Annotated in this window: 43 protein-coding genes (2 of these 43 cut by a window edge); 19 read left to right on the plus strand and 24 right to left on the minus strand. The window is 30.1% G+C overall.

Annotation, left to right across the window (positions count from 1 at the left end):
• The 3 genes from Q1A46_RS00525 to Q1A46_RS00535 all read left to right on the plus strand — a co-directional run.
• Positions 1-667, plus strand: partial view of a TonB-dependent receptor domain-containing protein gene (locus tag Q1A46_RS00525; protein WP_299672781.1) — the 3' end only. The gene continues 1805 nt to the left of window position 1, outside the view; the window shows 667 of its 2472 coding nt (coding positions 1806-2472); the start codon falls outside the window, past its left edge; its stop codon occupies positions 665-667.
• 8 nt (positions 668-675) lie between these two features.
• Positions 676-957 (plus strand): DUF3817 domain-containing protein, encoded by a 282-nt coding sequence (locus Q1A46_RS00530; RefSeq protein WP_299672784.1) that lies wholly within the window; start codon positions 676-678, stop codon positions 955-957.
• A 281-nt stretch (positions 958-1238) separates the two neighbouring features.
• Complete coding sequence (locus tag Q1A46_RS00535) at positions 1239-1466, plus strand: hypothetical protein (protein WP_299672787.1); 228 nt, start codon at positions 1239-1241, stop codon at positions 1464-1466.
• Between the two features lie 182 nt (positions 1467-1648).
• Here Q1A46_RS00535 and Q1A46_RS00540 read toward each other — a convergent pair whose 3' ends face one another.
• On the minus strand, positions 1649-4114 hold the full coding sequence (locus tag Q1A46_RS00540) for a DUF5686 and carboxypeptidase regulatory-like domain-containing protein (RefSeq protein WP_299672790.1): 2466 nt from the start codon (positions 4112-4114) through the stop codon (positions 1649-1651).
• 419 nt (positions 4115-4533) lie between these two features.
• A complete protein-coding gene (locus tag Q1A46_RS00545; protein WP_299672793.1) occupies positions 4534-7161 on the minus strand; it encodes an AsmA-like C-terminal region-containing protein in 2628 nt (875 codons plus the stop codon).
• A 117-nt stretch (positions 7162-7278) separates the two neighbouring features.
• On the opposite strand from Q1A46_RS00545, the gene queG reads away from it, so the two are divergent.
• Entirely contained in the window at positions 7279-8214 is a 936-nt protein-coding gene (queG, locus tag Q1A46_RS00550; RefSeq protein ID WP_299672796.1) for a tRNA epoxyqueuosine(34) reductase QueG, read from the plus strand.
• A gap of 38 nt (positions 8215-8252) precedes the next feature.
• On the opposite strand, the gene Q1A46_RS00555 is transcribed toward queG, so the two are convergent.
• Positions 8253-8879, minus strand: a complete 627-nt coding sequence (locus Q1A46_RS00555; RefSeq protein WP_299672799.1) for a PAS domain-containing protein — start codon at positions 8877-8879, stop codon at positions 8253-8255.
• A gap of 135 nt (positions 8880-9014) precedes the next feature.
• Here Q1A46_RS00555 and glpK point away from each other — a divergent pair, with 135 nt between their 5' ends.
• The 9 genes from glpK to Q1A46_RS00600 all read left to right on the plus strand — a co-directional run bounded on the left by glpK (position 9015) and on the right by Q1A46_RS00600 (position 26222).
• Positions 9015-12185 carry a glycerol kinase GlpK gene (glpK, locus tag Q1A46_RS00560; RefSeq protein WP_299672802.1) on the plus strand — a complete coding sequence of 1057 codons (3171 nt, stop codon included), beginning with the start codon at positions 9015-9017 and terminating at the stop codon, positions 12183-12185.
• A 14-nt stretch (positions 12186-12199) separates the two neighbouring features.
• Complete coding sequence (locus tag Q1A46_RS00565) at positions 12200-13636, plus strand: DASS family sodium-coupled anion symporter (RefSeq protein WP_299672805.1); 1437 nt, start codon at positions 12200-12202, stop codon at positions 13634-13636.
• Positions 13637-13716: 80 nt separating this feature from the next.
• Positions 13717-16005 carry an NADP-dependent malic enzyme gene (locus tag Q1A46_RS00570; RefSeq protein WP_299672808.1) on the plus strand — a complete coding sequence of 763 codons (2289 nt, stop codon included), beginning with the start codon at positions 13717-13719 and terminating at the stop codon, positions 16003-16005.
• Positions 16006-16071: 66 nt separating this feature from the next.
• Positions 16072-16653: a Holliday junction branch migration protein RuvA gene (gene ruvA / locus Q1A46_RS00575; RefSeq protein WP_299672811.1), complete on the plus strand. Its 582-nt coding sequence runs from the start codon at positions 16072-16074 to the stop codon at positions 16651-16653.
• Positions 16654-16658: 5 nt separating this feature from the next.
• Complete coding sequence (gene sprA, locus Q1A46_RS00580) at positions 16659-23834, plus strand: cell surface protein SprA (protein WP_299672814.1); 7176 nt, start codon at positions 16659-16661, stop codon at positions 23832-23834.
• 34 nt (positions 23835-23868) lie between these two features.
• Positions 23869-24249 carry a glycine cleavage system protein GcvH gene (gene gcvH / locus Q1A46_RS00585; protein ID WP_299672817.1) on the plus strand — a complete coding sequence of 127 codons (381 nt, stop codon included), beginning with the start codon at positions 23869-23871 and terminating at the stop codon, positions 24247-24249.
• Complete coding sequence (locus Q1A46_RS00590; RefSeq protein ID WP_299672820.1) at positions 24215-24601, plus strand: VanZ family protein; 387 nt, start codon at positions 24215-24217, stop codon at positions 24599-24601. The genes gcvH and Q1A46_RS00590 overlap by 35 nt, the downstream gene beginning before the upstream one ends.
• A 48-nt stretch (positions 24602-24649) precedes the next feature.
• The gene (locus Q1A46_RS00595) at positions 24650-25375 is read left to right on the plus strand and encodes an energy transducer TonB (protein ID WP_299672823.1); all 726 of its coding nucleotides are present in this window, start codon (positions 24650-24652) and stop codon (positions 25373-25375) included.
• 97 nt (positions 25376-25472) lie between these two features.
• The gene (locus Q1A46_RS00600; protein ID WP_299672826.1) at positions 25473-26222 is read left to right on the plus strand and encodes an energy transducer TonB; all 750 of its coding nucleotides are present in this window, start codon (positions 25473-25475) and stop codon (positions 26220-26222) included.
• Between the two features lie 178 nt (positions 26223-26400).
• On the opposite strand, the gene Q1A46_RS00605 is transcribed toward Q1A46_RS00600, so the two are convergent.
• From Q1A46_RS00605 to Q1A46_RS00630, 6 genes are read right to left on the minus strand one after another with little or no spacing between them, the layout of a single operon-like run.
• Entirely contained in the window at positions 26401-27792 is a 1392-nt protein-coding gene (locus Q1A46_RS00605; RefSeq protein WP_299672829.1) for a glycosyltransferase 87 family protein, read from the minus strand.
• Positions 27793-29283 carry a cellulose synthase family protein gene (locus tag Q1A46_RS00610; RefSeq protein WP_299672832.1) on the minus strand — a complete coding sequence of 497 codons (1491 nt, stop codon included), beginning with the start codon at positions 29281-29283 and terminating at the stop codon, positions 27793-27795. It lies immediately after the preceding gene.
• Entirely contained in the window at positions 29283-29978 is a 696-nt protein-coding gene (locus Q1A46_RS00615) for a glycosyltransferase family 2 protein (protein ID WP_299672836.1), read from the minus strand. The genes Q1A46_RS00610 and Q1A46_RS00615 overlap by 1 nt, the downstream gene beginning before the upstream one ends.
• Positions 29978-30454: a toxin-antitoxin system YwqK family antitoxin gene (locus Q1A46_RS00620; protein ID WP_299672839.1), complete on the minus strand. Its 477-nt coding sequence runs from the start codon at positions 30452-30454 to the stop codon at positions 29978-29980. Before Q1A46_RS00620 ends, Q1A46_RS00615 begins: the two co-directional genes overlap by 1 nt.
• Positions 30444-32048, minus strand: coding sequence for a 4Fe-4S dicluster domain-containing protein (locus Q1A46_RS00625; RefSeq protein ID WP_299672842.1), 1605 nt, complete (start codon positions 32046-32048; stop codon positions 30444-30446). The genes Q1A46_RS00620 and Q1A46_RS00625 overlap by 11 nt, the downstream gene beginning before the upstream one ends.
• 17 nt (positions 32049-32065) lie before the next feature.
• A complete protein-coding gene (locus tag Q1A46_RS00630; protein ID WP_299672845.1) occupies positions 32066-33409 on the minus strand; it encodes an NAD(P)/FAD-dependent oxidoreductase in 1344 nt (447 codons plus the stop codon).
• A gap of 156 nt (positions 33410-33565) precedes the next feature.
• Between Q1A46_RS00630 and Q1A46_RS00635 the strand changes: the two genes are divergently transcribed.
• From Q1A46_RS00635 to Q1A46_RS00660, 6 genes are all read left to right on the plus strand, one after another.
• Positions 33566-34477, plus strand: a complete 912-nt coding sequence (locus tag Q1A46_RS00635) for a hypothetical protein (protein WP_299672847.1) — start codon at positions 33566-33568, stop codon at positions 34475-34477.
• Between the two features lie 45 nt (positions 34478-34522).
• Entirely contained in the window at positions 34523-35524 is a 1002-nt protein-coding gene (locus Q1A46_RS00640) for a glycoside hydrolase (RefSeq protein WP_299672850.1), read from the plus strand.
• The gene (locus Q1A46_RS00645; protein WP_299672853.1) at positions 35514-36251 is read left to right on the plus strand and encodes a hypothetical protein; all 738 of its coding nucleotides are present in this window, start codon (positions 35514-35516) and stop codon (positions 36249-36251) included. Before Q1A46_RS00640 ends, Q1A46_RS00645 begins: the two co-directional genes overlap by 11 nt.
• A gap of 2 nt (positions 36252-36253) precedes the next feature.
• Positions 36254-37516: a POTRA domain-containing protein gene (locus Q1A46_RS00650; RefSeq protein ID WP_299672856.1), complete on the plus strand. Its 1263-nt coding sequence runs from the start codon at positions 36254-36256 to the stop codon at positions 37514-37516.
• Between the two features lie 119 nt (positions 37517-37635).
• Positions 37636-39456, plus strand: coding sequence for a transglutaminase family protein (locus tag Q1A46_RS00655; RefSeq protein WP_299672859.1), 1821 nt, complete (start codon positions 37636-37638; stop codon positions 39454-39456).
• Complete coding sequence (locus Q1A46_RS00660; protein WP_299672862.1) at positions 39422-41449, plus strand: DUF3857 domain-containing protein; 2028 nt, start codon at positions 39422-39424, stop codon at positions 41447-41449. The genes Q1A46_RS00655 and Q1A46_RS00660 overlap by 35 nt, the downstream gene beginning before the upstream one ends.
• Here Q1A46_RS00660 and Q1A46_RS00665 read toward each other — a convergent pair whose 3' ends face one another.
• From Q1A46_RS00665 to Q1A46_RS00735, 15 genes are all read right to left on the minus strand, one after another.
• Entirely contained in the window at positions 41450-42352 is a 903-nt protein-coding gene (locus tag Q1A46_RS00665; protein WP_299672865.1) for a sterol desaturase family protein, read from the minus strand.
• A gap of 123 nt (positions 42353-42475) precedes the next feature.
• The gene (locus tag Q1A46_RS00670) at positions 42476-43321 is read right to left on the minus strand and encodes a DUF4437 domain-containing protein (RefSeq protein ID WP_299672869.1); all 846 of its coding nucleotides are present in this window, start codon (positions 43319-43321) and stop codon (positions 42476-42478) included.
• 199 nt (positions 43322-43520) lie between these two features.
• Complete coding sequence (locus Q1A46_RS00675) at positions 43521-46040, minus strand: P-loop NTPase fold protein (protein WP_299672871.1); 2520 nt, start codon at positions 46038-46040, stop codon at positions 43521-43523.
• A gap of 123 nt (positions 46041-46163) precedes the next feature.
• Positions 46164-49274, minus strand: a complete 3111-nt coding sequence (locus tag Q1A46_RS00680; protein WP_299672874.1) for a TonB-dependent receptor — start codon at positions 49272-49274, stop codon at positions 46164-46166.
• A gap of 96 nt (positions 49275-49370) precedes the next feature.
• Positions 49371-50045, minus strand: coding sequence for a DUF2064 domain-containing protein (locus Q1A46_RS00685; RefSeq protein ID WP_299672877.1), 675 nt, complete (start codon positions 50043-50045; stop codon positions 49371-49373).
• A 119-nt stretch (positions 50046-50164) separates the two neighbouring features.
• Positions 50165-51526 carry a TlpA disulfide reductase family protein gene (locus Q1A46_RS00690; protein ID WP_299672880.1) on the minus strand — a complete coding sequence of 454 codons (1362 nt, stop codon included), beginning with the start codon at positions 51524-51526 and terminating at the stop codon, positions 50165-50167.
• Positions 51527-51729: 203 nt separating this feature from the next.
• On the minus strand, positions 51730-52698 hold the full coding sequence (gene arsM, locus Q1A46_RS00695; protein ID WP_095074718.1) for an arsenosugar biosynthesis arsenite methyltransferase ArsM: 969 nt from the start codon (positions 52696-52698) through the stop codon (positions 51730-51732).
• 2 nt (positions 52699-52700) lie between these two features.
• Positions 52701-53114, minus strand: coding sequence for a DoxX family membrane protein (locus Q1A46_RS00700; protein WP_095074716.1), 414 nt, complete (start codon positions 53112-53114; stop codon positions 52701-52703).
• Positions 53114-53929 (minus strand): purine-nucleoside phosphorylase, encoded by an 816-nt coding sequence (locus tag Q1A46_RS00705; RefSeq protein WP_299672891.1) that lies wholly within the window; start codon positions 53927-53929, stop codon positions 53114-53116. Before Q1A46_RS00705 ends, Q1A46_RS00700 begins: the two co-directional genes overlap by 1 nt.
• A complete protein-coding gene (locus Q1A46_RS00710; protein WP_299672894.1) occupies positions 53926-54528 on the minus strand; it encodes a TIGR04282 family arsenosugar biosynthesis glycosyltransferase in 603 nt (200 codons plus the stop codon). The genes Q1A46_RS00705 and Q1A46_RS00710 overlap by 4 nt, the downstream gene beginning before the upstream one ends.
• Positions 54521-55024, minus strand: a complete 504-nt coding sequence (locus Q1A46_RS00715) for a rhodanese-like domain-containing protein (protein WP_299672897.1) — start codon at positions 55022-55024, stop codon at positions 54521-54523. The genes Q1A46_RS00710 and Q1A46_RS00715 overlap by 8 nt, the downstream gene beginning before the upstream one ends.
• 3 nt (positions 55025-55027) lie before the next feature.
• A complete protein-coding gene (arsS, locus tag Q1A46_RS00720; protein WP_299672900.1) occupies positions 55028-56080 on the minus strand; it encodes an arsenosugar biosynthesis radical SAM (seleno)protein ArsS in 1053 nt (350 codons plus the stop codon).
• A gap of 75 nt (positions 56081-56155) precedes the next feature.
• Entirely contained in the window at positions 56156-56491 is a 336-nt protein-coding gene (locus tag Q1A46_RS00725) for an arsenosugar biosynthesis-associated peroxidase-like protein (protein WP_095074706.1), read from the minus strand.
• A gap of 35 nt (positions 56492-56526) precedes the next feature.
• Positions 56527-57237, minus strand: a complete 711-nt coding sequence (locus tag Q1A46_RS00730; RefSeq protein ID WP_299672903.1) for a DUF547 domain-containing protein — start codon at positions 57235-57237, stop codon at positions 56527-56529.
• A 307-nt stretch (positions 57238-57544) separates the two neighbouring features.
• Positions 57545-57671, minus strand: partial view of a hypothetical protein gene (locus Q1A46_RS00735; RefSeq protein ID WP_299672906.1) — the end only. Its footprint extends 1337 nt past the window's final position; the window shows 127 of its 1464 coding nt (coding positions 1338-1464); its start codon lies beyond the right edge, outside the window; the stop codon is at positions 57545-57547.

A 57671-nucleotide genomic window follows, 5' to 3' on the forward strand; every position in this document is an offset into this window, starting at 1 on the left:
ACATGCTTATAGTGGAGAAATAGGACTAGAAAAGTATTTTAACGATAGGAAGTTTAAAATTGGAGGTAATGTTTATTACACTTTATTAACAAATTATATCTATCGAGATGATTTTGTTTTAAATGGTCAGTCTACAATTAGATTCGATGGTGTAGATGGTAACAATATTGTAGCAAATGTAAATAGAGATAATGCTTATGTAACTGGTTTTACAGTAAATTATCAGGGGAAGCTTTTCAAAAACTGGACAACTACTGGTTCTATTACTTATACAAAAGGAAAAACTTTTGATACAGATCAACCAATGTCTTCAATTCCTCCATTATTTGGGAATTTTGATGTGAATTACGTGACTAAAAAAGTAGAAGCAGGAATTAATTTCCGTTTTAATGCAAAGAAAGATATTACTGATTTTAATATTGATGAAGGAATTGACAACCACGAACAAACTCCAATAGTAGATATAAATGCAACTGAGGAAACTGAAAGATATTTTGGTTCTCCAAGTTGGCAAACATTAAGTGCTTTTGCAAGATATAATTTGAGTAATAATTTTAGCTTACAGGCAAGAGTAGATAATATTTTTGATGAGCACTATCGTGAGTTTGCGTCTGGAGTTTCTGCTCCTGGAAGAAACCTTTCAGTGAGTTTATTCGCTAATTTTTAATATTAATTATGATCAATATATTTAAAATAGTAAGTTTTTTAGAAGGATTATCGTACATTCTTTTACTATTTATAGCAACACCAATTAAGTACATTTACGATGATCCTACCTATGTTAAATGGTTAGGAATGCCTCATGGATTATTATTTATTGGTTATTTAGCTTTAGCAACTCTTTTAAAGGTTGAACTAAAATGGAGTGTTAAAGATTTTCTTATAGTTTGTCTTTTAGCAATTATCCCTTTCGGAACTTTTTTCGTTGGAAAATATTTAAAGGAAGAAAAAAAGTAACCAATACAACTTTCTAATTTCAGTTCATTTTTTATTCAAAAAATAAACAACATTGTTTTACAGTGATGTTTAATTCTATTGTTTTTGATATTTCAAAAGGAAAACATCATGTAATAAAAAAGGGAATTTAACAGTGTTTTAGGGGGAGATTCCCTAGTGCTTCTACTTTCAGAAAATAATAGTTTTATCACACATTTAAAACCTCATTCGCGAAGAGTAGACGAAAAACTTGATTGTCTATAAAAGTTCAAGAATTAATTAACTATTATAAATTAAATCTTATGTTACAAAACATTTTAAAATTAGAAGGAATCGAAGTATTAGACAAAACCAGTCAGCAAGATGTTAAAGGTGGCGGGCTTTTTAATAGAGATTATTTTGCATGTCAATGTGGTAATAACACAAATACTTTTCAGGTTAGAGCTTGTAATTTGACTAGAGCAGAAAGAAAAGCAGATCGTAAATGTCCAACAGGACAGTCTTCTAGTTGTGTGCAAACAAATATCTAATTTGTTAATAATACATAGCTAAAAATAAAAAATGACGAGTCATGAATTTTCATGACTCGTTTGTATTTTAATATGCTATATAAATGAGTTAATTCGGTAGATATCCATATTGAATTAAATGTTCTTTACAAGAGATCTTTTTTAAATTTCTATTATCTAATAATTGTACTTCATTAATCTTATTAATCAAACAGACTAATTCCGAAAAGGAAACGATTTTCTTTTATTCCATTAAAATTAGATTGCACAAAATCAAATCGTAAAAAACGCCATTTTCCCCAACCAATATTATCCAAACCAATAGAGTATTCAGAATAAGGTTTTCTACCTCCAGAAAAGTATCCTTTGGCTCCAATTACAGTATGAAAATTTAGTTTATTAATCAAAGGAATTTTATTTAGTAAAAAACCTTTAAAGTTATGTTGTGTATGCATTTCGGCGTAACTGTCGTTGGTGCTAAAATCATAATAAGGCATAATAAAAAAGCTGCTTAAACGATCGGAAGGAGCTAAATCTATTTCATTTGCTAAAGGATGGTAAAAATCCATAAAAGGAATGTTTTTTTGTTCTAAAAATATTCCACCTCTAAGGTTGTAGTCAAAGTCACCAATATTCCCCAAAGAAATATATTGCGTTAACCTTGAGAAAAGAAGATCAGAATGGAACTCAGAATTTTCTGATCCAAATGTTTTTCTGTATCCTAAAGTTAATGTTGGGAATTTATTGCTTCTTACTGTAAATCGAGAATCCGGATAACTAATGTATTTACTTCCAAAATTTATAGTTGTAGCTATTTGAGCTTTAATAATTCGATGTTTTGTAAACGAAACAGAATTAGAAGTTGGATCGATAGGGTTGTTAGTTTCAAAAGTTCCGTCTCTATTAAAGAAAGAATAATTTGTAGTGTTTACTACTGGTTTTCTATCAGCATATTCTGCACTTGAAAATAATTGAACTCCAGGATATAATTCTTTAGAGAAAGATACAGATGCAAAAGATTTTGAGAAAAACTTAGCAAAATTTTCCCTGAACATTAATGAGTAAAAACTATTATTTAAATTGCTCACAGGATCTCTTTCATCAAATTGACTTAATTTATTTCCTGCAGAGATAGAAAGTCGAGGTTTATCTATGTTGTTCCATTTTTTATAAAAGCTAACAACCGGACGAAATTTTTTGTCTGAAAACCCGTAATTCACAGACCCACTTACACTCCAAACATTTCCTTTATCATTTACTCTTTTGTAATAAGATATTTCTGGATTAAAATTTAATCCTTGTATTGTGTTGTATCGAATGCTTTCTATAAAACCATTAAAACTTAACGACCATTTATCATAACTATTACGATATGTATATCCTAAAACAGGAGATAGTATTTTAAACTTATTACTTTTTGTATCTACAGAATCTAGATACTTTTTAGATTTACGAACAACTTTAATACTATCTTTTACTAAGTAATCTGTTTGTTCCTCCAAGGTTAAAGGAACACTTCTTAATTCATTCCAATATACCGAGTCTTTTTTAGTGGCGTTATTTTCAAAAGAAAGAATTTCTTTTCCAAAAGTTTCAGTATTAAATTCTGGTGAGAAATTATAATTTGAATACGATGCAGAGAATCTTCCGTCTATGTTAAAACCTAAAAAACCAACTTTAAAATCTATAGTTTGTAATAGTAATGCCCAAATGCCAGATTTTGGCTCGTAATTATAGTTTTGTTTAATATGTAAAACATCAATGGCTGGATTATTAATTTGTGCTCCAGTAATGGTTAAATCTGCTCCATAAATAGCCCAGTCATCCTCTACAACATAAATATGTCCACCAAAAACACGATCGTTTTCTCTTCTAGGAATAATTTTAATTTTATTAATTAATTTCCCATTTTCATCATAAAAACTACCAACTAGTTTAAACTTGTAATAGCTAAAAGTGTAGTTAGAAATAGGAGAAAAAATATCGGTGTCTGCTACTGGTACTAAATTTTTATATAGATTAAAGTTAACATCAGCAGCTCTGTTGAAAGAGATTCCATTGTCTTGTCCACTTACTTTAGATGCGACAATAACTTCTTTAAAGTTTTTAGGTCTTTTTTGATACCAAATTTTTGAAATAGTTTCAGAAAGATAAATAATTCCACTACGTGTAGAATCTAATCCACCACCTAAATCTCCAATTTCTTGACCTAATATCTTTTTAGGTGCATTTTTAATTTTAAATAAACCTCTTGAATAAAAGTCTGCTTTGTATTTACCCGATTTATTGGTGTTTTTTTCTTTGCTTGCAATTACTTTTCTAATGATTACATTAGCCGGGTTTTCTGTTGAAGAAACTGTTACTTCTTCCAGTAACTTTTCTTCTTCAGCCATTTTAATATTCAGTTCAAAAGGAAATTGATTAATGGTAACTTCTTTTTTTACAGTTTTAAAACCTAAAAATTGAAATACAACTGTTTGTTTTCCTTTTTTTGAAGTAGGTAACTCATAAAAACCATTGTCATTAGTTGTTGTTCCTTTTAAAGAATTTTCTAAATAAATACTTACAAATGGTAAAGGTTCATTGTTTTTGTTGACCACTTTACCTCTAATTTGTGCAGAGCTAAAAAATGAAGTTAAAAAGAAAAGAACTAAAGTAAAGTTTTTCATAATCAATAGTTTGGTTTTTATGTGGCAAACATAATTGAATTATTTATGAAATATTATTTAGGAAATGTTAAAGAATGTATTGAAAGTAAAATGAGTACAACAGTAATATTGACGATTTACTATTGTACTCAATTAAACAAGGGACTATTAATACAACTATTTACTGCTGGCTTTTTATATTATTACTTAATATCGTTAACTATTAATTAGAAGTACCAAGGGACATGACATGTAAAACAAATAAAATATCTGTAGTATATGACTTATTTTAAGTTACGAAAAGAACTTAAATGAGTAAGTAAGCTTCAAGGAGCGAAATAAAATTTTTCATAATAGGGGATATTAAGCTTTAAAGTCTAAGCTAAAATTGCATTCATTCAAATATAAAAAATAAAAACCTAAAAATCAACTATTTACAATTAATTTTTTTTCTTTTCATCTTTCTTTTTCTTCTTTTTGCCAAATAAACCACCTAAAACATCTTTTACAGCATTTACTGTATTATCTTTTTTATTATCGGTAGCAGAAGCTTTATTGTTTTTATTTCCTAATAAACCACCTACAGCTTTGTCTAGTAGTTTGTTTTTTTGTTTTTGAACCAATTGAGTAGTTAAGTTACTAACAGCCGATTTTAAGTCTGTTTTTACCGATGGGTTAGTAAAGCTTCCTGAAAAGTTTGCTGTAACAGGAACTTTCACGTTTTGGTCTTTACTGTCTAGTTTACCAAGTAAATTACTAACTTCACTTCCTAAGTATTTTGCAGGAACATTAAAAGTAGCGTTATAATCCATTAATTGATCAAAACCATGGCTACCTCCAACTTGAATGTCAATATCTTTATATTTTAGGTTGAAAGGTTTTACATTCACTTTTCCATTATCAAAAGATAAATTAGTTTTAATGTCTTTTAAGTTCAGTTGTTTTAAATCTACGAATCCTAAGTTTTGATCTAATAAGCTTAAAGCTTTGGAGTTTTTAGGTTCTACATTTGTTGCTAATACTTCCGCTAAAGCTTTACCAGTCATAGAAGTTAAATTAGGTGTAAAATCATCATTAAGATTTCCAGATAAATTTAAATTGGTGTTTAATTTTCCTTGTAAAACATCGGCAATTGGTGAAAGCATTTTAAACAGTTCAATGTTTTTAAATGATTCACTGATGTTAAAAGACTTAATTCCCATATCCATATCAAATACAGGCTGTTCTTTTTGAGTATTTACAGCTCCGTTTAAGGCTATAGTTCCACCAAACATATTTCCATTTACATTTTGTAATGTAGCTTTTTCATCTTTTATAATTAACTTTCCTTGAACATTAGAAAGTTTTAAATTATCGTAATGAACTTCTTTTGCAGAAGCGTTTACAACACAATCTAAAAATGCTGGGATTTTAAGTTTTTCTTTAGGTTGTACTTCTTTGTTTTCAGGAGTTTCTTTTTTAGGTGTTTCACTGGTTTCAGTTTCAGCAACCATAAAATCACTAACTTTAAAAGAGTTAGAGTTTAAGTTAAAGTTTCCTTGTAAATTTTTATCTGAAAGCAAAAAACCTAGTAAATTATTAATTGTACCAGTGGCATTTAAATCACTTGTACCAGTAACGGCATTAAATTTTGTTAATGATATTTTTTTAGGAGCAAAATCAACTTTTGCTGCATTAATTTGTATTGGATTGGCAACTTGTTCTCCGCTAAATAAGAAGTCTTTAATTTCTAAATTACCACTATTTTTTATACGTTGGTATTTATTATTTTGAACAGCATCAATATCGAAGCTAGAAGTTAAATTTGCTGTTATAATTCCGCTTAAGTCGTTTTTAAGCTCTAAAGGATATACTTTATCAATATGACTTAAATCAATTTTTCCATTAACAGTAGAGTTGATATAAGGATTCTTAGTCAAATTACTCACTTTAGCATTTCCACTAAACTCATTTTCATCAATTTTAAAGGCTAACTTTTGCAGATTAACATAAGTATCATCTACATTTCCAGTAGTGTTTTTAATTTGAGTGTTAATGCGAATGTTTTTTACGCTTTTTGGTAAACTAGGATATTTGAATGAAGCGTTGTTAGAGGCAATCGTTACATCAATTTTAGGAATAGTTGTTTCTGTAACTTTTCCGTCTACTTTACCAACAATACTAAAATCACCAGTAGTTTTTACATCAGAAATATTCTTAGCGTATTCTTCTGGAATTAAAGCTAAAAAGTTTTTAAAGTCAGAAGACGGAGTTTTAAAATTCACATGAACTTCTTGGCTATTGTCCTTATTTAATTGAACAAATCCATCAAAAATTAACGGAAGCTGATTGATATGTGCCTCGTTTTTTAAGAATGAATATTTAGAGTTTTCTAAATCTAAAGCTAGTACAGCATTCAAATCTAAATGTTGATTCTTAACTAACGCTTTTCCATCTTTTTCAAAAAGGATATTTGTTGTTGTTTTTGTGTCAAGTTCTGTTGTTTTTTGAGAAAAATCTCCACTTCCAGAATGATTGAAATCAGATAAAACTACATCCATTTTTCCTTTGTCGTCGTGGTATCTTAAAGTTGCATTAGTAATTGCATATTCTTTTAAAGACAAACTAAAGTTGCTGCTTTCTCCGGTAGCTTCTTCAGTTTTTTCTTCTACTGCTTTAGACGTGTCTTTTTTCGCAATGTCATAATTTGCATTTCCTTGTTCATTAATATGGATTTTTACTAAAGAATTATCAATAGTGAACGAGTTTATATTTAACTGACTGTTAGAAGATTTAAAAACCTCAGTAAGTTTAAGTTTAATTTTTACAGATTCGCTGTAAAGTAATGTATCACCTTCAAAAGGCTTAAAATTGGTAACCAAAACATCTTTTAATTCTACAGAAGCTTTAGGGAAGTTTTTAAGTAAACTCAAATTAGCATCCGCGAATTCAACTTTAGCATTTACGTTATTGTTAATTGTTTCTTTTATAAGAGCAACAATTTTATCTTGAAACATGAAAGGAATTGCCGCTAGCGCAACAATGATTACGACTAATGTTATGACTACAATTTTGACAATTTTTTTCATGATACTTACTTTTTTATTACAACGATTTATATTGGGGTTTATTGGATTTACATTTAGTAAATGAATAACAAAGTTAAAAGTTATGAGTAATTTTGTAGTTAATAAAAAGTTTAATTTTTGAAAAAAACTGCAGAATATTCTCAATTCATAAAAAAAGAAGCTAAAAGGTTGGGTTTCATGTCTTGTGGTATTGCTAAGGCAGATTTTTTAGAGAAAGAAGCTCCGCGTTTAGAAACTTGGTTAAAAAATGGTTTTCATGGAGAAATGCATTACATGGAAAATCATTTCGATAAACGTTTAGATCCTAGGCTTTTGGTAGAAGGAGCAAAGTCAGTGATTTCATTATCGTATAATTATTTTCCAGAGGAAGTTCAGAGTTCTGATTCGTATAAATTAGCAAAGTATGCTTATGGAGAAGATTACCATCATGTTATTAAAAATAAACTTTTTGAATTATTAGAATCTTTACGAGAAGAAATAGGAGAGATTAATGGCCGTTGTTTCGTTGATTCTGCCCCTGTAATGGAACGTTCTTGGGCAGAGAAAGCTGGTTTAGGTTGGAATGGAAAACATACTTTATTAATTCAAAAACAACAAGGATCTTTTTTCTTTTTAGCAGAGTTAATTATTGATTTAGAATTAGAATACGATCACCCTTTTGAAACAGATCATTGTGGGAAATGTACACGATGTATAGATGCTTGTCCGACAGATGCAATATTGCCTAATAATCAAATAGACGGAAGTAAATGTATTTCGTACTTAACGATTGAGTTGCGTGATAATATTCCGAGTCAGTTTAAAGAAAACATGGAAGATTGGATGTTTGGTTGTGATATTTGTCAAGATGTTTGTCCTTGGAATCGTTTTTCAAAACCTCATAACGAACCATTATTCAATCCAAAAGAAAATTTATTAGGATTAGAAAAAAGAGATTGGGAAGAATTAACCCAAGAAACGTTTAGTAAGGTTTTTAAAAAATCTGCAGTTAAAAGAGCGAAATTTAAAGGCTTAACAAGTACTATAGATTTTATAAAAAAAACTACACCGTAAGAAAGTTAACTTAAGGTGTAGTTCACACAAATCAACAATCAACTCATTTCGTATTCAGTTACAAAAAACCAGTTGAGTCCCTTTTTAAATATATTTTCTCTTTTTGCTATGGCATTTCTTTTCTTTTGTTTTGCAACTTCTTCTTCAAATAAATCAAGAACAAATTCATCATAACTTTTGCCTATTTCTTCGTTTAAATATGCATTAAAGTATAGTTCGCTTGCCTTTTCTCCTTTTAATTTTTCTATTTCTACTAGTGTTTTATAAATAGGTTCTATTTTTTTGATAACACTATTTGGTACAGCTTTTCTTCTGCCAGTATAACCTGTAATTTCATTTTTTTCATTTCTGTCTATAATGAAATCTGTAATTACCCAATAGTATTTTCCAGATTTAGTTCTGTTTTTCACAATAGCATGAAAGTTTTTTCCATCTTTTAAAGCTTTCCATAAAACTTTAAAAGCAACTTTAGGCATATCAGGATGTCTTATAATGTTATGAGGTTCTCCAATAAGTTCAACTTTGCTGTATTCAGAAGCTTCACAAAAAACATCATTAACATATAATATCGTTCCAAAAGCATCTGTTTTACTAACAATGGTTTTTTCTTTATTCCATTGTACTTCTTCATCTATTGTTTGTTGAGTCGGGGGGATGTGATTCATAGTATTAGTATTTAATGTTTGATAACAAAAATCATAAGATTAATAATGCTAAAGAATGATATTTGTCATGTTTCTTTTAGAATGATTCATTTTAACTATTTTAGGAGAAACTAATTTGAATCTGAATTTACAGGTATGCAGAAGAAATATATTGCGGCTTTCGATCAAGGTACAACAAGTACTAGAACTATAATTTTCGATACTAATGGAGAAATTGTTGGTATTGGACAAAAAGAACTAACACAACATTATCCAGAATCAGGTTGGGTAGAGCATAACCCCATTGATATTTATAAGGATCAGTTAGAAACATTCAAAGAAGCAATAAAAAAATCGAATATAAATCCTGCAGAACTCTTAGCGGTTGGAATTACAAACCAAAGAGAAACAACTGTGGTTTGGGATAAAGAAACAGGAAAGCCTGTTTATAATGCAATTGTTTGGTTAGATAAAAGAACTAAAGCGATTTGCGAAGAATTAAAAGCTAAAGATTTATCTTCTTACATTCAGGAAAATACAGGATTGATTATCGATTCTTATTTTTCTGGAACAAAACTAAAATGGATTTTAGATAATGTTGAAGGTGTTAGAGAAAAAGCAGATCAAGGTAAATTATGTTTTGGTACGATTGATAGTTGGTTGATTTATAAATTTACCAACGGTGAAAAACACTTAACAGACCATACCAATGCATCTCGAACAATGTTGTATAACATCAAAGATTTGTCTTGGGATGAAACTATTTTAAATGCTTTAGATATTCCGAAATCATTATTACCAAGTGTTCAGCAGTCTTCTTCTGATTTTGGTAGTATTAATTTTGAAGGTGAACAAATTCCTATTTATGGAGTTGCTGGTGATCAACAAGCTTCATTATTTGGTCAAGGCGGATTTAAATCTGGTATCGCAAAAAATACTTACGGAACCGGCTGCTTTATCTTATTAAACATCGGAAGAAAGCAAGTTGTTTCTAATAACGGATTATTAACGACTCTAACTTGTACTTTAGAAAATGAACCTACGAAATATGCTTTAGAAGGAAGTGTATTTGTTGGTGGTGCTTCTATTCAGTGGTTAAGAGATCGTATGAAAATTATAGATAAAGCTTCCGATACAGAAGCGATTTGTAATAGTATTCCATCGTTAAAAGGTATCTATGTAGTTCCTGCGTTTGCCGGTCTTGGAGCGCCTTATTGGGATCAAGAAGCGAAAGGAAGTATTTATGGAATGACCTTAGATACCGGTAGAAATGAAATTATAAAAGCAACTGTTGAATCTTTAGCTTATCAAACAAAAGATGTAATTAATGCAATGATTACCGATAGTAGTAAAGAAATGATTACGCTAAAAGTTGATGGTGGAGCGAGTGCGAATAATTACTTAATGCAATTTCAGTCTGATATTTTAAATGTTGAAGTAGATCGACCAAAAATGATTGAAGTTACCGCTTTTGGAGCTGCTTTGTTAGCTGGAATTAAATCTGGAGTTTGGACATTAGATGATATCGATACTATACGAAAAGTCGATACGATTTTTCAAACAAAAATGACTCCGAAAGCTAGAAAAAAGAAATACAAAGGATGGCTTAAAGCAATTGAAAAAACACAAACAAAAGGAAAAAAGAAAAAGCAAAAACCAATTCGATTTTCAGTTTTAGATAGAGAACGACAGCTAAAAAAAATGAAATCCACAGTTTTTGATTTAATCATTATTGGAGGAGGAGTTACAGGAGCTGGAATCGCATTAGATGCTTCGTCTAGAGGAATGAAAGTGTGTTTGATTGAAAAGAATGATTTTGCCTCAGGTACAAGTAATAAATCAACGAAACTGATTCATGGTGGTTTACGTTATTTGAAACAATTGGAAATTGGTTTGGTTAGAGAATCAGGTACAGAGCGTGCTATTGTGCATCAATTAGCTCCACACTTAGTAATTCCAGAGAAAATGTTGTTGCCTTTAATTGAGGGTGGAACTTATGGTAAAATGATGACTGCAATCGGATTAAAAGTCTATGATTTATTAGCAAATGTAGATGGTGACGATCGTAGAAGAATGTTGGATAAAAAACAGACTTTAGAAAAAGAGCCACTTTTAGATGAAAGTATCACTTTAGGTAGTGGTTATTACGCAGAATATAGAACTGATGATGCTAGGTTAACAGTAGAAATTTTAAAGAAAGCAACAGAATTTGGAGCCACAATTGTGAATTATTGTGAAATGGAATCGTTTGTCTACAATAGTGAATCAAAGATTGAAAGTTTAAACTGTATAGATCACAATACTGGTAAAACATTAAATATTAAAGCAAATAATTACGTGTCTGCTGCTGGTCCTTGGGTAGATACATTACGTAGAAAAGACAATTCATTAAATAATAAACACCTGCATTTAACCAAAGGTGTGCATATTGTATTTCCGTTAGAGAAATTACCAATTAAACAATCAATTTATTTCGATGTTCCAGATGGACGAATGGTTTTTGCAATTCCAAGAGGTCGTTGCACATACGTAGGAACAACTGATACAAATTATGCTGGTGATTTAGATAGAGTAGTGGCAACTGCTACTGATGCTGAGTATTTGTTAAGCGCGATTAATAATATGTTTCCTGAAATTCATTTAACAATTGATGATATTGAATCAAATTGGGCGGGATTACGTCCTTTAATTCACGAAGAGGAAAAAGATCCGTCAGATTTATCAAGAAAAGATGAGATTTTTGTTTCAGATACAGGTTTGATTTCTATCGCAGGAGGAAAATTAACAGGATATCGAAAAATGGCACATCGAGTAATTGATGCTGTTTTAAAAACCATGAGTGAAAAGCGTAGGAGATCAGTTAAAAAATCAGAAACAGAACATATTTCATTAGTGAATCCGTCAATGTCTTCTTCGGAAGAAGTTCAAGCTTACGAAAAAGAATTGGAAACTAATTTGGCGAACTTAGGCATTGATGATGAAGATTATGCTTGGTATTTGGCTACAAATTTTGGAAAGAATGCAAGTAAGATTTTAGAGCGTTTTTCATTTTATTTATCAGGAACAATCGAAGAGCGTTTCATTCGTGCAGAACTTTGGTATTGTATTCATTTTGAAATGGTAAATGGATTAGCGGATTTCTTTGTAAGAAGAACAGGAAGATTGTATTTTGATATTCACAGCATCTTTAAATACAAAGATTTAGTGCTGAAAGATTGTGTTAAAACATTAGATTGGGATCGTAAACGAGTTGAGCACGAAAAGCAAATTTTACAAATGCTTTTAGATGATGCAACAACGTATTATGAAACAGAATTTAAATCATAAAGAATGCATTTAAAATGAAATACCCAATTGCTAAAAGAGTAGGTTTACTTTTAGGGCCTGTTTTCTTTTTGATTATTAGTGTTTTGCCTTTTGAACTTGTTTCTAATAGTGGAGATAAAGTTATTAGTGTTGCACTTTGGATGATTACATGGTGGATTACAGAAGCAGTTTCAATTTCTGTAACTGCATTACTTCCTTTGCTTTTATTTCCTTTGCTGAAAGTTATGCCGATGAATGAAGTTGGTTCCAATTATGGAAGTCCGATTATATTTTTATTCTTCGGAGGATTTGTAATGGCCTTAGCTTTAGAGAAAGTGAATTTGCATAAACGTATTGCGTTATCTATTATTAAATTAACAGGAACAACACCCAAAAAAGTGGTGTTAGGTTTTATGATTGCTACTGGATTGTTAAGTATGTGGATTAGCAATACGGCTAGTACAGTTGTTATGTTGCCAATAGCTTTATCGGTAATTCAATTATTGATAGATGATGAAGATGGTTTTACAAAAGACGATAAGAATTTTGCAGTTTCAGTGATGTTAGGAATTGCCTTTTCAGCAAATGCAGGAGGAATAGCAACAATTATAGGTACGCCACCTAATTCTGTTTTAATAGGTTTTTTAGAAAATGAGTATAACATAGAAATCTCTTTTTTAGAGTGGATGACTATCGGTCTTCCATTTTCTCTAATAATGATTTCAGTTGTGTATTTGGTGTTGGTAGAGTTTATGTATCCAAATAAAAATTTAAAATTTAAGGCTTCTCAAGAAGTAATTCATACAGAATTAAAAAAGCTTGGAAAAATATCAAAACGTGAGAAGTTTGTCTTGTTGGTTTTTGCTTGTGCTATTTTTTTATGGATTTTTAGAGCGGTAATAAATAAAGTTTTTCCAGAATTAAAGCTTACAGATACAATGATTAGTGTATTTGCTGCATTGGCAATTTTTGCGGTTCCATTCAATTTCAAAAAAGGAGATTTTATATTAAACTGGAAAGATACTGAGAAGCTTTCTTGGGGGATATTAATATTGTTTGGAGGAGGTTTAGCACTAGCTAAAGGAATGTCGAGTAGCGGAATTGTAGATCAAGTTTCTAGTGCAATAGCATCGTACAATTTGGGTGTGTTTTTAACAGGTTCTATTTTAATATTCTTAATGTTATTTATGACAGAGTTAATGAGTAACGTAGCTTTAGTTGCAGTTTTAGCTCCGGTAGTGGCAGGAATAGCTTTAGGGTTAAATATTCCGATAGTGAATTTATTAGTTCCTGTAACGATAGCAAGTAGTTGTGCTTTTATGTTACCAATGGCAACGCCACCGAACGCAATTGTATTTGCAAGTGGTTATGTAAAAGTAAAAGACATGATGAAAACAGGTTTAATTTTAAATTGCTTAGCTGTTTTATTACTGATAGTTATCTTCAAATACATCTTGCCAATTTTACTTTAACGCATATTTTTTTAATCAAACCTCAAAAGTTATAACAAAACAACTATATTTATTTTTTAAATAATCAACTAAAAGAGTTTATGAGTCAATCACGTAAAAGACGAGAAGCACTATTGTATCATGCTAAGCCTAAGCCAGGTAAAATATCAGTAGTGCCAACGAAGAAGTATGCAACTCAACACGACTTATCATTAGCGTATTCGCCTGGTGTAGCAGAACCATGTTTAGAAATCGCAAAAAATAAAGACAACGTATATAAATATACTACTAAAGGAAATTTAGTAGCTGTAATATCAAATGGAACAGCAGTTTTAGGATTAGGCGATATTGGTCCAGAAGCTTCTAAACCAGTTATGGAAGGTAAAGGTTTGCTATTTAAGATCTTTGCAGATATTGATGTTTTTGATATTGAAGTAGATACTACAGATGTAGATAAGTTTATAGAAACAGTAAAAGCTATTGCTCCAACTTTCGGAGGAATAAATCTTGAAGATATCAAAGCACCAGAAGCTTTTGAAATTGAGAGACGTTTAAAAGAGGAGTTAGATATTCCTGTTATGCACGACGATCAACATGGAACAGCTATTATTTCTGCTGCAGCGTTAAAAAATGCATTAGAAATTAATGGTAAAAAGATAGAAGAAGTAAAGATTGTAGTTAACGGTGCTGGAGCTGCTGCAATTTCTTGTACACGTTTATATTTAGCATTAGGAGCAAAACGTGAAAACGTTGTAATGTGCGATAGTAAAGGTGTAATTAGAAAAGATAGAGGAAATCTTACGACACAAAAAGAGGAGTTTGCTACAGATAGAGATTTAAATACATTAGAAGAAGCAATGAATAATGCTGATGTATTTATTGGTTTATCTAAAGGGAATGTAGTAAGTCCAGAAATGTTATTGTCTATGGCAAACAAGCCTATTGTTTTTGCTATGGCAAACCCAGAGCCAGAAATCGATTACGATTTAGCAGTGGCTACCAGAGACGATATTATTATGGCAACTGGTCGATCTGATAATCCTAATCAGGTGAATAATGTGCTTGGTTTTCCATTTATTTTTAGAGGAGCTTTAGATGTTAGAGCTACTAAAATTAATGAAGAAATGAAAATGGCTGCGGTACATGCATTAGCAGATTTAGCTAAAAAATCTGTACCAGAGCAAGTAAATATAGTCTACGATGAAGTGAGTCTTTCTTATGGTAAAGATTACATTATTCCTAAACCTTTTGATCCGAGATTAATTTATGAAATTCCACCAGCAATTGCTAAAGCAGCAATAGAAAGTGGGGTTGCAAAAGAGCCAATTGAAGATTGGGAGAGATATAGAAATGAATTAATGGATCGTTCAGGTTCAGGAAGTAAAGAAGTAAGGATTTTACATAACAGAGCAAGAACAAATCCTAAACGCATAGTATTTGCTGAAGCAGATCATTTAGATGTGTTGAAAGCGGCACAAAGAGTGTATGATGAAAAATTAGGTCATCCTATTCTTTTAGGAAATAAAGAGATTATTTTAGAGTTAAAAGAAGAGCTTGGTTTCGATGCCGATGTGCCGATTATAGATCCTAAAACTCCAGAAGAAGTTGAAAGAACGAAACGTTTCGGGAAGTTGTTTTGGGAAAAGCGTCAACGTAAAGGAATGACTTTATTAGAAGCTGAAAAATGGATGCGTCAACGTAATTACTTTGCTTCTATGATGGTAAATGAAGGAGAAGCAGATGCTTTAATAACAGGGTACTCGCGACCATATTCATCTGTAGTTAAGCCTATTTTAGAATTAGTTGATAGAGATAAAGGAGTGCAGAAAATAGCTGCTACAAATTTATTGTTAACAAAGCAAGGACCAATGTTTTTAGCCGATACAACTATAAACATAAATCCTTCTGCAAAAGAGTTAGCAAAGATAACACGCTATACAAGTATTTTAGCGAGAATGTTTGGTATGCAGCCCAAAGTAGCAATGTTAGGTTTTTCAAATTTTGGATCTACAAAGTCTGAAACTTCTGTAAAAATTAGAGAAGCAGTTGCTTATATGCATGAAAATTACCCTGATCTTATTGTAGATGGAGAATTACAAGCCGATTTTGCATTAAATGCAGAAATGTTATCTAAAGAATTTTCGTTTTCTAAGTTAAATGGTCATAAAGTTAATATTTTAATTTTTCCAAATTTAGAATCTGCAAATATTACGTATAAGTTAATGAAAGAGGTAAATGAAGTAGAATCTATTGGGCCAATTTTATTAGGTTTAAGTAAGCCAGTTCATGTATTACAATTAGGAGCAAGTGTAGATGAAATGGTAAATATGGCAGCAGTAGCAATAGTTGATGCACAAGAGCGAGAGAAAGCAAAATTAAGCGATTCCTAAGTAGTGATTTACTGGTTTTACAATAGTAAAAAATTTACTACTTTAGGCGTCTGTTAAAAGAGAACAATGATTACACAAATAAAAGGAAGATTAGTTGAAAAAAATCCTACGTATGTAGTTGTTGATTGTAATGGATTGGGGTATTTACTCCATATTTCATTAAATACATTCTCTGCTCTCCCCAACGACGAAAATGTATTGTTGTACACACATTTATCTATTCGTGAAGATGCTCATACACTTTACGGATTTATAAACAAAGTTGAACGTGAAGTATTTAAATTACTGATTTCTGTGTCAGGTGTTGGTCCAAGTATTGCCAGAACAATGTTGTCTTCAATGACAGCAGAGGACGTGCAACAGGCCATCGCTTCAGAAAACGTAAATGTAATCCAATCGGTAAAAGGTATAGGAGCAAAAACAGCTCAACGTGTCATTATCGATTTGAAACAAAAGATATTGAAGACATTCGATATTGATGAAGTTTCAGTGGTTCAAAACAATACAAACAAAGAAGAAGCGTTATCTGCATTAGAGGTTTTAGGCTTTGCACGTAAACAAGCAGGTAAAGTGGTAAACGATATTTTAAAAGAATTGCCATCAGCAAGTGTAGAAGAGCTGATTAAAAAGGCACTAAAAAATTTGTAAAAAGGTTGGGAGAAAATTTTCGCAATAAATGTTTAACGGCACTTGCTTTATTGGTAAGTGTTGTTTTATTTGCTCAAAATACAACAAAGAAGAATGATTCAATATCTAGAAAAAAAGATACTGTTATTCCTCTAAAATATAATTTTAACTTCAATCAAAAAGCACCCCTCTTTTTAAATAACCCGAGTTCTATTCAGATTACTTACGATGAGTCAATCGGTAAATTTGTAATTGTAGAAAAGATTGGAGATTATTTAATTGGAACTCCGATGTTTTTAACTCCTAGAGAATACGACAAGTTTCGATTAAAGAATGATGTAAAAACATACTTTAAAGAAAAGATTGATGCTGCAAATCCTAATAAAAAAGGAGAAAAAGGAAGAAAGAATTTACTGCCAAAGTATTATGTGAATTCTAAGTTTTTTGAATCTGTTTTTGGAGGAACTGAAGTTGAAGTTATTCCAACAGGTCAAATTAGTATAAAATTAGGAGGGATTTTTCAAAATACCGAGAACCCTCAGATTTCTGTAGAAAACCAAAGTAGTTTTACTTTTGATTTTGATCAGCAAATTAGTGCAAGTATACAAGCAAAAGTAGGAAAGAGGTTGCAAGTTACTGCGAATTACGATACGCAAACTACTTTTGATTTTCAAAATATCATTAAATTAGAATACACACCTACCGAAGATGATATTATTCAAAAAATTGATGCAGGTAATGTTAGTTTACCAATTAAAAACTCTTTAATTAATGGAGCACAAGCTTTATTTGGAGTAAGGGCAGATTTTCAGTTCGGAAAAACTACAATTCGTTCTGTGTTTTCTCAACAAAATTCCCAGTCTAATAATGTAGTAGCACAAGCAGGAGGTTCTATTGAAACTTTTGAAATTAGAGCAACAGATTACGATAATGACCGTCACTTCTTCTTATCTCAATTTTTTAGAGAGAATTACGAAACTGCGTTAAAGAATTATCCATTAATCAATAGTCCTATTAACATCAATAGAATTGAAGTTTGGGTTACAAATAGGAATCAAAATGTAACAGATTTTAGAAGTATTGTTGCTTTTGCAGATATTGGAGAATCTCAACCAGATAATTTAGTAAGTGCAACTGCGGTGGGTGGAGTTTTCCAGCAAGGTTATGTAGATGTTGTAAACAATCCAATTACGGTAAGAGGTGAAAATTTACCTTATAATGGAGTAAATGATATTAATGATTTACTTGTTGATAATGGAGGAATAAGAGATGTAGCAACAATAAATACTACAGTTCCAACAGAAATGGTTCAAGGTAGAGATTATTCATATTTACAAAATGCTAGAAAATTACAGCCTAATGAATATACATTACATCCTCAATTAGGTTTTATTTCTTTAAATAGGAGACTTAATGATGGAGAAGTATTAGCTGTTGCTTATGAATATACAGTAGTTGGAGCTCAACAAAGTGGAGGTCCAGTAAGTGAAACTATATATAAAGTAGGAGAATTTTCTAATGATGGAATTAATGCACCATCTAACATTGCTGTAAAATTATTACGTAGTGAAATTTTAACTACAAGAAGAGAAATAGCACCTAATGATTTTGTTCCTTTTCCAACTTGGCGTTTAATGATGAAAAACGTTTATGCTTTAGGAGCTGTACCTTTAAATCAAGATGGTTTTCGTTTTGAGCTATTATATAGGGATGATAATACAGGAATTTTACAAAACACGTTACAAGGAGCAAATGATCCTAGTTTACTAAATAGAACTTTACTAAACTTATTTGAAATTGATAAATTGGATCAAAGTCAGTTTAAAGTTGATGGTGGAGATGGTTTTTTCGATTATGTTGAAGGAATTACAGTGAATTCTGCTAGAGGATTAATCTATTTTCCAAAACCAGAACCTTTTGGAGAAGATTTAGCAATTACGGATGCTTCAGATAGACAACGATTTGCTTTTGATCAGTTATATTCTACAACAAAAATTCAAGCTAAAAATGAATTTCAAGATAGAGATAAGTTTTTCTTAAAAGGATATTACAAATCTGAGACAAGTAGAGGTATTCCTTTAGGTGCTTTCAATATTCCAAGAGGATCTGTAAGAGTAACTGCTGGAGGTAGAACTTTAGTAGAAGGAGTAGATTATGTTGTAGATTATCAGTTAGGAAGAGTTCAGATTTTAGATCCAGGTTTAGAAGCATCGGGAGTTCCAATTAATGCTTCGGTTGAAAATAACACATTTTTTAACCAACAAAGAAAAACATTTTTAGGAGTTGATGTAGAGCATAGATTCAATGAGAATTTTGTTCTTGGTGCCACATTTTTAAATGTTACAGAACGTCCAATTACTCCAAAAGTTAATTTTGGTGCAGAACCAATAGATAATATGATGTTTGGTTTAAATGTCGATTTTTCTACTGAAGTACCTTACTTTACAAAGCTTGCAAATAAATTACCGTTTGTTGAAACTGATGCGCCATCTAATTTATCTGTTAGAGCAGATATGGCTTATTTATTACCAGGTTCACCTAGCGGAATTGATGTTAATGGAGCAGCAACTTCATATTTAGATGATTTTGAGGCAACTCAAATTCCTGTTAACCTTACTTCTCCACAGCAATGGGCACTAGCAAGTTCACCTTTGTCTCAACCATTTTCGGAAGACATAGATTTACGATATAATGATAACAGAGCTAAATTAGCATGGTATAGTATCGACCAGTTATTTTATTCAAATAGTGCGAATAGACCATCAAACATTAATGATATTGAATTATCGAGAAATGAGGTGCGTCAAGTTAGTTTTTCTGAATTATTTCCAAACACAGATTTAGATATTACTCAGTTAAACTTAGTTAGAACTTTAGATTTAGCTTTTTATCCAAATGAAAGAGGACCTTATAATTTTAATCAAACTGCAGGAAATCCAGAAGATAAATGGGGTGGGATAATGAGAGCCTTAACAACAACAAATAACTTCGAGCAAGCGAATGTAGAATATGTGCAGTTTTGGTTAATGGATCCATATGAAGGATATTCATTAACTGCAGAAGAAGGATTACCATCAGGAGTAGATCCTCAAAGTGATGTCAATCAAGGGAAACTATTTTTAAACTTAGGTAGTATTTCTGAAGATATTCTAAGAGATTCACAAAAGCAATTCGAAAATGGTTTGTCTACAACACAAAATCCAGCACCTCAAGTTGAAACGGTTTGGGGTAATGTGCCTAGAAATCCGTCAATCTTATATGCGTTTAGTACAGATGCTGATGAGAGATCACAACAAGATGTTGGTTTAGATGGATTAAACGATACACAAGAGCTTGAAAAAATTGTTCAAAATTTCCCAGGTATTGCAGATGTAGAACAAGCTAGAAGTATTTTTGGAAATGATCCAGCAGGGGATAATTTCCAGTTCTTTAGAGGAAGTGAGTTTGATGCTATTGGAGCTTCTATTCTTACACGTTATAAAAATTATAATGGTACACAAGGTAACTCACCTACAATTGATCAATCTAGTGAAGATTTTCCAACATCAGGTTCTACTTATCCTGATGCTGAAGATTTAAACCGTGATCAAACCATGGATGCGGTTAGTGCTTATTTTGAGTATGAGGTTTCATTAAAAAGAAGTGATTTAGTAAAAGGATCTAACTTTATTGTAGATGTGAAATCTGAACCAATTTCTTTACCTAATGGGGAAACAAGAAGTACAACTTGGTATCAATTTAGAATTCCTGTAAGAAATGGGTTTTCACAAGCAGTAGGAGGTATTACTGATTTTAACAGTATTCGTTTTATGCGTATGTATTTAACGCAATTTAGAATGCCGGTTATTTTACGTTTTGCAGAATTAGAATTAGTTCGTGGAGACTGGAGGCGTTATACCAGAACTTTAGATCCAGCAATTGACCCTCAAGAAGATCTAGATAATACAGACCTAAATAATTTTGAAGTTGGAGTTGTAAGTATTGAACAAAATGATGATCGTTATGAATTACCTCCAGGTATTCCTAGAGAACAATTACAGGGAACTAATAGAATTCAACGACAAAATGAACAATCGTCTACAATTACTGTTACAGATTTAGAGCCTAATAAAGCAAGAGCAATATTTAAAAATATTAGTATCGATTTACGTCGTTATAAAAATTTAAGAATGTTCTTACACGCTGAAGCAATTCCTGGTAGTGTATTAGGAGATAATGAAATGAATGCAGTTATTAGATTAGGTACCGACTTAAATGATAACTATTATGAAATTGAAAAACCTTTAATTTTATCAACATTAAGCAACGTTCCAGAAGAAGTTTGGCCGGAAGCAAATAATTTAGATGTTCCTTTATCTCAATTAGCAAGTTTAAAGTTAGAGCGAGATGGTACAGGAACTGCTGTGTCAGATGTGTATACAGGAACAGCATCTAATGGATTAATTATAAAAGTGAAAGGTAATCCTACCTTAGCACAAATTAGAACAGTTTTATTAGGAGTTAAAAATAATACCACAAATAATGTAAGTGGAGAAGTTTGGTTTAACGAATTAAGAGCTGTTGGTTTCGATAATAAAGGAGGATGGGCAGCTGTATTAAATGCAGATGCTAACTTTGCAGATGTTGCAGATGTAACATTAGCAGGTAGTATGTCTACAGTTGGTTTTGGTAATGTAGATCAAAGAGTTCAAGAAAGAAGTTTAGAAGAAAATAAACAATATAGCGTAGCTACTAATGTACAATTAGGTAAAATGATGCCTAAAAAGTGGAACATGCAAGTTCCTATGAGTTATAGTTATGGAGAGCAATTTATTGATCCTAAATTCGATCCGCAATATCAAGATGTTGAACTTGCCGATGCTAAAGCTTCAGGTTCAGATCAGGTAAAACGTAATGCTGAAAATGCTCAAGATTACACAAGAAGAAAAAGTATTAGTTTTATCAATGTAAAGAAAAATAGAAATCCGAAAAGTGATAAGAAACCTAAGTTCTACGATGTAGAAAATGTTTCTGTTTCTTATGCTTTTAATGAAGAGTTTCACAGAGATTATAATATTCAGAGATTTGTAAATCAGAATTTAATGGCGGGTGCTAGTTATAATTTCAACTTCGCACCTTGGAGTTTAGAACCGTTTAAAAAATCTGAAAAATTAAAGAGTAAACATTGGAAGTTTATAAGAGATTTAAACTTTAATCCACTTCCAAAGTCATTAGCTTTAAATTCTAAGATTAACAGAAATTATAATTTACAACAATCAAGAAATTTAGTCGATTTACCCGTAGCTCAACCAGAATTAATTCAAAGAAGATTCTTATTCGATTGGGATTATGCTATAGTTTTCGATTTAACACGTTCTTTAAATTTAAACTTTAAAGCAACAAACAATTATATCTACGATAGCTTTGGTGAAGATGAAGATCTCGAGATTTTCGATCAGTTTTTTACTTTTGGTAGAAGAAATCAATATCATCAAACATTAAACGCTACGTACAATTTACCAATTAATAAATTACCATATTTAAACTTTATTACTTCAGACTATGGCTATACTGCCGATTTCGACTGGCAAGCTTCATCTAGAAGTACAATTACTGAAACAGATGCTGCAGGAAATTCAGTAGATGTTAGTATCGAAGATAAAGTTGGTAATATGATTCAAAATTCAAATAAGCATAATATTAATGCTACAGTTGATTTTAATCGTTTCTATAAAACATTAGGTTTAGAAAAACTATTACTAAAAGGAACTAATAAAAGAGGAACAAAAGGTAAAGTAGCTTTAGGAGCAAAAACTAAAAACACACCTAAACCAAAACTTAAAAAGAATGCTTCTTTTGCGCAAAAAGTATTAAAAGGAACTTATGATGTTTTAACTGCTGTAAAGAGAGCTAAAGTAAGTTATTCTCAAGAAAACGGAACATTATTACAAGGGTATAGACCTTCGGTTGGTTTCCTAGGAAGATCTAATTTTAACGGAAGTGCAGCTCCAACTTTAGGGTTTGTATTCGGAAGTCAAACCGATATTATAAGTAGAGGTATTGAGCAAGGTTGGTTAGTAACTAGAGGTGAAGATGAAGATTATTTCAACAAAAACTTTGCGCAGACACAAGCAAATAAATTAGATTTTAATATTTCAATTAAACCTTTTAAAGATTTTACAATAGATTTAAGAGGTACTCGAATAAGAACATCAAATACAACGCAACAATTAGATATTGTTGAGTTTGCAGATGGAACTGTAAGACAGAATCCTGATTTAAGATCTTTCGAAACAGGTAACTTCAATATAAGTCACTTTATGTTAGGAACAATGTTTGAAGATGGAGATGCACTATATGAAAAGTTCCTTGGATATAGACAAATTATATCGAATAGATTGGCAAGTCAGGCACAACCAAATGGTATTTTTAATGCTTTTCAAAAAGAAGGTCAGCAGTCAATGCTACCAGCTTTCCTTGCAGCTTATTCAGGAGTAAATCCTAACGATGTAGATACTGGAATTTTTAGAAATATTCCAATTCCAAATTGGACAATGCGTTACAACGGTCTAATGAAGATTAAGTGGTTTAAAAAGAGGTTTTCATCTTTTACATTATCGCATAGTTATAAATCATCGTATAGTATTCTTAACTACACAAATAACTTACAGTTCGATCCAAATGATCTTAGTTTAACAAATAGTTCGGGGAATTATCAACCAGAATTATTAATTTCGTCGGCAACATTAGTAGATGAATTCTCACCTTTAATTAAGTTAGACATGAAAATGAGAAATTCATTTTCATTCCGTGGAGAGATTAAAAAAGATAGAAGTTTAACACTTAACTTTAATAACAACACGTTAACAGATATTAAGGGAACAGAATACGTTTTAGGACTAGGTTATAGAATTAAAGATGTTAAGTTTATTACCAGAATTACTGGTAAAAAAGAAACATTAAAGGGAGATATTAATTTCAGAGCTGATGTTTCTTTAAGAGATAATTTAACATTAATACGATCGATAGACGAGCAGAATAATCAAATCACTGGAGGTGAACGATTATTTGGATTAAAGTTTTTAGCAGATTATAATTTAAATAAGAACTTAACGGTTTCATTTTATTATAATCATAATACATTCGATTATGCAATTTCTACAAACTTCCCAAGACAATCAATTAACGGAGGATTTAATCTAGTGTATAACTTAGGTAACTAAATCAAAATCTAAACATATATAAAACAACATTACAATGAATATTCCAGCAGAATTAAAGTACACAAAAGACCATGAATGGATTAAGGTTGATGGTGATGTAGCAACAATTGGGATCACAGATTTCGCTCAAAGTGAATTAGGTGATATCGTTTACGTTGACGTAGATACTTTAGATGATACAGTAGAAATAGAAGAAGTTTTTGGTTCTGTTGAAGCTGTAAAAACTGTTTCAGACCTTTTCATGCCTTTAACAGGTGAAGTGATTGAATTTAACGAAACATTAGAAGACGAGCCAGAATTAGTAAATTCTGATCCTTATGGAGCAGGATGGATGATTAAAGTAAAAATTTCTGATACTAGCCAAATAGAAGGATTGTTAGATGCAGAAGCTTATCAAGAGCTTATTAAAGGATAAGTCGATATATATAGCGATATTATTAACATTAGTAATTACATACTTAAGCTTAGCTAATTTAAAAGGAAAAGTTATAAGTCTTAGCAATATCGATAAGCTTTATCATGCCTTAGCTTACTTTTCACTAACCGTAGTTTGGTTATTAGTTTTTATTAGAAAAGAAAAGAAAAAAGTAGTTGTAATTTTATGTATCGCATTTGGAATTCTAATGGAGTTCCTTCAATCGAATTTAACAGACTACAGATCATTTGAATATCTAGATATGTTAGCAAATACTGTAGGAGTACTAATAGGTTTGTTATTTTTTAGCAGAATTGAAAAAAATCTAATCAATATGTTAAATAGCTTGTAAAAGTCCAAAGAATTTAACTAAATTAGCAAACCAGAAAAAACTAAAAGGATGGAAATAAAGAAAAATCCAAAATTTAACCTTGAGAACTATAGTAAGTTGTTCATTCAACTTGGTTTGGTTTTGGCTTTATTTGTTACCTATGTAGCTATAGAGCATAAAACCTACGAAAAGGAATATGGTGATTTAGGAAGTGCGGATCTTGGTTCTGATGTAGAAGAAGAGACGTTAGTTATTAACGCACCACCACCGCCACCGCCACCACCGCCACCACCGCCACCACCAACACCTGAGAGAATTGAGGTAGTTGAAGACGAAGAGGAAATAGAAGAAACTGTAATCGAGTCTACTGAAACTGATGAATCTGAAGCTGTAGAAGTAGAAGAAATCGAAGAGATTGAAGAGGTAGAGGAAGTTGTTGAGGATGTACCTTTTTCTATTATTGAAGAAGTACCAGTATTTCCAGGTTGTAAAGGAAGTAATCAACAAAAGAAAGATTGTCTTAACAAGAAAATGCGTAAGCATGTTCAAAGACACTTTGATGCTGAATTAGCCAATGAATTAGGTTTAGCACCAGGTAAGAAAAGAATCTTTGTTCAGTTTAAAATTGATAAAGATGGTACAATTACTAGCGTTAATGCAAGAGCTCCGCATCCAAGATTAAAGAAGGAAGCTGAAAGAATTGCAAAGAAGTTGCCTAAGATGGTTCCTGGTAGACAAAGAGGTAAACCAGTACGTGTAGGGTATACTTTACCAATTACATTCAACGTAGAATAGTTTATACTATAGATAAATTATGAAAGCAACCTTTAAGGTTGCTTTTTTTATGGCATGTTTTTTGGTGTTTTTAAGTATCAATTTAAAAACTAATAACATGAAAAAGTTTAAAAAAAATCCAAAAAAGCAGCTAGAAAAATTCTCAACAATTTTTATGCAATTAGGCTTAGTAGCCGTTCTTTTTATTGTTTTTGTAACCTTAGAGCATAAATCTGAAGTAAAAAAAGAGGAGGCTACAAAGTATGATGATGAAAATTCTAAGCCAATAGTTTTTGAACAAATTCCCGTTCTTATTAAAAGAGTAGAAAAAGTAGAACAACCTGTTAAAAAGCCTGCTAAAAAACCAGTTGTATTTGATCAACCAAAGGTTGTAGATAATGATCAAGAGATTATTGAACAAGTTATAGATAGTGATGAAGACATAGTTGAAGTTAATGATGATGATATCATAGAAATTATTGAAGAAGATGTAGTTAAAAAAGAAGATGAACCAGTCTCAATGAAGTTTGTGCAAATAGCTCCTGTTTTTAAAGGGTGTGAAGGTCTATCTGAAAGTGAAGCCAGAGTTTGTTTTGAAAAGAAAATGAAACGTTTAGTACAACGTCATTTCAATACTGATTTAGCCAACGAATTAGGTTTGCAAAGCGGTAAAAAAAGAATTGTAACTCAATTTGTAATTGATAAAAGTGGATTAATAACAGATATAGTAATTAGAGCACCACATCCTAGGCTTAAAAAAGAAACAAATAGAATTATTAAAAAAATACCAAAGTTTAAACCAGGAATGCTAAACAATGAACCAGCAAAAGTCAGATACACACTACCAATAAGCTTTATGGTAGAATAATAAGAAAAGGTCCAATTTTAATTGGACCTTTTTTATATTTTAAATAGATGTAAAATTCTTTATTAAAAATTTTCAGTATTGTAAATTATTGATGGAGAAAATTTTGTGTTAAAATTTTAACAATAAAATGTTAATTTATTTTGGACAAAACATAATTAACTTTATATTTGTTATGTGGTTATAAACCACTTTCTTTTTCTTTTTCATAGCAATTTTTCCCACTCAGACGTGAGTGGGTTTTTATTTCATAAAACATAAATAAATATACTACCAAATACTCAGCAAAAACAAACCATAAATTTTCTTTCCATGGGGTATTAGCATAAGCTTGGTAACTTAAAATGATTACTATAGACCATAGTAATGGAAATCTATATTTAGTGAAAATAGACATGACTATTAACGTAGCTAAATACCAAGGATGCATTGTTGTTGTTGTGAAATAGTAGAACGAAAGCCCAAATAACATAGATGTAGCTAATGTCTCAAATAAATTATTACGTTTAAAGAAAGTTAGATATGCTAAAAAAAGAATGGTTAAAACCGGTGTTATTTTGCCTATTGTGGCAATTTCATTATAGCCTCTAAACATATAGCCAATCTCTCTAAAAACATAGTAGAAACTAGCGTTAAATTCAAAATTACGGAACCATAAACCAATAGAGTTAGTGTAACTATCTATCAATTCATTTGAAAAAAATGGAACAAATAAAGCGATAGACATTAGTACTATGATGCTGTAAAATAAAATTAGTTTACCAAACTGATTCCATTCTATGTTGTTTTCTTTCTTTATAAACCAAAAGAAGAATAATGGTAAGAAAATAAGTGGTATCAATTTCACATTGATTGAAAATGCAATTAAAAATGCTGATAGAATCCAATTTTTTTTCTGAAGATTATATAAAGCCCAAACAAAAAAGAATAGCATAACAGGTTCAAAATGTAAATTTCCTGTGAGTTCAATAATTATAAAAGGATTTAAAAGATACAAGAAAATTAAATTAGGATTTTTATTCAGATTTTTTAAGAGCTTGTATCCGAAATAAAATATTCCAATATCAGCTAGAATAATAATAACTCTCATTACTATAGCTGCGCCTAAAATTGATTCATTAGATAGTAAGGCTGCAATGTAAAAGCACAATTGATTTATTGGTGGATAGTTTGTAAAATGACTTCCATTCATGGCTCCCATACCAGCATAAAGCTCTGTTGCTTGCTTTATGGGATAATTTCCTTCATTTATAAAAACTTCAGGTAAAGAAATGTATGGATTAAATCCTTCAAAAATCATTCTTCCATCCCAAATAAAACGATAAAAATCTTGAGATAAATTGGGAATTGTAGCAATAAATATCAAACGAAATACTATGGCTATTGCCAAATAGTAATTCGTAGGTATTTTTGTTTTTTTTGTAAGTAAATAGTATCCTGAAAACAATAATAACCAAATTGTAACAACTTGTGTAAATTGAGTTCTTACAGTATGATAAGCGAAAAAATAATATAGTACACTAGAAAAAAGTGCAACTAATAATATCGTTGAATTTCTTTTTAGAAAATTCATTTATGCTTTAGAAAATACTGATTTAAAGAATACATACCCAAAACCAATGAATAGCATCAAATGGAAAGGGAAAAGCCCAAAGTCGCCATCACCATCACCAACTGTAAAAGCACTAAACAAACCGAAAGCAAAATATAGTACAAGTAATCCTTCTATAATTACATTTAAAGACGGGCGTTTCTTGATATATTTATTATTCTTCCAGCTATCTGCTAATGTTTTAATGTTAAATTTTGGCGTTCTTACAAACTCACTTTTCTTACCTATGTGTCCCTCTATAACCGCAATAGTATTGTGTAAAGAGAATCCCATAGCTATAGAAAAGAAAGTAAAAAATGCACCAATATATTTTATAAAATTCTTTAAACCTCCACCAAAAGAGTTTTTATACATAAACCAATAACAAACAAAGAAAATAAGCGTACTTGTAACAAAGAAACTCATTACCCAAAAGTATAACTCTAAGTGTCCGTATTTGTTTTTAATATATAACATAGGAATACTTAAAATTCCCATTAAGAACACACATGTAAACATCGAGCTATTTAATAAGTGAAGAATACTGTGTACTTTAGTTTTTAGATTAATGTTTTTACTAGTAATAATTCTAGCCATCATTTTTTGGAAATTTTCTGCACCACCTTTGTTCCATCTAAATTGTTGAGATCTAGCAGCGCTAATTACAACTGGCAATTCTGCTGGAGTTACAACATCTTCTAAATATTTAAATTTCCATTTTTTTAACTGTGCTCTATAGCTTAGATCTAAATCTTCTGTAAGTGTATCACCTTCCCAGTTTCCTGCGTCGATAATACATTCTTTACGCCAAATACCAGCAGTTCCATTAAAATTGATGAAATGTCCTTTGCTATTTCGACCAACTTGTTCTAAAGAGAAATGCGCATCTAAAGCAAAAGCCTGTACTTTGGTAAGAGTTGAATAATCTCTGTTGATATGTCCCCAACGAGTTTGAACTACACCAATTTCAGGATCCTTAAAATAAGGAACAGTTTTTTCTAGCCAACATGGTTTAGGTAAAAAATCAGCATCAAAAATGGCTATAAACTCACCTTTGGCAAACTTTAAGCCTTCCTTTAAAGCACCAGCTTTAAAACCAGTTCTATTCTCTCTACGAATATGTTGAATGTCTAACCCAGTTTCTTGAAGTTTTTTTATTTGAGCAGCTGTTGATGCTACAGATTCGTCAGTAGAGTCATCTAAAACTTGGATTTCCAGTTTGTCTTTAGGATATTGAATTAATGCAATGTTATCTAATAACCTTTCCATTACATAAAGTTCATTATATACTGGAAGTTGAATGGTGATGAAAGGAACTTCATCTTCATTTGTTAAGTCAAATTTTGGTGAGTTATCAACTTTCTTTTTTGAAGATAGGTAGTTAAATAATAAATTTAACTGAGCAATAGCATATAAAAAAACTAATAATAAAGATATACTATATAAACCTATAATGATGTATTCAAGTATCATTATTTAAAACTGTATTTAAAAATCCAACTTAATATTTTTACGCCTGCTAATATAGTTCCTTTTATTGTACCAGAAACTTTAGATACACCAATTCTGTTTCTATATTTCACAGGAATTTCTACGTAAGAATATTTCCTTTTAATTGCCTTTAATTGCATTTCTACTGTCCAACCATATGTTTTATCTTCCATATTAAGGGCTAAAAGTTTATCAAACTTTATTGCTCTAAAAGGTCCCAAGTCTGTGAACTTAGCATTAAAAAACACTTTCATTAAAAAAGTAGCTAACCAATTACCGAAAACTTGTTGTGGAGTCATGGCACCACTTTCACGTAGTCGTTTAACTCGAGAACCAATTACAAAATCAATATTTTTATTAAGAATTGGGTTCACAATTTCAACAAGTTGTTCTGGGTAATCCGAATAATCGCCATCTAAAAACACAACGATATCAGTCTCTAGATTATTTGATGTGATATAATTTATTCCTTTTAAACAAGCATAACCATATCCTTTTCTTTCTTCAGATAAAACTGTAGCGCCTGCTTTTTTTGCATTTTCAGGAGTGTTGTCTGTTGAATTATTATTTACAACAATTACTTCCTCTACAATATCAGGAATATCATGAATTACTTTAGGAATAGAATCTTGTTCGTTATATGCAGGTATAATTACTCTAATTAATGACTGCTTCATTACTTTAAATCATTAAGATTATTTTCTCTCTTGAAAGAAGAGAAATCCGTCCACTCTTTTACTTTTTTACCATTCACGAATTTAGAAGCTTTAATTAATTTACTTTTTTGGTAAATTAAACAGTATCCATTTTTAATATCATTTTTTAATTGACATTTATGTTCTACAGTACCTTTATCATCATAATAAAGCCACCATTTATTTTGCATACCATTTACATAATGTCCTTCTTTTAATTTAGAAGCATTATCGCGGTAAAAATACCAATATTTATCTTTTAAGCCCTTACTGTAATGTCCTTTTTCTTTGATTTCTCCATTAGGATGATAAAATTTCCAATAGGCATGTCTTAAGTTATCTTTCATCCAGCCTTCTTCTTTAATAGAACCGTCTGAATAATACTTTTTTTGATATACTTTTTGAGCAATTCCTAAGAAGCCAATCAATAAAAAGAATAATAAAAACTTATTTTTCATTCATTAATTTTATCAAATCTACATCATTACCTAACAATACTTGTGTTGGATTAATTCTTCCATCTTCTGGTCCGTTTTCTAATTTTAAAACTCCTCTAGGACAAACAGCTGAACACACACCACAACCAACACAACTAGAACGAACTATATTTTCCCCTTTTTGAGCATAAGACCTAACGTCTATTCCTTGTTCACAGTAGGTAGAACAATTACCACAAGAAATACACTGTCCACCGTTAGTTGTAATTCTGAAACGTGATTTGAAACGTTGTACTAATCCCATGTAAGCAGCTAAAGGACAACCAAAACGACACCAAACACGGTTTCCTAAAATAGGATAGAATCCTGTTCCAATAACTCCAGAGAAAATAGAACCAATTAAGAATCCATATGAACTTTGTACATCGTATACAGAAAGACCAAAAGCTAATTCTTTCCAAGTTTCCATTTCTGCAAAATATGTGTACAATGTTAATGCTGTCATTACCGTAGCAAAAACTAAAACTCCATGAATTAACCAACGTTCAACTTTCCATGAAAATAAAGACTTACTAGATAATTGTCTATATGGATCTCCTAAAGTTTCGGCTAAACCACCACAACCACAAACCCATGAACAATACCATCTTTTTCCATAGAAATATACCATTACAGGAACAATCACTAAGGTTAAAATGATTCCCCATACTAACATGAAGATTCCTAAGTTCCCGTTCTCTATTAAACTATTAATATTCCAGTCGAAGAAGAACGTGTAATTTAAAGGCCAAGCATTTTTAAAATCAAACCAAGGTTTGTTAAATGCAACTAAAATTTCGGGAATTAAGAAAGCAAATGCAATTTGGAAAAATAATACGACAGTAGTTCTTACGATTTGATAATTGTTATGTCTGTATTTGATAAACATTCTGATGGCAAAAACCGTCATTACAGAACAATACATGAATCCATATAAAAACCATTGATCTGAAGCATTACCATTTAAAGCTTGCTTGATTGGATTTACAGATAAAATAGGGTTGATTAAGTAATTTGGGAAGAAATACAAAAGCATATAAAACCCTACGAAATATACGAAAGCTATCATTCCTAAAACACCTCTATTGGTTGCAGAATGTTGGAAAATTCCATTGTTTTTTATTCCTGCAGGTCCTAGTAGCTTATAATCAGCTCCAAAGAATAATAACCCACCTAAAATGGCTAATCCAAAGGTTAAAAAGAAAAATAATCCTTGGTTTTGAACAACCCATCCAGTTGCAGAAGACCTAACTAATGGATAAACAAAATCTTTATATGTTTTATTCCATTTTATCCAGATGATTTTATCCCAAGCGATTTCCTTTTGACTTTTATGATATTCGTTAGATTGTTTAGCGATATCAACAATTTTAGAAGACAATTGAGCAGCACTAAGTTCTTTACCAACAATTTCTTGTTTCGCTTTTTCAATAAAAACTTCACTTTTAACTTTCTGTGAAGCCCAAGTATTAAATGTTTCTTCAGAAACTTTATTAGTTCCTGTAAACATACTTGCTGTAAAAATAGCAAACCCAATAAGTGAGATTACTAAACCTATATTTTTAATTACTTTCATGGTATTCATTAATTTTTTTATGCCTTACTAAATATGCGTTTCCAACTTTTCTTTTTTACTTGAAGATTAGTACCGTTTTCTTTATTGAATTGCGATACAATTGCTTCTTCGTGTTGTTTAAAGAATTCAGGATCAAAATTGGCATCCTTAAAATGTTCTAAAACATGAGATACACTTTTTTTCTCGGTAAGCACTTTATCGAAAAATTCATGTCTAAGTCGAATTCCGAAAGTATTAATACCAATAAACTCTTGGGTTTCCTTATCATAATTTAAATGAATGGCTTTTTTACCCGTCTCATCTTTCCAGAAAAAACGTGCTTCATTTTCTTTTGGTTTAGCCCAAACCCATCCATAAGTTTGATACTCTATATCAATGAATTTTGCTGAATTAAACCAATGTCCAGGTTTGTATTCAATTTTATTTCCACAGATAGTTTGCGCCACAGTTTCTCCCATCATTCTACCAGTATACCAAACAGCTTCTATTGGTCTTCTTTGTCCAATAGCTTCATGTTGCTCAGCACAATCACCAATAGCATAAATGTCTTTTTCACTAGTTTCTAAAAAGCGATTTACAAGTATTCCTCTATTTGTTTCAATAGAAGACTCTTTTACAAAGTTGATGTTTGGGGAAACACCAGCAGTTAATCCAACAACATTACAAGCAATTTCTTCACCAGTTTCTGTAATAACGATAGACTTTACTTTACCGTTTTTGTCTGCTTTAATTTCTTTTAAGTTTACACCTAATCTTAAATCAATATGATTTTCTAAAATTTCTTTATTAATCATTTCAGATTCTTGTTCAGGTAGTACACCATTCCAAAAACTAGCCTCACGAACTAAAAAAGTTACAGGGATATTTCTACTATGTAACATTTCTGCAAGCTCAATACCAATAAGTCCACCACCAACAATTACAGCACGTTTACACACTTTATTGTTCGGAGCATATTTTTCTAAACTTTCTAAATCTTGTTTATGATACATGCCCATAACGCCATCTAAATCTTGACCAGGCCAACCAAATTTATTTGGCTTAGAACCAGTAGCAAGAATTAATTTATCATAAGAAAAAGAGCTTCCATCTTGCAATAACAACTGTTTGTTTTCAGCATCGATTTTTTCTACTAAGGCTTTTTTTAATTCGATTCGGTTCTTTTTCCAAAACCAATCTTCGTAGGGTTTGGTGTTTTCGAATTTCATATGCCCCATGTATATGTACATAAGTGCTGTTCTAGAGAAAAAATGTTCAGTTTCTGAAGAGATAATGGTAATTTTTTTATCCGAAAGCTTTCGAATATGTCTTGCGGCAGTAACGCCAGAAATACCATTACCGATAATAACGATGTGTTCCATGTTTTTGAAAATTGCTATTGACTATGTCGATAGAAAAGATAATAATTTACTTTTGTTCTAAATTTAGAATTGTTTTAAATAAGAAAAAGAGTTAGGGTTTTTATGTAATGCCATGTTTTTTTAAACGACTCAGTGTAAGATCAAAAAAAACTATTTATGAAACGAATTTCAATTCTTTTAGCATTACTAACATTTAACTCTTTTGTGTTTTCTCAAGAAGAAAATCAGGAAGAAGAGAAAAATAACTTACAAGTATTTACTCCATCTAAACTATTAAATAAAGGTCAGTGGGACATAAAATGGTTTAATGGTTTGTACACACAAACAAAACAGACAGGTGGTAATAATGGAGATTCTAGGGATATTTTAAGAGAAAACTTTTTTACATCTACACTAGAAGTGTTCACAGGTATTTCAGAAAATAATAGAATCAACGTAGGTGCTATTATAGAATATCGTTCAAATACTATTGGAGGAAGACAAGCACTTTCAGTTTTTAGTTTAAATGATAGTAGAGGAACAGAAAGAAAAGGGTTAACATCAATAGCTCCTTCTGTAAAAATTCAACCTTTTAAAAATGTAGGGAACTTCTCATTTCAATCTTCGTTACATATACCTACATTAGAAAATGAAACTGATGATGCTATTTTTGATTTTAATAATGATGGAAGTCCTGATGGAGTGTTTTTAGATCAAACAGCATGGTCGTTTCAAAATAGATTCTTTTACGATTACACATTTCCAAGCGGAAAGTGGCAATTATTTACAGAGTTAAATACTGAATATGGTTTTGGAGATGATAAGAGTTTTGCTAACAATACTTTTTTAATAGTTCCAGGAGCTTTTATTAGTTATTTTCCAACTCAAAAAGCTACAGTTTTAGCTTTTGCTCAACATTCTGAGCGTTTTGGAGATTTTGAGCAAGACAATACTTCTTTAGGTTTTGGTGGTAAATATCAATTAACAGATGTAATAAACTTAGAAGTTTTATACAGTAACATAGTAAGAGGGTTTAATTTTCAAGGTTTAGGAGAAACATATAGTTTTGGGATAAGAGCTTTATTTTAAAACTTGAATTTAGACAAAGTGTAATTTAATGGCTATTTTTAATGCATGAAGATCAAGCAAATTTTTCTAGTATCATTTTTAGTACTATGTACTTCTTGCAATAGTCAGAAAGAAAAAATAAACGGATTAAGCTTTGTTGCTTCTTCGGAAGCAATAAGCGATAAACATACAACACCCGTAGTTAAGGCGTCAGCGAATTATGTTTCGTTGATGCCTTTTGGTTTTATAAAAGATTTAGCATCTCCAGAAGTTCGATATAATTCGTCTCGACAATGGTTTGGTGAAACCAAAAAAGGAGTAAAACAATATGCTGAAGAATTTAAAAAACTAGGAATAAAGTTTATGATTAAACCTCAGATTTGGGTTTGGAGAGGCGAATTTACCGGATATATAGAAATGAAAACTGAAGAGGAATGGAAAGTTTTAGAAAACTCTTATAGTGCTTTTATTTTAGATTATGCGAAAGCTGCTGAAGAAGTTAAAGCGGATATTCTTTGTATTGGTACTGAGTTAGAAAAGTTTGTAATGAACAGACCGAATTATTGGAATTCTTTAATTCAGAAAATAAAAAAAATATATTCAGGTAAATTAACCTATGCAGCAAATTGGGATGAGTTTAAAAGAGTTCCGTTTTGGAATCAATTAGATTTTATTGGTGTAGATGCCTATTTTCCTTTAAGTGAAGCTAAAACGCCTTCTGTTGAAGAGTTAGAGCAAGGTTGGAAACCTCATAAAACAACAATTAAAGAGTTGTATCAAAAATTTGATAAACCTATTTTATTTACTGAATTCGGATATAGAAGTGTGAATTACACTGGTAAAGAACCTTGGAGTTCGAACAGAATTTCTGGAGAAGTAAATTTAAAAGCTCAAGAAAACGCTACGCAAGCAATTTATAATCAGTTTTGGAATGAAGATTGGTTTGCTGGCGGATTCTTATGGAAATGGTTTCATGATCACGAAAAAGTTGGAGGAGAAAATAACAATCGATTTACACCTCAGAATAAACCAGCAGAAAAATTAATTCAGAAATTATATGCACAGTAAGTGGATACTTATTGTTTTAATACTATTTTTTTCATGTAGTAAAGATGAAAAATCAACCAATTTATCTAACACTATTTTAAGTGATTTTTTACAGAGTCATTCAGATAAAGTTTTAGATGAAGTTATTGCGTGTGCAGGAAGTGGTAACAATGAAGACGCAGTTTTGGTATATTATTTTCCTGAAGAAGGAAGTTTTGATTTTAAATATTACGAAACTGAGAATGCAAATGTAAATCCTGATGATTTTTCTAATTATAAACTTAAAAGTTTACCTACTAAAGGTGTTTTTGGAAATAAACTTTCAGTTTTTATAAGAAATGAATTACAAGATGCTTGGGGGGTTGTTACATACCAAACCGAAGGTAAAATTCATAAATCGAATCCTATACGAATAAAGCATACACAACAAGCAACAGTATATAATTCTGATGTTACAATTGATACATCTGTTCGTTTATCACCAGAATTTCGTTGGAATGAAAGCGAATTACAAAATGATGCTATTTATTTTCAAGTCTTATTAGAGCAAAACAGCATCTTTGTATCAGGAACTTATACTTTTGATCGATTTTTCCGTTATTATGATACATCTAATGTAGTTTTAACGATAAATCCAACCACGCCTCCTAAATTAGAAATAGCAAATGATTACCAGTTTATTGTACTAGGTGTAAGTCTAGATAATTGGGTAAATAGTTATTCCTACAAAAATTTTACCGCAGAGTAATAATGAAGAAATTAATAACCATATTGCTTTTAATACTTTATACATTTCCCGTGCTCTCTCAAGAAGATGGAATGATAGTTCGTTCAGTTACTTTTAAAGGAATGAAAAGAACGAAAGCATCTTTTTTGAAATCGATAACAGAGACAAAGAAAGGAGATGTATATAATACTAGAAAAGTTGAACAAGATATTACTATTTTAAAGCGATTACCAGCTGTTGCACATGCCTATTTAAAGACAAATACCGAAGGTGGAAAATGTGATCTTGAGTTTCACATTCAAGAAAGCTCAACGATTTTACCAGAATTAGCTTTTTGGACAACAACTAATAATAGATTTGCTTATAAATTAGGTGTTTATGAATATAATTTCTTAGGAAGAAATATCGCAGTTGGCGGATTTTATCAGAATAACGGACATGATACATATGCGTTTAATGTTAGAGCTCCTAATTTATTTTCAAAAAAGTTTGGATTAGGTTTCAGTCATCAGAACTGGAAAAGTGAAGAACCTTTATTTTTCGATAATCAGACAGCCAACTATTTGTACAACAATATTTCAACCGAATTATTAGGGTTGTATCAAATTAATTTTAATCATCATCTAACTTTTGGAGTTAACTATTTTCAAGAAAAATATCAATATTTAAATGGAGCTACAAGTCCAGAAGTTCCTAGAGATTTAAAGGTTAATAAGATCTTGTATAAACTTTTATATACTTATGAAGATCTAGAGTATTACTTCCATTACCTAAACGGATTTAAAAGTATTCTTTATTTACAATATGTAACTTCTCAAAATAATTTTCAAGATAAATTTTTAATAGCATGGAACGATTTTTTCTACTATGATAGAGTAGGAAAGAAAGGAAATTGGGCAAATCGTTTGCGTATCGGTTTTGCTTCTAATAGCGATTCTCCTTTTGCTCCATTTGCCTTAGATAACAATATCAATTTAAGAGGTGTTGGTTTTATCGTAGATCGTGGAACAGCAAGTATAGTTTATAACACAGAATACAGACATACACTTTATGACAAAAAATGGTTAACAATTCAGGGAAATGGATTTTTAGATGTAGGAACTTGGAGGCAACCGGGTGGAGAGATTTCAGATTTTTGGAAAACAGAGAATGTTAGAGCGTATTCAGGAATTGGTTTACGTTTTATCAATAAGAAAATTTACAACGCAGTTTTTCGAATTGACTACGGAATTAGCTTAACTGATAAAACTAATGGTATAGTCTTTGGAATTGGACAGTATTTTTAGACTTAAAACTTGAATTATTATCTAAGGTTATTTAAAAAACATTTTGAGTAACTTTGTGCTTTATTAAAAAGTATACACAATTAATTATAATAGTTGTATACTAATAAAAATATGCAAAAGTGAAAAAGATATTAAGTACTCTAATTTTATTACTTTTTATTTTCTATGATTTCAAATGTTACAGTCAAGATATTCATTTAAAATCTATAAAGGAAACCATAGAAATCAAAGAAGATTCTTCTTTCATAAACAATATTTCAATTCTTTTTAAAAAAAGTAATAAACCGCGCTTTTACCCTATATTTTATGATACAGAATTAGAAAAAGTGTCAGATATTAAACTATTTATCAAGAAAAGGAGAAGAGATAAACCAATATATATTAAAAAGATCTATGAAGAAGATGCTAAGTTAGAGTATATTACAAGTAAGAAAATTAAATATGTCATGATTCCTGCTGATAAAGAAATTAAACTTTCTTATTCAGTTAGTTGTAAGGAATTAATGTATTTTTCAAGTTTGCCTTTTTTTTCTTATAATCAAATAGATACACTTAGTTATAAAATAAAAGTTGCTAAAAATTTTGAGTTGGCTCATAATACAATTTACAAAGAATCTATTCCTTACTATAAAATAGATTCTACTAAAACAAATACCAATTCAGTATGGAATATTAAAGTAGTTCCTCAAAAAGTAGAACCAGATCCTTTTCAGTTTTTTGGTGTTTATAAAAATATGAGAAATCCTTTGATGCGAATCATAGTCACTCCAGATTCTTATAAAAATAGGCCTACTAATTATATTAACGATTGGTATTCAGAAAAAGTAGCTTCAAAAAAAGGGTTAAACTATCAGGTAAAACAAAAGATAGACCAACTAACAATTAACATTGAAGATCCCTCTGAAATTATCAACATCATTTATAACTATGTTAAAAATAACTTTAAGTATGTAGCTATAGAAGTAGGTATGGGCGCTTTTATTCCAACTCATGCAAATGCTGTTTATTTAAATAAAGAAGGAGATTGTAAAGATCTATCAAATTTTTTATCGGAGGCTTTAAGATATAAAGGAATTAAAAGTGATATAGCTTTAGCTGCTACTTTTGATCATATTAGTGATTGTGATTTTCCGTCTTTAAGTTCTGCGAATCACGTAATTGCTGTAGCTTATATAAATGGAAAAGTAATTCTATTAGATCCTACAGACTCAATTCACAGAGAAGGAACACCCGTAGAGAGTTTACAAGATCGTAAAATTTTAATTGTGAATTCAAATGGAGGTGTTTTTCATACTGTAAAAAGCTTTACTCCAGAAGAGAATACTATTTTATATCAGTTAGAATTAAAGGAAGATAATACAAATATTAAAGGAACATTTTATACTTCATATAATGGGATTTCTGGTAATTATTTGAAGCGTAGAATTAAGGGTAAAAAAGAGGAAGAACTTCGTGATTTTGAAAATACATTTTATGAAGAAATTTTCAGAAATCAATCTGTTTCTAATTTAGAGCTGTTAAATGTTGAAAAACTAGAATATAAAGGAGATATATCTATTAGCAGTAAGTCTTTTGATGATGGAGAAAATAAATACTTATTTATCGATTTTTTACCAAGAATTATAGAAACAGAAAATAGAGAAATATTAATGGAGGGGATTAATTTGGCAAATCCATTTCGTAAAAAAGTTCGAGCAAAAGTAAAAATTAACGAACCCATAAAAGATTTCGAGTCTAAAATATATAACTACAAAGAAAAAGGAATTTCACTTAAAGTAATTATTAAGTATATATCAGAATTGGAAATCGAATGTAATTACGATTTTATTCTTAATCATATTTACATAGATAAAGAAAATGTCGGTAAAGCAAACGACATTTTAAAATTATTTAAAAAAATAATAAATGAACCTATCATACTTAAAAAACAGAAAAGTTAGTTTAATTGTCATAAGCACATGTTTACTTTTTTATAGTTTTAAATCTGTTTTAAGTAAAGGAAATGATCCTTTCACTACTCTTTGTGAAAAATCAGATGCTTATTATTCATCTTTTTATAAAGATGTTACTTATGCTAAAGAATGGTCTGGATATAAGAAATACACTTCTATTACAAATAAATTAGTAATAAATACATCTAAAGGAGTTGAAGATTATGCTTTTTTAAATCTAAGTGAATATGAAAGTAATCATTTACAAAGCATTAAGGTTAAAACTCTAAAAGCAGATGGAACCAAAGTTAAATTAGATTCTGGTTTGGTATTCAAACGTACTACTAAAGGAAAGAAATTTGGAGAAATAAATTATCCAATTCCAGCTGTAGAGCCAGGAGATACAATTGAAATGAATTATATATACTATGAAAGATTAAAAAAGAACGATTTAAAGAATTATGTGGATTTATATACAGATGTACCTAGTATAAATTCTCAGTATACTATAAAAACTCATCCAGATGTATTATTGAGATACAAATCATATAATGGTTTTCCAGAACCAGCAGTGGTATCTAATGACACTTTGTTTTATGTTCAGTTTTCTATGGATAAGGTAAAAGGAATTAAAAAAAATGAATTTAACTGTTTGCCTTGCGAAAAGCCATATCTATATTATTCTATAGACAAGAAAGATACAAAATTGAGAACCTGGAAAGATGTTTATAATGAGGAGTTTAATTTTGTTACTCAACCATTTGCTTTAGATTATGAAAAGTTTTCATACTATAAAAGGTGGAAGAGAAGAGTAGTAGGGAAAGCTAAAGATAGTTCGAAATATTACAAATTTAACTTATTGCATACTGAAGTAGTAAATAATTTTAAAATGGAACCTACTAGAAAAGAAGAATTAATTAAGTCTAGTGGTTATTTTTTAAAGAAAAAACGATTTGATCCATTAAGTATAAAAAGGTTTTACAGGCAAATATTAGAGGATCTAGAAATAGAGTATTGGGCTGTTTTTGGTAGAACCAAACGTTTAGGGTCTATTAGTAAACATTATATTAGAAGAGGAGAGTTTGATCATATATTTTTTGCCTTTGAAGATCAAAATAAACAATTAAAATTATTATATCCTCACGAAGATTTTTATCAATATCGAATTAATGAAATACCTACTTCTATTTATAACTCAGATGTTATTCTAGTAAAACCACATTTAACCAAAAAAAGAAGGAAAAAAGATAAATTTATTTCTAGAAATTTAAAGTTAGCTAAGGTAGATTCAGTATCCATCAAAACTGTTAAGTTACCTGGTATGAATGCTAACATTAATTATCTAAATCAAATAATTTCTAGTGAGGTAGATGTTAAACAGAAAAAAACTTCCTTTAAATCAATTTTTAAAATTTCGGGAGGATTATCTACAGAATTACGAAGTTTTTACGGTATGTTAGATCAAGACCAAGAAGCTAGTGATTTTTATAACGCCTTGTCAGAATATCAAGGAGTAGATAATACTATAAATATAGATACAATAACAAGTAGATCACTGAGTCCAAAAGCTCCTTTTGTTTATAAGGTTAGAGCTAAGGGTACATTAAATAATGCAATTACATTTATAAACGATAGCCTAGTAAGTATTTCTGTGGATAAACTGATTAATCATAATCAGTTAGATAATGATGTTAACTCTTCAGAATTAAGTTATTATTTAGATTATGGTTATTCTGATTTGATGATGTGTTTTTTAAACTTTCCATATGATATAGAAATTTTAGGTAAAAAAGAGATAAACTTAATATGTGAAAATGATATAGGTCAATATTCTTTTGAATTAAAAAAAACTAAGAATAATCAAATTAAATTAAAATCAGATTATAAAATTCTAACAGATTTAATTCCAAAAGAAAAACTTATTGATGTAAAACTGATCAACGAAAAAGTTAAGGAAGCAAAAGGTAAACGATTTGTAATTAAACTAAAAAAGAAGATGTAATTAAGAATTCACATTATGATTTTTTAGGTTTATAGGATACAACTCTTGCCCAAGAAAATCTTTTGGGAATTTTTCGTCACCTTCAAAACCAATTTCAATATCTCTACCAGAATACGGAATGTAATTTGTTTTAAAAATATAGTCCCAAATGCTTAATGTAATACCGAAGTTTACACCGTTTTTTCGGTCTTCTGGTAATTCTTTAACATGATGCCAAATATGCATTTTAGGATTGTTTAAAATGTATTTTAAAACACCATAATCCCAATTAATATTAGCGTGGTTTAAGTGTCCGATTGTAATATTAAAGAAATGTACAATAGCAACATCTTGAGCTGTAAATCCACCCATAATAGCTAAAGGGATGTACTTCATCGATTTGTACACAACAGGTTCCATCCAATGGTAACGCAAGTGAGCTGCAAATCCCATTTGTTTTACAGAATGATGCACTTTATGAAAGTTCCATAAAAATTCATATTTATGTAATAATGTATGTGTGTACCATTGAACAAAATCAATAATAATAAAGAATACAAACAAACGAAGTGCGTATGGAAAATCATTAATATTGAATAACTGAAGATCTGTTACCGAAACACCTATCAATCCTAAAATATCATTAAAAACTTCAGAAGCAGTATTAGAAAGAGCAATCAGAACAATTAAGTTTAACAAGAAGAAATTAAAGAACATGTAAAATGTATCTAACCAAAAATCTTTTCTGAAAGTAGATTGGTTCTTACGCCAAGGAAACACAATTTCTAATGCCCAAACAACAAGAGAAATTAAGATTAATCCATAGAAATAATTCTCCCAGTTCAATTCAAATAAAACAGATTGTTTTATGTAATTCCAATAACCAGTGTAAGAATTTTTTATAATTTCTAAATATTTCTCCATACGACTAAGATACTCAAGAAAACAAAGTTAATTAATTGTAGAGTCGAATAAAAGGGAAATAGTTTACATAAAAAACGCCTTTCTTAAATTAGAAAGATGTTTTTGAAGTATAAAATTTTAATATTATTCTACATATACACTTCCATTTGTTCTAACATAAATAATAATGTCATCCTCACCATTATTTGTTATTTTATGTTCTGCTTTAGTAGTTGATGTAAAATAACTTCCCGGATCTAATGTTTTTATTTCTTGATTTAGAGGTAAGGTATAATTTAATTTCCCTTTGATAATAACAGCATGTAAAATTGTACCATCTGTTTTAATTTTCCCGTCAAATTGTTTTGGAAGTTTTATAAAAAAACCTTTAGCTTTATTCGTGTTTTTGCCCTCCCAAAGAAAACTGATTTCAGCATTACTTTTAGAATCGATCCAATTTGTTTTAGTGTGATTTAACCAAACAACATTGTTGGCGCTAATATTTACAGGTCTTTCTCCATTATCGAAAGCTTGATCTATTGGTTTTACTAAATAAGGTCCGTGATCAATCTCTACATATGCAATATTTATATTTCCTTTAGCAGAAGTAATATGAGATTCTCCTTTTGGCTGTGTCCAAAATGAACCTTTAGGCATCCACATGTTTGCAGCAGCTGGATCATCATTATGAATCAAGCCTTCAATAACTACAGCTCTATAAGTTACATTATGAATATGCGGAGGCGAAGAAAAACCATCAACAAATTTTGCTAAAAAACCTGTAGCTACTTTTCCTTTTCGATCTCCCCAAATGGTTCCAGCTTGTGGACTTTTATCTCCTCTTGCAGGATTTAATTTTTCCCAAATAATTTCAGAACTAAGTACAGCTTTATTGGTAGGATTCTCAATTTTAGAAACTTCTTTTTTTTCTGTTTGATTACAAGAAATAATGAAGGATAAAACGAATAAACTAATAATTATTTTCTTCATTTTTAATGTCGTTTTGAATAGCAAAACTACTTATAGCTTACAGCATTATCAATAACTATCATTTTTGATAGTTACACTTTTAAGAATATTTTTAGATTATAAAGAACTTTTAAACCCCAGTACAATAACAGTAAAAATAGTAATGAAAAACTAAGAGAAGCTAGTTGTTCGTTAGTAATGAAGCCAAATTATATTAGTATTAATAATGCTTCTTAATACTAATATAATTTGGCTTCATTTTTTTTTCAATTGTATAGATATCTTTAAATAAATTAGGTTTTATATGTTTAATAAAACTACCAAAATATGTTTTTAATTTATTTGGTTGTTTTTCTTCACAATATTCAAGGTATTTAATAAATGCTTTTAGTGTAGATACTCTACTAGCCAAATTTCTTTTTCCATCTTCATTTGAATTAGGAAATAAAGATTTAATCTCTTTAAAAAAATCGTCATTATAAATTTGTGTGTCTTGTATTATAAGATCAAAATAACAAAATCTAGTACACAATTCCTTTATATAATAATAGCCTTTTAAAGTTATCGCAAGGTTTAAATCCTTGGGGATTTCCCTGCTAACAGTATCAGTTGTAATTTGATCAGTATCAATTAAGGATGTATTGATTAGGTTTAATATTGATGATGTTATTGTCTTGATTGAATAGCCAAAGTCTGAAAATAAATCATAAATTACTTCTATTGAAGTAAACTTACTTCCTGAGCCTTCTTTTTCATGTAGCTTTATAAGCTCTTGAAGTATATAATAATTTAAAAAATGATCTGTCGATTGTTCATTAGTTAACAATATATTTTGTATTATACTATTATTAGAATTATAATAATGTTTATTTATTAAACTAATGGATTTGATGAATTCATGAAAAGGTATAGAACTGTGATTTTGATTATTAGTTCTATATCTTTCCCTAAGAATATAATCTTCAACTTTTGTGTGTCCTGAAGTTAGAAAAAGTTTAAAAACTCTTAATCCTTCTCTGATATTTGGAAATGTTGTTTGATTTAAAAAGTTTATTATTTTACTGTTTTGTGAAGAAAAAATTGAATTTTTTAACCCAGTTAAAAATTCAATTACAGCTTGATTATTAATTTTTATTTTATATCCTTGTTCATTTTTTGCTTGAATATCAGTGTCTTTAACGCTTATGTTCTCTAAAGCATAATCTAGTCTTTTTAGAAGAACTTCAGAATATTTTGGAGCAGTTATATGATAAACATTACTTTCATAAGCATCAAAAGGAGGAGAAAATCTCCATTTATGATAGTAACCTTCTCTTAAACTAATAACTGCCCCACAAAGACTTCTTTTGTTGAGGGAATGCGCAAATAAGAATATTTTTTCTTGAATTTCATCTTTAAATTGATCAGCATTATCAATTATTATAATTAATCTTTTCCTTCTTTCCCTTATAAAATACTTACTAATGTTTTCAAGATGATTTTGATGATTTTCTTGTTTTTCAGATAAAAAGTTAGATAGTTTTTTTTGGTAGTTATTTTGATCATTCTCTTTATCATAAGACCAGATTCCTCTATCATTTCTATTTATTTCTTTTATATATATACGTTTTAAGGATTTTAAAGAGTGAAGATCAATTTCTTCATATTTTTCATATAGATTTTCTAAAATATTATTACAGATTGAGTTAGATTCAAAATCATCTACAGTATTAAAGTGAACTCTTAAGTCTAAGTAAACAATTAAATGATTTTTTAAATCATCTTCTTTTTTTTGGTATTTAAAAAGATGATTAATGAATGTTGATTTACCTGCTCCCTTAGATCCAATTATTATGATAGGTTTTGGAGGTGTTAAATTTTTAGAATTAATTTTGTCTTTATTTATTTCATTTGCTATTTGATTTTGAATATTTACGGTATTTACTGCAGGTACTATATTACTTATGTTGGGAGCTTGATCTGAAAATAATCGTTCTATATCATTTCTGTTTTTTTTGATTTCTTTATTTTCAATAAAACATTTTTTTATAAAATCATCATTTTTTTCAATTTCCGAACTAAAAATTTCACCAAAAACACTATTTATTATAGGAGTTATTTTTGAACTTAAGGGATTTCTTATTAATTCTTTTTCTTTATCTGGTAATTTTGATAAAATAGTGTGACTGGCGACTAAATTACTAGGTAGATCATATATAAAACCTCCATTGTTTGTTATAGAGAACTTAGATAAGGTTTCGTAAAATTCAATAAAACGATTTTCTATATCCTCAATACCATTAAATACAAGACATGTGTTGTTTTTCCATGATGTGCCATCTGAATTAAATAATTTAAGTATTAAGTATTGTTTTCCATTTGTTATAACGCCATAGTTAACACCATAATCTCCGGCATAATTTCTTATTTGAGTAATTACTTCTTCATTTTCTTTTAATAAAGATTTTATTTTTAAGAATTTATGGTTTTTAGGTATGCTAAATTCTTTAAAATTTCTTTTAGCCTCTATAATGAAATGAAAACCAGGAATAGAAATTTTATAATCGAAATACCCTGAGTCAACTCTACCTTCTCTACTTATATTAGATTCTTTCCAGCCTAGAACATTAATGATTAAATTATCAATCAATTTTGAACGTGTATCTGATTCATTTATGTCATTGTGTATATGTTTTTCAATTTCAATTTGAAATTTTTTAAACTCTTCGTAAGTGTCATCAATAGATAATTGTTTAGTCATATTGTTGCATGAATTATTTCAATTAAAATTAAAAACAATAAATGATATTAAAATGAGGAAAACCACATTTTTAAGTGCGGTTTTCCTATTTATAAGTTGAAAAGATTTCTTTATCTGGCAGCTTTAAAACTGATATTTTAATCCAAGTTGTGCTCTCCAGCGAGAATTAATTCCATCTAAAACCCAAGGTGTAGCGTTTTCATCTAAAGTAAATTGATACACAGGCTGATTATTCTGAACACCTCTAAATTCTAATAAGTTGAAATTTGAGTTTACTACGTTAGGAACAAAAACTAATCGTCCCCAATTTTTATGAATTAAGTTTAAAACATTAAAAACATCTAAACTGATTTGTAAATTCGAATTATTTTCAAAAGGAAGATTGTATACAAATTTAGCATCTAATTGATGATTCCAAGGTGTTCTACCTCCGTTTCGCTCTGCGTAACTTCCTCTATTCTCTCTTAAATAATCATTATTCTCAATAAAAGCATCTAAACGATTCCATTGTTCTTGTGCAGAAACCAACACATTTCCATTGGTATCAGTAATATCTTGTAATTGAATTTCTCCTTGATTTTCAGGAATATAAACTAAATCATTTCTAGATGATCCATCTCTGTTTACATCTCCTTGATACACTACAGAATACGGGCTTCCAGAGGTTCCCGTGTATAAAGCAGAAAGTTGTATTTGATGTTTGTTTTTGAAGTTGATATTGTAACTGTGAGATGAAACAAATTTATGACGCAAATCGAAGTTAGAAAACGATAAATCTGGATCATGAGAGTTTATAGCCTGATTCCATTCAAAGTTTGCAGCAGAAGAATTACGAACAGTACTCGATATTTCTTTACTTTTTCCATTTGTATACCCTAAGAATCCAGAATAATTATCGGTTTCTTTATACAAACCAAGATTGATATTATAACGGTATCCTTTGTTTGTATTACTTAATAAAAACACATTTGTAAAGTTGTCGTTTACGCGAGTTCCATTATAAAATAAACGATTATCTGCTCCAGAGTAATTGCCAAATTCTTGTCTTCTATTTATCGATTGAAAGAAAATTCCTTTTAAAACATCAGTATAAGTTGCTTCAGCTGTAAATCTAAATTTCCTTGGTAGTTTTGCTTCAAAATGTAAGCGAGTTTTCCATTCTCTTGGTAATTCAAAATCATTATCAATTAAATTGATTTCTGTTAAACCTGGCTGTTGAGCTGCTAGTGTTCCTAAATTTTCTTCTAAACGAACTGTATTTCCATTAGGACGAATATCTACATTAAAATAATCTGTTCCAGAAATATATTCTGCATATGCAAACCATAAATACGGAATTCTACCTGTAAATAATCCACTTCCTCCACTAAGTTTATATTTCTTGTCTTCATCTAGCGTATATTCAAAACTTACTCTTGGATTGATATGCGGATTTACTTCTATTTGATTTGTGAAATTACTGAACTCAGGAGTGTTTCTAACTAACGGACTTAAAGGTAAATCATCTAATAATAACTGATTGTCTAATCGAACACCTAAGTTTAATGAGAATTTATCACTGATTCTTATTTTATCTTGAAGATAAAAAGCTGAAGTCAAAACATCAATTGTTGCTGAAGGACGATTATTTACAAAATCAAAAGAATTGTTTGTAACGTGGTATACTCCACGAATTCTAGAAGGTGTATCATTTAAAAAATCATCGACAGAACGATAAGCCCAACGTCCGTTCCATGCGGTTAAAAATCCATAATCAATATCATTGTATTGAAATAATAATCCACTTGTAATCGTATGATTATTTTTATAATACGTTAACTTATTGGTAAGTTGAAAAGTGTTCAGGTTTGTATTGTAAATAGAAGCTTCTCGATATGTTCCGGCAAAAATTCTATTAGAAGAATCGTTAATTTCTATATGCGGAAAAACTCTTCCGTCATACGAACGATCTTCCTTTACTTTTGTGTAGCCTAAAGTTAAAATGTTAGATGTATTTTCAGACAAGCTAGAGTTTAATTCTAGCGTTGTACCGTTAAGAATACTATTATGTCGGTATCCTTGATTTCCAAAATTAAAAACCGCTTGGTTCCATTCTAAATTATCAGCAAAACTCTTTACAAAGTTGTTACGTAAAGTAAGTTTGTGTTTTTCTGAAATATTATAATCTAAACGAGCAAAAATCTTCGTAGAAGCAGTTTCAATATCACTGCTTTCAAAAGCACCAGGATCATAATTATAATCCGTTCTTAATTTATCAGCAATATCAATTACAGTTTGCTGACTAATATTTGATCCTGAAGAACCCGGAGCTCCGATAAGAGGAGTTTTACTCAACGCTTGCTCAACATTTACATAATAAAATAGTTTATCTTTTTTTATGGCTCCACCAACGCCACCACCAAACTGAATGTCATAAAAACTATTCACTTCTTGTTCAATTCCATCAGCAAAAGAACCAATTAGTAATTGATTATTTCCATAACCATATACTTCGGCTTTTGTAGTATTTGTTCCGTTTTTTGTAACCACGTTAATATTAGCTCCTGTAAAGTTTCCTATGCTTACATCAAACGGCGACGTTTTTACAGAAAGCTCTTTAATTGCTCCGAAACTAATAGGCTGACTACGAGATAAACTTCCAGGAGTTCCATTTGCAGAAGATCCTGCTGCACCACTTGCTGGCTCTTGAAAACCAACCACGTCGTTACTTGCTATTCCATCAATATTAAAATTATTAAATCTATTGCTTGCTCCTCCAAATGAATTCAAATTGGCTTCAGATAAGTTTCGTGTTAAATCTTGCACACTTCTACTAATTGTAGGAGTTTTTAACAATTGTTTGGTATTAATAACAGATGGATTTATCCTATTCGATTTTCCAGAAATTACAACTTCATCTAATGTCGCATTTTCTTCCTGTAAAGGAATATCTATAGTTAATGTTTTTCCTAATTGAATTGTAATTCCTGTTTTAATATATGTATGATAGCCAATAAAATGAACTTCGATTTTATATGTGTTTCCTGGTGGAATATTAGCAATTACATAATGACCAGATTCTTGAGAACTTGTTCCATAAGTAAAGTTAGTTTCTGTATCTGTTATAATTACCGAAGCAAAAGGAATTGAAAGTCCTTGTTTATCTGTTATTTTCCCTTCAACATTTCCTGTGGTTTCTTGAGCGTAACTGAATAAAACAGAAAAAAGAACAGCAATAAAAAATTTAATTTTCATACGAATGAAAAATGATTTAGTTAATTAAAATAGTGGTGTGCATAGCTTATACTTTTAAGTAGTAACTTAAAAGTTCATAACAAGTAAATAATATGATTAAGCTAATAGGGGAGAGCCTTTATTGTGCTGACTTTTTATATAAGCTTCTGAAGAAGTATGTTCAGTATAAAGAGGAATACTGAATGTTGAAATAATAGTTAAAATGATACTTTCTAAAACAGATCTACCTGATTGAAGAAAGTAAAAAAGATCACTTTTAGAATCTAAATCTTTTAATGGTTGTAAAAGAAAAGGATTAAGAGTTTTTTGAGTGAAAAAGGCTGTTAGAGCATTTAATAACTCTGATGTTTGCCAAGGTAAAGAAGCAAACTCATCTTTTTGGAATTGTTGTTTGCTAATTCCTATTAAGTATACACCTCCATCTAAAGCCGGACCTAAAGTATTTCTTTGACGAATTAAATTTTCGTGAGCGATTAAGATATGTTCTGAATTTAACTCGGGACTATCATTACCTATGGTAATTACATGATCGTATCCTTGATTAAAAACAGTTTCAATTGCATTAGAAAATCGTTCACCGAAAGTTTTTCCTTTTTGATTATTTTCATTGAAAACAAGAATGTCTAATCCTGTTTTTTGAGCTTCAGAAAGTGCTTTTTGATGTAAATGTTTGAATAAAAGTTGACCATTACGTATTTGCTTTTCTTTTACTTCTTTTTCAGAAGTATTAGAAAACAATAAAATGGCAGTATTGGTGCTTTTATTTAACATTCTTTTTTATAAAGTGGAGTATATAGTCGATATAAATTACAACACATTACTAGATAAAGCAAAAAAACGACCGAAAAGGTCGTTTTTTAACAATGAATATGTTGTAATATTATTGATTTTTAAATTTTTAGTTCCTCAAATAATTCAATAAGTTTTTTATCTGATGGTCTTGGAGCGTAAGATTTTACAATATTTCCTTCTGGATCAATTAAAATAAAATGAGGAATTCCTTGAACTTGATAATCTAAAACAAATTTAGATTGCCAGTCTTTGTCGGCCATTAACTGGATTCCTCCTAATTCTTTATCCTTAATCATTTTTTTCCAAGTATCATGATCAGCTTCAGCATCAATTGAAATACTAACAAAAGCAATGTTTTTATCACTATATTTTTCTTCCACTTTCTTTAAAAATGGAATTTCTGCTTTACAAGGTTTACACCATGTTGCCCAAAGATCGATGTACACATATTTTCCTTTTAAATCTGCTAAAGATGTTGTTCCTCCAGCATTATTTTCATAGTTTTCAAAAGAAGGAGAAACGTTACCAGCTGCTAATTTTTTAATTCCATTAAACTGTTTTGTTATTCTTTCTTTTAAGCCTTCATCATTAGAAAGTTTCATGATAGCATTGTATAAAACTTCTGATTTAGGATTGTTCGCCGATATTTGAAAAGCCATATTCTTTAACAAGCTATTTTTAATCATTTCACTTTTGTGTGATTCTATATATTCAATAGCGGCATCTTCAAATGAGATGTTTTTTTCTTTCGAGTTGATACGAGCAGAGTTAGTAAAATGATAATTAACAATGTTTTTATAAGAATTAAACTTTTTGAAATGCTCTTCGTTATTTACATCTAATTTATCTAAGTTAAGAGGGAAAGATTCAGAAACCTTAAACTCATTGTCTTTTGAAAAATATCGATGCGCAGGCTGATAATTTGTTAGGTGTGATAAATACTCGTAATTTAAATTGATTTTCTCTTCTTTAGCAAAATCACTATCTACATTTTCTAAAGTTTTTTCAAGTTCTTTATTTATGTCGTCCATTTTAGCTAAATATGCAGCTTCATCAAGAGAGTATAAGTCTTGCATAGATCCGGCTCTTTCTTTAATTAAGTATTTTTGAGCCAGAAAGTTATTTACTTCGTTACCTTCACCAGAATATACAATTGTTTCATCAAATTCTTTAGCATCCATATTTAAAGAAAGTTCATATCCATCTTTTAAATAGAAAGAAGAAGATTCTTTTCCATCACTGAAACGATGATGGCCATTAGCATTAAAAATGGTATCTGTAAAAGAGCCATCTTCTGAAATTTTAATTGTTTTAACCAGTTCGTTAGAACTATTTATAATTGCTAATTCTTTGCTGTTAGGATTTTTAATATTTCCTTTAAATAAAGCGTAGTTAACTGTTTGTTCTTTACCGCACGAAACTAAAGCTATAGTAGCGATACCCAAAAGTAGCTTTTTCATAATTTTTAAGATTTAGATTGGTTTTTAATATGAATTAAATATATGATTTTTTATCAAAAACAATGCCGACTCTGTATCTTATTTAACTGATTTTTAATTGTTTTATTTGTTTTTTGGTTTTTTATTGCAGATTTGTTAAAATTAAACAAACAAAAAAACGACCTAATAGGTCGTTTTTTTTTGATTAGAATACGTGTTGATTATTAACAGCATCCACCTCCATCATAATGGAAAGTAGATTCTGAAAAATAAATATCATCTCTTCCTAAAGCTTGTAAAGCAGCGGCTGTTTTATCGCAAATCGCTAAAGGTTGATTTTGTAATAACGTGTGTCCTTTACCATCATCGAAATACTCTTCTTCACCATAGTAAATAGCAGCTTTTCCGGTAAAAATACATGGGCCATCTTCTGGCATAGGATCTTTTATTGCAGCTACTTCTATAGATTCGATATAAATCAATTCATCTGTAGGATAATTTTTTGGATCTAAAATTCTGTATGGTTTTCTAGCTCTAATTTCTATAGTACCGAAACCAGCGTCAGTTAACATTTTTACATATTCAGCAATTGGTAAACTACCACTTAAACATAAAGCACGTAAACGTTCGTCGTTACGTAACGTGTCATTCATTGGTTGTTCACAAGTTGGATCACTCATTACCAAACGTCCGTGAGGTTTTAATACACGATACATTTCAGCAATAGCTTTCTTTAAATCATCTGCTTTAAAAATGTTGAATAAACAGTTTTGAGCAGCAACATCGATAGAGTTATCTTCTACAGGTAAATTCATTGCGTCACCTTTACGTAGATCAACAAATTCACTTTTAAACCAATCGTTTTGTTCTTCTGCTTCTATAAAGTTTTTTCGAGAAGCTTCTAACATTTCGTCTACTACATCTAAACCAATAACACCATTTTTTTGACGAGAGAAGTATGAGAATTGTAATAATTCCATTCCACCTCCAACACCAACGTATAATATTTTCGGACTATTAGTTAAATCTCTAGCATGTACTGTTGAACCACAACCGTAGTTCATTTCTTGCATAATTTTAGGGATTTTCAATCCTGGTAATTCCCAAATTGGGTTAGTAGTACAACATAATCCTACATCTGGAGTTAATGCTGCTTCTTTATATACATCTTTTGTTGTTTCTAAATAACTCATTCTTACTTGTCTTTTTTTATTAAAAAGTCTACAGAAAATTTATCAAGTTCTTTTGGTAATAATAATAAACTTACCAAAAGTATTGTTCTATACATTACATGAGATAAATCCCAAATAGGATCCTTTAAACCGTGACCAAAAGTTACAATTACTAAAACTAAGGCTAAAGTATATAAGGCATAATCTCTTTTTAAACCAATAACTAACAAAAAACCGCCGATAAATTCTGCTAAAGAAGTAAAGTAAGCAGAAAATAACAATAAAAAGTCAGGAAGTAATTCACCATAACTAGATTGGAAGAAGTTTTTGTAAACATTATCCAATCCAAATTTGAATACTTTTCCGAATCCTTGGAAAAAGAAAATAAATCCAAGAATTAATCTAATTGTTAAAACAGCTATTTGTTTGTTGAGCATTATAGTTCTTTAATTAAATCTTTAAATATAGCGACCAAATTAGGTTCTGCTTTTCCAGCAGTTGCGATAATATCAGCAATGTCTACTGGTTGTAAATTTTTAGGGTCGCACTCATCAGTTAAAACTGAAATAGCACAACATGGAATATTTAATTGTTTTGCTACAATTACTTCAGGAACAGTACTCATACCTACAGCATCTGTTTCAAGTATTTGAAGCATTCTGTATTCTGCACGCGTTTCTAATTGCGGACCCAATACACTAGCATATACTCCTTCGTGTAGTGTTATGTCGTGTTTTTGAGCAATACCTTTCAGTAAATCATTTAATTTTTTTGAATAAGGTTCTAACATATCCGCAAATATGTTTCCGAATTCTTTGGTTTCAGCAAAAGCTAAAGGAGATTGTCCTTGTAAATTAATATGATCTTCAATAAGCATTAATTCACCTTTATTGTATGATAAATTAATAGCTCCGGCTGCATTAGAAATTAATAAGTTTTCAATTCCTAATCCGTGCATAGTTCGAATTCCGTAGGTAACTTCCCATGGTGTATAACCTTCATATAAATGAAAACGACCAGACATTACTACCACTTTTTTACCAGCTAATTCTCCGTAAATTAATTTCCCTGAATGAAATTCTACTGTAGCTTCTGGGAAATTTGGAATTTCACTATAAGGAATTTCTGTTTCTATTGTAATTTCATCTACTAATTTTCCTAAACCTGTACCTAATACAATTCCAATTTTAGGATTTGTAATACCATTTTCTTTAAGGTAGTTTATAGTTTCTTGTAGCTGTTGTTTTTTCATAAGTTTAAAAATTGTTGAAACGCAGGGTGTTGTTGAATGTCTTCAATAACATCAACATCATTTAACATGGGTAATAAATGTACACTTTCTTTTTGTAAGTCTTGTAGTGTTTCTTTTCTTACAGTTGAGGTTCCCCAAGCTTTGTTTTGGAATATTTCAGGATACACTTTTTTGCTGGCTAATAAATAATAACCACCATCTTCTGCTGGACCAATAACAACATCGTTACGATCTAATTTTTCAAAAGCTTCATTAATATGATCTGGAGTTAAATCGAATAAATCACTACCGATAATAGCTACCTTTTCATAACCATTTTCAAAAGCTTCTGTAAATGCATTTTGCATACGTATGCCTAAATCCTCTCCAGATTGTTGGTGTTTTGTGTATGCTGTATCCCAAATATCGTTACTTCTAATTTTTACAGAATAAAAAACAGCTTTATCACAAGATAAATGCTGCGTAACTTCTTTGGTTTTATTCAGTAAGAATTTATATATATCTAATGCTTTTTGATCTCCTAGAGATTTTGCAAGCCTTGTTTTTACCTTACCCAATTCTGGGTTTCGTGTAAAAATCATCAGCAAATTTTTACTCATATACTTTTATGCCCTTTTTTAACCACTTTCCCCATTCTTTATCAAAAGCATGTACTTTTTCTGTAGGTTTATTATTTGTGTTAATCACAGTAAAACCTTTGTTTTTCCATTCGAAAATACCTCCGTATAAATTAAATACATTAGTAAATCCTTTTTTTTGAAGTTGTTCTGCAATGTCTTCTGAACGTACTCCGAGAGAGCAATATACTACTATTTTAGCATCTTTGTTATTTGCTAAAATTACATCTGTAGTTCTTTTTAAATCGAAGTTTTGGTAACCAACAAAGATTCCATTTTTAATACTGCTAACATTATATTCTTTAGCTTCTCGAGCATCTAATAGAATATAGTTGCTTTTTTGTTTTGATAATTCTTCAGCAGTAATATACGGAACAGACTCAGTATTGTATTTTTTCAATAGTCGTTTTAAACTACTTTGTGAGAAAGTAAATGAGAAAATAAAAAACGATAGAAAAAATACAATTTTAGTCTTCATGATTTATGCAACAGTTCCTTGACAACTACTTCCTGCTCCAGCAGTACATCCGTAACAATGTTGATTGATAATGATGTTTCTGTTTTGAAGTAATTCTTCGTTATATTCAGAAATGTGTTTTACTTTACTTGCTACTTTTAGGTTTAGCATTTGATTGAAATCACAATCATATAACCAACCATCCCAACTTATAGATAAAGTATTTGTACACATTACATTTTCTACAGCCATTGGATTATAGGCTTCAACTAAAGCATACATATAATCTTCATAATTTTCAGAAGCGATTAAATAATCTAAAAATCTACTGATTGGTAAATTTGTAATTGCAAATAAGCTATTGAAAATAATACCAAAATCTTCATGTAACGCTTTTTTGAAATCACTTTCTAAAGCTGCTTGATCTCCTGGTAAAAATGCTCCTGAAGGATTGTAAACTAAATCCAACTGAAGTCCAGAACCTTCTTTTCCGTATCCTACTTCATTTAACATTTGAAGTGCTTTGATAGATTTATCAAAAACACCATCACCTCTTTGTTTATCTGTCTTTCCTTTTGTCCAGTGTGGCATAGAAGAAACAACATGAACATTATGTTTTTTGAAGAACTCTGGTAAATCGTAGTATTTTTTGTTGGCTCTAATAATTGTTAAGTTAGAACGAACAATAAAATCTTTGATTCCTGCTTTAGAAGCTTCTTCAACAAACCATCTGAAATTTGGATTCATTTCTGGCGCTCCACCAGTTAAATCTAATGTGTGTGCCCCAGTTTTTTTAATAACATCTAAGCATTGTTGCATAGTTTCAGTGGTCATAATTTCTTTTCTATCCGGACCAGCATCAACATGACAATGCGCACAAACTTGATTACACATGTAACCTAAGTTTATTTGTAAAATTTCTAGCTTTTTTGGACGCAAAGGAAACTGATTTGTCTCCTTTATTTTATTTGCAAATGTTGGTAATTCACCATTTTGAAATATTCCGTTAGATAATATTTCTAATTGGCGAGTTGTATTTGCCAAATCATTATTTCTAGCTAAGAGTGATTTTTTCATCGAGTTTTAATTGTGAATTAAAAATTATAAACGAAATCAAGTTCAATTCATAATTTAGAATAATTCATAGCAAAATTACATTTCAAGCTTATTCACTTTATTCATCATTTGCACACCATGTACTAAAGTTGCTCCACTTTTTATAGCAGCTCCAACATGAATTGCTTCCATCATTTCTTCTTTAGTTATGCCTCGTTGTAATCCGTCTTTTGTGTAAGCATCAATACAATAAGGACACTGCTCTGTGTGTGCTACAGCTAAAGCAATTAAGCTTTTTTCACGAGCAGTAAGTGCTCCTTCTTCAAAAACTTTTCCATAATAGTCGAAGAACTTGTTTCCAAGTTCTTCGCTCCATTCTGTGATTTTTCCAAACTTTCTTAAGTCTGAAGGATCGTAATATGTTTTAGACATTGATAATTTCTTATGTGTTTAGAAAACTAAAGATACTATTTTCCGTTTAGATTCCAGTCGTAAGGTAAGTGATGGATTTTAGCGTCGCTAGCTACTTTTTCATCAGCATACTTATTAATATAATCTACAATAGAACCTTCTTTTGTGAAATCTCCTTTAAACCAGTTGAAGATTTCTGAGATGTGTATTGTTTTCTTTTTGTTTAATTTGTTTCTTTTTGAATCATTTATGAATTGCTTCATTAAGCTTTCTAATTCACTATCTACATTTTTAGCTGTAAAAGCTTTGTTGTGTAATTTAGGACAAGAACCAGAAGCACAATTTACACCAACATGAATTCTTGGGTCAAATAATTTTTTTCTTAAAATATTATGTTCAATATGATCTAAAGTATATGTTTTACCATCAACTTTTGCAAATGGTATTTTCCAAGCGCTTTTACCTTTCTTTTTAATTTTAGTGATACTTTTTAATGGGTAGTTCTCTAAAATTAATTTTATCGTATATGCATTATAAGCATTAATCCAAAAAGCTTTTTGCTTGTTTTTAGACCAAGAGCTACTAGGTGTTGTTTGGTTTAAATACGCTAAATAAGAATCTAAAGTAGCTTCATCTTTTTTTAATGCTTTATAATTTACATTTCCTTTACTATCTACATGTTTGTTTAATAATGTATTGAAAGTAGATGTTTGAGCAATTACACTTATTGATAAAAATATGGATAGGATAAAAACGATTTTCTTCATGATAATTGTTATTTATGAATGTAGACGAATTTTTTACTAGAACTTTACAAAGAGTATTCCGAAAAGTGAAATAAAAATTACTTTAAATAAAAAACCCACTCAAAGATTGAGTGGGAAAATTGCTATGAAAAAGAAAAAGTGTCCTCAAACGTCTCTGAGGACACTACAAATATAAAGCAATTAAAAAGTATAAATACAGGAAAAACATGGTTTTTTTCACTGTGTTTTTTATTTCGTTGTAAATCAACACTTAAGGTGTTTTGTTTTTGTGTTAAAGTTTCTTAAAGTTTGATAGATGGTCTAAATATTACTGTTTTTGGTCATTTTTTCTAAGGTTTTTGTTTTGAAATACTTCTAAAGTTAGTTCGGGATATTGTAATGTGTTGAGATCAATTTTTTCTGCTTTGAGATGTTTTTTAAAAAATGTAACAACA

The sequence above is a fragment of the uncultured Tenacibaculum sp. genome, from assembly GCF_947502995.1.
Taxonomy (GTDB): Bacteria; Bacteroidota; Bacteroidia; order Flavobacteriales; family Flavobacteriaceae; genus Polaribacter.

Bases quoted from the DNA above. Each gene is read 5' to 3' on its own strand.
- Q1A46_RS00530 (WP_299672784.1), top strand. From the start codon at position 676: ATGATCAATATATTTAAAATAGTAAGTTTTTTAGAAGGATTATCGTAC.
- glpK (WP_299672802.1), top strand. From the start codon at position 9,015: ATGCAGAAGAAATATATTGCGGCTTTCGATCAAGGTACAACAAGTACT.
- Q1A46_RS00675 (WP_299672871.1), bottom strand. From the start codon at position 46,040: ATGACTAAACAATTATCTATTGATGACACTTACGAAGAGTTTAAAAAA.
- Q1A46_RS00710 (WP_299672894.1), bottom strand. From the start codon at position 54,528: ATGAGTAAAAATTTGCTGATGATTTTTACACGAAACCCAGAATTGGGT.
- Q1A46_RS00665 (WP_299672865.1), bottom strand. From the start codon at position 42,352: ATGGAGAAATATTTAGAAATTATAAAAAATTCTTACACTGGTTATTGG.
- Q1A46_RS00660 (WP_299672862.1), top strand. From the start codon at position 39,422: ATGAACCTATCATACTTAAAAAACAGAAAAGTTAGTTTAATTGTCATA.
- Q1A46_RS00620 (WP_299672839.1), bottom strand. From the start codon at position 30,454: ATGAAAAATAAGTTTTTATTATTCTTTTTATTGATTGGCTTCTTAGGA.
- Q1A46_RS00690 (WP_299672880.1), bottom strand. From the start codon at position 51,526: ATGAAAAAGCTACTTTTGGGTATCGCTACTATAGCTTTAGTTTCGTGC.
- Q1A46_RS00700 (WP_095074716.1), bottom strand. From the start codon at position 53,114: ATGCTCAACAAACAAATAGCTGTTTTAACAATTAGATTAATTCTTGGA.
- Q1A46_RS00570 (WP_299672808.1), top strand. From the start codon at position 13,717: ATGAGTCAATCACGTAAAAGACGAGAAGCACTATTGTATCATGCTAAG.
- Q1A46_RS00705 (WP_299672891.1), bottom strand. From the start codon at position 53,929: ATGAAAAAACAACAGCTACAAGAAACTATAAACTACCTTAAAGAAAAT.
- Q1A46_RS00680 (WP_299672874.1), bottom strand. From the start codon at position 49,274: ATGAAAATTAAATTTTTTATTGCTGTTCTTTTTTCTGTTTTATTCAGT.
- gcvH (WP_299672817.1), top strand. From the start codon at position 23,869: ATGAATATTCCAGCAGAATTAAAGTACACAAAAGACCATGAATGGATT.
- Q1A46_RS00640 (WP_299672850.1), top strand. From the start codon at position 34,523: ATGAAGATCAAGCAAATTTTTCTAGTATCATTTTTAGTACTATGTACT.
- Q1A46_RS00625 (WP_299672842.1), bottom strand. From the start codon at position 32,048: ATGAAAGTAATTAAAAATATAGGTTTAGTAATCTCACTTATTGGGTTT.
- Q1A46_RS00725 (WP_095074706.1), bottom strand. From the start codon at position 56,491: ATGTCTAAAACATATTACGATCCTTCAGACTTAAGAAAGTTTGGAAAA.
- Q1A46_RS00540 (WP_299672790.1), bottom strand. From the start codon at position 4,114: ATGAAAAACTTTACTTTAGTTCTTTTCTTTTTAACTTCATTTTTTAGC.
- Q1A46_RS00595 (WP_299672823.1), top strand. From the start codon at position 24,650: ATGGAAATAAAGAAAAATCCAAAATTTAACCTTGAGAACTATAGTAAG.
- Q1A46_RS00535 (WP_299672787.1), top strand. From the start codon at position 1,239: ATGTTACAAAACATTTTAAAATTAGAAGGAATCGAAGTATTAGACAAA.
- Q1A46_RS00650 (WP_299672856.1), top strand. From the start codon at position 36,254: ATGAAGAAATTAATAACCATATTGCTTTTAATACTTTATACATTTCCC.
- Q1A46_RS00645 (WP_299672853.1), top strand. From the start codon at position 35,514: ATGCACAGTAAGTGGATACTTATTGTTTTAATACTATTTTTTTCATGT.
- Q1A46_RS00555 (WP_299672799.1), bottom strand. From the start codon at position 8,879: ATGAATCACATCCCCCCGACTCAACAAACAATAGATGAAGAAGTACAA.
- Q1A46_RS00545 (WP_299672793.1), bottom strand. From the start codon at position 7,161: ATGAAAAAAATTGTCAAAATTGTAGTCATAACATTAGTCGTAATCATT.
- Q1A46_RS00630 (WP_299672845.1), bottom strand. From the start codon at position 33,409: ATGGAACACATCGTTATTATCGGTAATGGTATTTCTGGCGTTACTGCC.
- Q1A46_RS00715 (WP_299672897.1), bottom strand. From the start codon at position 55,024: ATGAAGACTAAAATTGTATTTTTTCTATCGTTTTTTATTTTCTCATTT.
- Q1A46_RS00615 (WP_299672836.1), bottom strand. From the start codon at position 29,978: ATGAAGCAGTCATTAATTAGAGTAATTATACCTGCATATAACGAACAA.
- Q1A46_RS00605 (WP_299672829.1), bottom strand. From the start codon at position 27,792: ATGAATTTTCTAAAAAGAAATTCAACGATATTATTAGTTGCACTTTTT.
- Q1A46_RS00590 (WP_299672820.1), top strand. From the start codon at position 24,215: ATGCAGAAGCTTATCAAGAGCTTATTAAAGGATAAGTCGATATATATA.
- arsS (WP_299672900.1), bottom strand. From the start codon at position 56,080: ATGAAAAAATCACTCTTAGCTAGAAATAATGATTTGGCAAATACAACT.
- arsM (WP_095074718.1), bottom strand. From the start codon at position 52,698: ATGAGTTATTTAGAAACAACAAAAGATGTATATAAAGAAGCAGCATTA.
- Q1A46_RS00635 (WP_299672847.1), top strand. From the start codon at position 33,566: ATGAAACGAATTTCAATTCTTTTAGCATTACTAACATTTAACTCTTTT.
- Q1A46_RS00600 (WP_299672826.1), top strand. From the start codon at position 25,473: ATGAAAAAGTTTAAAAAAAATCCAAAAAAGCAGCTAGAAAAATTCTCA.
- Q1A46_RS00685 (WP_299672877.1), bottom strand. From the start codon at position 50,045: ATGTTAAATAAAAGCACCAATACTGCCATTTTATTGTTTTCTAATACT.
- Q1A46_RS00730 (WP_299672903.1), bottom strand. From the start codon at position 57,237: ATGAAGAAAATCGTTTTTATCCTATCCATATTTTTATCAATAAGTGTA.
- Q1A46_RS00610 (WP_299672832.1), bottom strand. From the start codon at position 29,283: ATGATACTTGAATACATCATTATAGGTTTATATAGTATATCTTTATTA.
- ruvA (WP_299672811.1), top strand. From the start codon at position 16,072: ATGATTACACAAATAAAAGGAAGATTAGTTGAAAAAAATCCTACGTAT.
- Q1A46_RS00565 (WP_299672805.1), top strand. From the start codon at position 12,200: ATGAAATACCCAATTGCTAAAAGAGTAGGTTTACTTTTAGGGCCTGTT.
- Q1A46_RS00670 (WP_299672869.1), bottom strand. From the start codon at position 43,321: ATGAAGAAAATAATTATTAGTTTATTCGTTTTATCCTTCATTATTTCT.